At 71.0% G+C, this 56,538-nt stretch carries 53 protein-coding genes (2 of these 53 running past the window's edge); 32 read left to right on the plus strand and 21 right to left on the minus strand.

Annotation, left to right across the window (positions count from 1 at the left end; genetic code table 11):
- Positions 1 to 285, plus strand: partial view of a hypothetical protein gene (locus ACIBMZ_RS15835; protein ID WP_396694264.1) — the 3' portion only. The gene continues 249 nt to the left of window position 1, outside the view; only the last 285 of its 534 coding nucleotides appear in the window; the start codon falls outside the window, past its left edge; its stop codon occupies positions 283 to 285.
- A gap of 60 nt (positions 286 to 345) precedes the next feature.
- Here ACIBMZ_RS15835 and ACIBMZ_RS15840 read toward each other — a convergent pair whose 3' ends face one another.
- Together ACIBMZ_RS15840 and ACIBMZ_RS15845 are read right to left on the minus strand one after the other, a co-directional pair.
- On the minus strand, positions 346 to 1,371 hold the full coding sequence (locus ACIBMZ_RS15840; protein WP_396694266.1) for an NADP-dependent oxidoreductase: 1,026 nt from the start codon (positions 1,369 to 1,371) through the stop codon (positions 346 to 348).
- Positions 1,372 to 1,407: 36 nt separating this feature from the next.
- Positions 1,408 to 2,076 carry a TetR/AcrR family transcriptional regulator gene (locus ACIBMZ_RS15845; protein ID WP_396694268.1) on the minus strand — a complete coding sequence of 223 codons (669 nt, stop codon included), beginning with the start codon at positions 2,074 to 2,076 and terminating at the stop codon, positions 1,408 to 1,410.
- 187 nt (positions 2,077 to 2,263) lie between these two features.
- On the opposite strand from ACIBMZ_RS15845, the gene ACIBMZ_RS15850 reads away from it, so the two are divergent.
- Positions 2,264 to 2,737 (plus strand): DUF6924 domain-containing protein, encoded by a 474-nt coding sequence (locus ACIBMZ_RS15850; RefSeq protein WP_396694270.1) that lies wholly within the window; start codon positions 2,264 to 2,266, stop codon positions 2,735 to 2,737.
- 91 nt (positions 2,738 to 2,828) lie between these two features.
- Here the strand turns inward: ACIBMZ_RS15850 and ACIBMZ_RS15855 are convergent, their stop codons facing one another.
- Positions 2,829 to 4,796: a BTAD domain-containing putative transcriptional regulator gene (locus ACIBMZ_RS15855; RefSeq protein ID WP_396694272.1), complete on the minus strand. Its 1,968-nt coding sequence runs from the start codon at positions 4,794 to 4,796 to the stop codon at positions 2,829 to 2,831.
- Between the two features lie 105 nt (positions 4,797 to 4,901).
- Between ACIBMZ_RS15855 and ACIBMZ_RS15860 the strand changes: the two genes are divergently transcribed.
- On the plus strand, positions 4,902 to 5,780 hold the full coding sequence (locus tag ACIBMZ_RS15860; protein ID WP_396694274.1) for an alpha/beta fold hydrolase: 879 nt from the start codon (positions 4,902 to 4,904) through the stop codon (positions 5,778 to 5,780).
- A gap of 61 nt (positions 5,781 to 5,841) precedes the next feature.
- Here the strand turns inward: ACIBMZ_RS15860 and ACIBMZ_RS15865 are convergent, their stop codons facing one another.
- Positions 5,842 to 6,813: an aldo/keto reductase gene (locus ACIBMZ_RS15865; protein ID WP_396694276.1), complete on the minus strand. Its 972-nt coding sequence runs from the start codon at positions 6,811 to 6,813 to the stop codon at positions 5,842 to 5,844.
- Positions 6,814 to 6,922: 109 nt separating this feature from the next.
- Here ACIBMZ_RS15865 and ACIBMZ_RS15870 point away from each other — a divergent pair, with 109 nt between their 5' ends.
- Entirely contained in the window at positions 6,923 to 7,447 is a 525-nt protein-coding gene (locus ACIBMZ_RS15870; RefSeq protein WP_396694278.1) for a MarR family winged helix-turn-helix transcriptional regulator, read from the plus strand.
- Positions 7,448 to 7,539: 92 nt separating this feature from the next.
- Here ACIBMZ_RS15870 and ACIBMZ_RS15875 read toward each other — a convergent pair whose 3' ends face one another.
- The 3 genes from ACIBMZ_RS15875 to ACIBMZ_RS15885 all read right to left on the minus strand — a co-directional run bounded on the left by ACIBMZ_RS15875 (position 7,540) and on the right by ACIBMZ_RS15885 (position 10,324).
- Positions 7,540 to 9,030 carry a CoA-acylating methylmalonate-semialdehyde dehydrogenase gene (locus ACIBMZ_RS15875; RefSeq protein WP_396694280.1) on the minus strand — a complete coding sequence of 497 codons (1,491 nt, stop codon included), beginning with the start codon at positions 9,028 to 9,030 and terminating at the stop codon, positions 7,540 to 7,542.
- 62 nt (positions 9,031 to 9,092) lie between these two features.
- Positions 9,093 to 9,539 (minus strand): dimethylsulfonioproprionate lyase family protein, encoded by a 447-nt coding sequence (locus ACIBMZ_RS15880; protein WP_396694281.1) that lies wholly within the window; start codon positions 9,537 to 9,539, stop codon positions 9,093 to 9,095.
- The gene (locus ACIBMZ_RS15885) at positions 9,536 to 10,324 is read right to left on the minus strand and encodes a cupin domain-containing protein (protein WP_396694283.1); all 789 of its coding nucleotides are present in this window, start codon (positions 10,322 to 10,324) and stop codon (positions 9,536 to 9,538) included. The genes ACIBMZ_RS15880 and ACIBMZ_RS15885 overlap by 4 nt, the downstream gene beginning before the upstream one ends.
- A 355-nt stretch (positions 10,325 to 10,679) precedes the next feature.
- On the opposite strand from ACIBMZ_RS15885, the gene ACIBMZ_RS15890 reads away from it, so the two are divergent.
- The 17 genes from ACIBMZ_RS15890 to ACIBMZ_RS15970 all read left to right on the plus strand — a co-directional run bounded on the left by ACIBMZ_RS15890 (position 10,680) and on the right by ACIBMZ_RS15970 (position 28,330).
- Positions 10,680 to 12,293: an ABC transporter substrate-binding protein gene (locus tag ACIBMZ_RS15890; protein ID WP_396694285.1), complete on the plus strand. Its 1,614-nt coding sequence runs from the start codon at positions 10,680 to 10,682 to the stop codon at positions 12,291 to 12,293.
- Positions 12,294 to 12,393: 100 nt separating this feature from the next.
- Complete coding sequence (locus ACIBMZ_RS15895) at positions 12,394 to 14,454, plus strand: hydantoinase/oxoprolinase family protein (RefSeq protein WP_396694287.1); 2,061 nt, start codon at positions 12,394 to 12,396, stop codon at positions 14,452 to 14,454.
- Positions 14,451 to 16,457: a hydantoinase B/oxoprolinase family protein gene (locus ACIBMZ_RS15900; protein ID WP_396694289.1), complete on the plus strand. Its 2,007-nt coding sequence runs from the start codon at positions 14,451 to 14,453 to the stop codon at positions 16,455 to 16,457. Before ACIBMZ_RS15895 ends, ACIBMZ_RS15900 begins: the two co-directional genes overlap by 4 nt.
- A gap of 90 nt (positions 16,458 to 16,547) precedes the next feature.
- On the plus strand, positions 16,548 to 16,847 hold the full coding sequence (gene eutM, locus ACIBMZ_RS15905) for an ethanolamine utilization microcompartment protein EutM (protein ID WP_396694795.1): 300 nt from the start codon (positions 16,548 to 16,550) through the stop codon (positions 16,845 to 16,847).
- 35 nt (positions 16,848 to 16,882) lie between these two features.
- A complete protein-coding gene (locus ACIBMZ_RS15910) occupies positions 16,883 to 17,650 on the plus strand; it encodes a hypothetical protein (protein ID WP_396694291.1) in 768 nt (255 codons plus the stop codon).
- Entirely contained in the window at positions 17,647 to 18,804 is a 1,158-nt protein-coding gene (locus tag ACIBMZ_RS15915) for a methyltransferase domain-containing protein (protein WP_396694293.1), read from the plus strand. Before ACIBMZ_RS15910 ends, ACIBMZ_RS15915 begins: the two co-directional genes overlap by 4 nt.
- A 1-nt stretch (position 18,805) precedes the next feature.
- The gene (locus tag ACIBMZ_RS15920; protein WP_350698211.1) at positions 18,806 to 19,435 is read left to right on the plus strand and encodes a hypothetical protein; all 630 of its coding nucleotides are present in this window, start codon (positions 18,806 to 18,808) and stop codon (positions 19,433 to 19,435) included.
- Positions 19,436 to 19,454: 19 nt separating this feature from the next.
- Positions 19,455 to 19,742, plus strand: a complete 288-nt coding sequence (locus ACIBMZ_RS15925) for a EutN/CcmL family microcompartment protein (RefSeq protein WP_396694295.1) — start codon at positions 19,455 to 19,457, stop codon at positions 19,740 to 19,742.
- A gap of 1 nt (position 19,743) precedes the next feature.
- Entirely contained in the window at positions 19,744 to 20,253 is a 510-nt protein-coding gene (locus tag ACIBMZ_RS15930; RefSeq protein WP_396694297.1) for a BMC domain-containing protein, read from the plus strand.
- Position 20,254: 1 nt separating this feature from the next.
- Positions 20,255 to 21,043: an alpha/beta fold hydrolase gene (locus tag ACIBMZ_RS15935; protein ID WP_396694299.1), complete on the plus strand. Its 789-nt coding sequence runs from the start codon at positions 20,255 to 20,257 to the stop codon at positions 21,041 to 21,043.
- Positions 21,040 to 22,455, plus strand: coding sequence for an FAD-dependent oxidoreductase (locus tag ACIBMZ_RS15940; protein WP_396694301.1), 1,416 nt, complete (start codon positions 21,040 to 21,042; stop codon positions 22,453 to 22,455). The genes ACIBMZ_RS15935 and ACIBMZ_RS15940 overlap by 4 nt, the downstream gene beginning before the upstream one ends.
- Before the next feature lie 193 nt (positions 22,456 to 22,648).
- Positions 22,649 to 23,821 carry a CaiB/BaiF CoA transferase family protein gene (locus tag ACIBMZ_RS15945; RefSeq protein WP_396694302.1) on the plus strand — a complete coding sequence of 391 codons (1,173 nt, stop codon included), beginning with the start codon at positions 22,649 to 22,651 and terminating at the stop codon, positions 23,819 to 23,821.
- Positions 23,822 to 23,832: 11 nt separating this feature from the next.
- Positions 23,833 to 24,468 (plus strand): isochorismatase family protein, encoded by a 636-nt coding sequence (locus ACIBMZ_RS15950; protein WP_396694303.1) that lies wholly within the window; start codon positions 23,833 to 23,835, stop codon positions 24,466 to 24,468.
- On the plus strand, positions 24,468 to 25,481 hold the full coding sequence (locus ACIBMZ_RS15955; protein ID WP_396694305.1) for an ABC transporter permease: 1,014 nt from the start codon (positions 24,468 to 24,470) through the stop codon (positions 25,479 to 25,481). Before ACIBMZ_RS15950 ends, ACIBMZ_RS15955 begins: the two co-directional genes overlap by 1 nt.
- A complete protein-coding gene (locus tag ACIBMZ_RS15960) occupies positions 25,474 to 26,340 on the plus strand; it encodes an ABC transporter permease (RefSeq protein ID WP_396694307.1) in 867 nt (288 codons plus the stop codon). Before ACIBMZ_RS15955 ends, ACIBMZ_RS15960 begins: the two co-directional genes overlap by 8 nt.
- Positions 26,337 to 27,374: an ABC transporter ATP-binding protein gene (locus ACIBMZ_RS15965; RefSeq protein ID WP_396694309.1), complete on the plus strand. Its 1,038-nt coding sequence runs from the start codon at positions 26,337 to 26,339 to the stop codon at positions 27,372 to 27,374. Before ACIBMZ_RS15960 ends, ACIBMZ_RS15965 begins: the two co-directional genes overlap by 4 nt.
- Entirely contained in the window at positions 27,371 to 28,330 is a 960-nt protein-coding gene (locus tag ACIBMZ_RS15970; RefSeq protein WP_396694311.1) for an ABC transporter ATP-binding protein, read from the plus strand. The genes ACIBMZ_RS15965 and ACIBMZ_RS15970 overlap by 4 nt, the downstream gene beginning before the upstream one ends.
- Positions 28,331 to 28,361: 31 nt before the next feature.
- Here ACIBMZ_RS15970 and ACIBMZ_RS15975 read toward each other — a convergent pair whose 3' ends face one another.
- The gene (locus ACIBMZ_RS15975; protein ID WP_396694313.1) at positions 28,362 to 29,018 is read right to left on the minus strand and encodes a GntR family transcriptional regulator; all 657 of its coding nucleotides are present in this window, start codon (positions 29,016 to 29,018) and stop codon (positions 28,362 to 28,364) included.
- Between the two features lie 74 nt (positions 29,019 to 29,092).
- On the opposite strand from ACIBMZ_RS15975, the gene ACIBMZ_RS15980 reads away from it, so the two are divergent.
- Entirely contained in the window at positions 29,093 to 29,995 is a 903-nt protein-coding gene (locus ACIBMZ_RS15980; protein WP_396694315.1) for a hydroxymethylglutaryl-CoA lyase, read from the plus strand.
- 77 nt (positions 29,996 to 30,072) lie between these two features.
- Here ACIBMZ_RS15980 and ACIBMZ_RS15985 read toward each other — a convergent pair whose 3' ends face one another.
- The gene (locus tag ACIBMZ_RS15985) at positions 30,073 to 31,119 is read right to left on the minus strand and encodes a hypothetical protein (protein WP_396694317.1); all 1,047 of its coding nucleotides are present in this window, start codon (positions 31,117 to 31,119) and stop codon (positions 30,073 to 30,075) included.
- 131 nt (positions 31,120 to 31,250) lie between these two features.
- Complete coding sequence (locus ACIBMZ_RS15990) at positions 31,251 to 32,327, minus strand: hypothetical protein (protein WP_396694319.1); 1,077 nt, start codon at positions 32,325 to 32,327, stop codon at positions 31,251 to 31,253.
- A 105-nt stretch (positions 32,328 to 32,432) separates the two neighbouring features.
- On the opposite strand from ACIBMZ_RS15990, the gene ACIBMZ_RS15995 reads away from it, so the two are divergent.
- From ACIBMZ_RS15995 to ACIBMZ_RS16005, 3 genes are all read left to right on the plus strand, one after another.
- Positions 32,433 to 35,204 (plus strand): AAA family ATPase, encoded by a 2,772-nt coding sequence (locus ACIBMZ_RS15995; RefSeq protein WP_396694321.1) that lies wholly within the window; start codon positions 32,433 to 32,435, stop codon positions 35,202 to 35,204.
- Positions 35,205 to 35,445: 241 nt separating this feature from the next.
- Positions 35,446 to 36,102: a hemerythrin domain-containing protein gene (locus tag ACIBMZ_RS16000; protein ID WP_396694323.1), complete on the plus strand. Its 657-nt coding sequence runs from the start codon at positions 35,446 to 35,448 to the stop codon at positions 36,100 to 36,102.
- 85 nt (positions 36,103 to 36,187) lie between these two features.
- On the plus strand, positions 36,188 to 36,358 hold the full coding sequence (locus ACIBMZ_RS16005; RefSeq protein WP_350698235.1) for a hypothetical protein: 171 nt from the start codon (positions 36,188 to 36,190) through the stop codon (positions 36,356 to 36,358).
- 360 nt (positions 36,359 to 36,718) lie between these two features.
- Here ACIBMZ_RS16005 and ACIBMZ_RS16010 read toward each other — a convergent pair whose 3' ends face one another.
- A complete protein-coding gene (locus ACIBMZ_RS16010; RefSeq protein WP_396694325.1) occupies positions 36,719 to 37,006 on the minus strand; it encodes a hypothetical protein in 288 nt (95 codons plus the stop codon).
- Positions 37,007 to 37,398: 392 nt separating this feature from the next.
- Here ACIBMZ_RS16010 and ACIBMZ_RS16015 point away from each other — a divergent pair, with 392 nt between their 5' ends.
- On the plus strand, positions 37,399 to 39,843 hold the full coding sequence (locus ACIBMZ_RS16015; RefSeq protein ID WP_396694327.1) for an ATP-binding protein: 2,445 nt from the start codon (positions 37,399 to 37,401) through the stop codon (positions 39,841 to 39,843).
- A gap of 57 nt (positions 39,844 to 39,900) precedes the next feature.
- On the opposite strand, the gene ACIBMZ_RS16020 is transcribed toward ACIBMZ_RS16015, so the two are convergent.
- Positions 39,901 to 41,406, minus strand: a complete 1,506-nt coding sequence (locus tag ACIBMZ_RS16020; RefSeq protein ID WP_396694329.1) for a cellulose binding domain-containing protein — start codon at positions 41,404 to 41,406, stop codon at positions 39,901 to 39,903.
- 215 nt (positions 41,407 to 41,621) lie between these two features.
- Complete coding sequence (locus ACIBMZ_RS16025; RefSeq protein WP_396694331.1) at positions 41,622 to 42,590, minus strand: zinc-dependent alcohol dehydrogenase family protein; 969 nt, start codon at positions 42,588 to 42,590, stop codon at positions 41,622 to 41,624.
- 102 nt (positions 42,591 to 42,692) lie between these two features.
- Between ACIBMZ_RS16025 and ACIBMZ_RS16030 the strand changes: the two genes are divergently transcribed.
- A complete protein-coding gene (locus ACIBMZ_RS16030; protein ID WP_396694333.1) occupies positions 42,693 to 43,061 on the plus strand; it encodes a winged helix-turn-helix transcriptional regulator in 369 nt (122 codons plus the stop codon).
- A 73-nt stretch (positions 43,062 to 43,134) separates the two neighbouring features.
- Here the strand turns inward: ACIBMZ_RS16030 and ACIBMZ_RS16035 are convergent, their stop codons facing one another.
- Positions 43,135 to 43,716 (minus strand): TetR/AcrR family transcriptional regulator, encoded by a 582-nt coding sequence (locus ACIBMZ_RS16035; RefSeq protein WP_396694335.1) that lies wholly within the window; start codon positions 43,714 to 43,716, stop codon positions 43,135 to 43,137.
- A 64-nt stretch (positions 43,717 to 43,780) separates the two neighbouring features.
- On the opposite strand from ACIBMZ_RS16035, the gene ACIBMZ_RS16040 reads away from it, so the two are divergent.
- Positions 43,781 to 44,779, plus strand: a complete 999-nt coding sequence (locus tag ACIBMZ_RS16040; protein ID WP_396694337.1) for a hypothetical protein — start codon at positions 43,781 to 43,783, stop codon at positions 44,777 to 44,779.
- A 24-nt stretch (positions 44,780 to 44,803) separates the two neighbouring features.
- On the opposite strand, the gene ACIBMZ_RS16045 is transcribed toward ACIBMZ_RS16040, so the two are convergent.
- Positions 44,804 to 45,580, minus strand: coding sequence for a LytTR family DNA-binding domain-containing protein (locus ACIBMZ_RS16045; RefSeq protein ID WP_396694339.1), 777 nt, complete (start codon positions 45,578 to 45,580; stop codon positions 44,804 to 44,806).
- A gap of 282 nt (positions 45,581 to 45,862) precedes the next feature.
- Between ACIBMZ_RS16045 and ACIBMZ_RS16050 the strand changes: the two genes are divergently transcribed.
- Complete coding sequence (locus tag ACIBMZ_RS16050; RefSeq protein WP_396694341.1) at positions 45,863 to 47,014, plus strand: acyltransferase family protein; 1,152 nt, start codon at positions 45,863 to 45,865, stop codon at positions 47,012 to 47,014.
- Between the two features lie 143 nt (positions 47,015 to 47,157).
- Here ACIBMZ_RS16050 and ACIBMZ_RS16055 read toward each other — a convergent pair whose 3' ends face one another.
- The 6 genes from ACIBMZ_RS16055 to ACIBMZ_RS16080 all read right to left on the minus strand — a co-directional run bounded on the left by ACIBMZ_RS16055 (position 47,158) and on the right by ACIBMZ_RS16080 (position 53,922).
- Positions 47,158 to 48,126 (minus strand): NAD(P)-dependent alcohol dehydrogenase, encoded by a 969-nt coding sequence (locus ACIBMZ_RS16055; protein WP_396694342.1) that lies wholly within the window; start codon positions 48,124 to 48,126, stop codon positions 47,158 to 47,160.
- 20 nt (positions 48,127 to 48,146) lie between these two features.
- Positions 48,147 to 48,413: a hypothetical protein gene (locus tag ACIBMZ_RS16060; protein WP_396694343.1), complete on the minus strand. Its 267-nt coding sequence runs from the start codon at positions 48,411 to 48,413 to the stop codon at positions 48,147 to 48,149.
- The gene (locus ACIBMZ_RS16065; RefSeq protein ID WP_396694345.1) at positions 48,410 to 48,763 is read right to left on the minus strand and encodes an ArsR/SmtB family transcription factor; all 354 of its coding nucleotides are present in this window, start codon (positions 48,761 to 48,763) and stop codon (positions 48,410 to 48,412) included. Before ACIBMZ_RS16065 ends, ACIBMZ_RS16060 begins: the two co-directional genes overlap by 4 nt.
- A gap of 140 nt (positions 48,764 to 48,903) precedes the next feature.
- On the minus strand, positions 48,904 to 51,360 hold the full coding sequence (locus ACIBMZ_RS16070; protein ID WP_396694347.1) for a low temperature requirement protein A: 2,457 nt from the start codon (positions 51,358 to 51,360) through the stop codon (positions 48,904 to 48,906).
- Between the two features lie 134 nt (positions 51,361 to 51,494).
- Positions 51,495 to 53,132: an esterase/lipase family protein gene (locus ACIBMZ_RS16075; RefSeq protein ID WP_396694348.1), complete on the minus strand. Its 1,638-nt coding sequence runs from the start codon at positions 53,130 to 53,132 to the stop codon at positions 51,495 to 51,497.
- Between the two features lie 211 nt (positions 53,133 to 53,343).
- Positions 53,344 to 53,922, minus strand: a complete 579-nt coding sequence (locus ACIBMZ_RS16080) for a hypothetical protein (RefSeq protein ID WP_396694349.1) — start codon at positions 53,920 to 53,922, stop codon at positions 53,344 to 53,346.
- Between the two features lie 85 nt (positions 53,923 to 54,007).
- Between ACIBMZ_RS16080 and ACIBMZ_RS16085 the strand changes: the two genes are divergently transcribed.
- The 3 genes from ACIBMZ_RS16085 to ACIBMZ_RS16095 form a co-directional block, all read left to right on the plus strand.
- Positions 54,008 to 54,619 carry a CGNR zinc finger domain-containing protein gene (locus tag ACIBMZ_RS16085; RefSeq protein ID WP_396694351.1) on the plus strand — a complete coding sequence of 204 codons (612 nt, stop codon included), beginning with the start codon at positions 54,008 to 54,010 and terminating at the stop codon, positions 54,617 to 54,619.
- Between the two features lie 191 nt (positions 54,620 to 54,810).
- The gene (locus ACIBMZ_RS16090; RefSeq protein WP_396694353.1) at positions 54,811 to 55,404 is read left to right on the plus strand and encodes a TetR/AcrR family transcriptional regulator; all 594 of its coding nucleotides are present in this window, start codon (positions 54,811 to 54,813) and stop codon (positions 55,402 to 55,404) included.
- A gap of 204 nt (positions 55,405 to 55,608) precedes the next feature.
- Positions 55,609 to 56,538: the 5' portion of an MFS transporter gene (locus ACIBMZ_RS16095; RefSeq protein WP_396694355.1), read on the plus strand. The gene runs 615 nt beyond the window's last position; only the first 930 of its 1,545 coding nucleotides appear in the window; it begins with the start codon at positions 55,609 to 55,611; its stop codon lies beyond the right edge, outside the window.

Raw genomic sequence — 56,538 nt, forward strand, 5'->3', positions numbered from 1 at the left:
GGGCTCGCCGCGCTCGGTGCCGGCATCCTCGCCGCCGTACGCCGTCGCGACATCATCCCGGCCTGGGTCGCGTTCGTCGTCGGCGTGCACCTGTTTCCCGTTGCCACCCTGATCGGCTACCCGCTGATCCACGTGGTGGCGGCGCTGATCACGCTGGTATCGCTCGCCGCCGTGCCGGTGGCCCGCAACCGAGCCCTGTCGGTGAGCGCGGTCACCGGGGTCGGCACCGGCGGTGTGCTCCTCACGGCCGCCGCCTCCTCCCTGGTCATCGCCCTGCTCGGCTAGGGGGACGGGCCGACAGGGCGCTCGACGACGCGACCGTCGGTGGGGCGCCGGTCACGAGGCTCAGGTCGCGGGATCGGTGAGGACGACGACTTTGCCCTTGGCCCGGCGTGTCTCGACGCGGGCGAATGCCTCCGCCGCCTGGTCGAAGCGGTAGGTACTGTCGATCTTCACCGGTAGCAAGCCGCTGTCGACGAGCACGCCCAGATCGCGCAGATCCTGTCCGCTGGGGCGCATGGACAGGAACCGGTAGGTGAAGTCTCCTGCGCGTGCGCGCCGCCGGGGCCCGAGCGTGGCGAGCCACAAGGCCGTCTCCAGGACCGCGGCACGCCAGGCCGGCATCGGATAGTCGTGTCGGACCGATCCGGGGGTCGGGGTCGCGGTGATCGTCACGAGCCGGCCGCCAGGGGACACCAACTCCAGCAATGCGGTCAGCGGAGGACCGCCGACGAGGTCGAAGATCTTGGTGAACTGCACCCGGACCGCCTCGACGCGCCGGGTCCGGTAGTCGATGACCTCGGCGGCGCCGAGGCTGCGCAGGAGCGGTGCGGAGGCGGCGGAGGCGGTGGTCACCACGTGGGCACCGGTGCGGGCGGCGAGGGTGGTCGCGAACATGCCGACCATGCTGGAGCCGCCGGTGATGAGCAGCCGGTCGTCGGCGTGGATCGCGAGGGCGTCGCGGACGGCCTGGAGGGCGGTGGTGCCGGCCAGCGGGACGGCCGCGGCGGCGGCGAAGTCGAGCGTGCGCGGCATCGGCGCGACCAGGTGTGCTGCGATGGCGACCTTCTCGGCCAGTGCACCGAGGCGTGCCTTGTCGGTGCGGCCGAAGACGGCGTCGCCGACGGCAAAGGTGTTCACGTGAGAGCCGACCGCAGACACGACGCCGGAGAACTCGTTCCCGGGCACGATGGGAAACCGGACCGGGTTGGCGAATCGGAAGGTGCCGGACCGTTGCAGGATGTCGATCGGGTTGAGTCCGATCGCGCGGGTGTCGACGACCACGTCGTGGGCTCCCGGGACCGGGTCGCTGCGGTCGCCCAGGCGGAGAACCTCCGGGCCGCCGAAGCTCGTCAACTCGTACGCGCGCAAGGAAGCTCTCCACTTCGGTTCGGTGTCCGCACGCCGTCAACCCCGGCGTTGAAGGCCGGGCAGCCAGTGCCGTAGCAGCGCATCGACCTCGGTGCCGGTCGTCGGTGTGCCCAGATCGCCCACCTCCGGCGAGGCGCGCAGGCCGTCGATGAGCAGCCGCAGGTAACGGGTGTAGGTCTCGGGACGGACCTGTCGGCTGTGGTGCGCGACCTCACTGATCATGGTCAGCAGCACCGGGATGTCCTCGGCGGTGACGTCCGGACGCAACGTGCCCTCAGCATGGGCGCGCGCGACCAACTGTCGGATGATCGGCATGATCCGGTCACGGATCTGCGCGAGGTACCGCTCGTCGAAACCCGCCCCCAACTCGACGTCGCGGACACCACGGTCGGTGGCGTGCAACTGCGCCGCACGGCACAGGAAACGCACGAGGCCGTCCCAGTCGGTCGGCGCGTGCAGCGCTGCCTCGATCGACGCTGCGTGCCGTTCCAGGCTCTCCTCGAGAGCTGCCGCGAGCAGCGACTCCTTGGTCGGGAAGCGTCGATAGACGGTGCCGACGCCGACGCCGGCCTGCCGCGCCACGTCGTCGTAGGTCACGGACACCCCGTGCGTGGCGAACACCTGGCGGGCGGCCTCGATGACGCGCTGCCGGTTCGCCCGCGCGTCACGCCGCAGCGCCCGGCCCGACCCTGCGGGCTCCTGCATGACACCGACGATAGCAAGTGGAACAGCATCCTCCACATCGGTACGGCGCGCCCGCAGGTGACTTGAGGTTCCCCGGTTCGCCGGAGGGTGTGAGGTGGCCGGTGCAGGGTGCCGCCGGCCCCTCCGGGCCCGGATCCACCCGATGAGGATGCGTCGGATGTCGTCGGGTTGGACTATCCTCGCCGGCGTGGATGATGGCATGTGGTACCAGGACTCCGACGCTTCCCTGGTCATCCGTACCGACTTCTCCCGTTCGCAGGAATGGGAAGAGATTCAGGTTGCGATCACTGAACCGCAGACAGCGGAAGGGTTCACGGCGTTCGTCACGTTCGTCGATGACCGCGCCTACGAGAACATCACACCGCTGGAACTGGTGGAGATGGTGCCCGCGGACAGCGATCATGTCGTCGCCTTCCTCGTCGACGCGGAGACGTTGACCCACCCGGACCGCCCGATCCTGGTCGTGAACCTCGACGAGGACGACGAGGAGGACGAGGACGAGGACGAGGACCAGGGCGAGGGGCCTCAGCGCGGTGCCACGTTCCGAGTCGTGCCGTCAGAGATGTGGTCGGTCCAGAACAATCTCACGATCGCGAACATGGACTGGGAGGAGTTCGCCGACAACGTGGACGGCGACGGCATCTTCCGCGGCTTCGCGTAGGACGTGGTCTGGCGCGGGTCGAACGACCTCCGCCACCGCTCATCAGCTCAGCGTGATCGGACGCCGGCGTGGGCTCACCGGCCGAACTCTCCTACGAGCTGCGGCTGAGGGCCGCGTCGAGGTTCTCGAGATGACGTGAGACGGGACCGACGGTGAGCATGCCGCTGCCGGCTCCCGCCAGTTCGTCGGCAGCCGGCGAGAGTGCGATCCGGGCACGCCTCATCACCGCCGAGTCGTCCAGGATGATCGCCGCGTGGGCCGTGAGGGACCACCGGGCTTCGATCAGCAGGTCGCGCGGGGGAACCGGGACCTGACGCAGCGCCGCGGCGGCATCGGCCGGGCGGTCCTGTCCCAGCAGGACGAGAGGGCGTACCCAGGGCGTGTGCGGGCCCCAGTCGGTCTCGTCGTCGAAGCGGACGGGCTCCCCGTGTGCCACCCCGAGGCACAGCAGGGCCAGCGGGAGGAGGCCCTGTTGAAGGCCGGGCATACCGGCGTTGTCGAGCTGTGCCGCCGCGTTGCGGTAGGCCGCCTCCGTGCCTTGCGGCGACGGCTCGGTCGCGGCGAGTCGCAGCGCGCGGTACCACTGGGTGAACACGCTGACCAGTGGGCGGTCGTACCGCTCGGCGAGCCGGTCCGCTGCGGCGGCGTGCTGGTCGCCGCTGGCGAAGTCCGCGAGCGCGCTGCGGGCCTGTAGTCGGACGAGGTGGCCGAGGATCTCGAACGTCCCCAGGCCGTGCCGGGCGGAGAGCGCGACCAGTTCGGCGCCGATCCGGTCCCGTCGGGGAGCCAGGCCCGCGCGGTGAAAGGTCTGCATGAACACGCCGTTGAGGGCGAAGGCCAGCAGGGCCGGATCGCCCAGGCGGCGCGCGATCCGCTCCGCCTGCTCGGCGGCTTCGGGTCCGCGTGCGGCGCGGGTGCCGCGTGACTCCACCGCGATGGTGGCCAGCAGTCGGGCGCGGGTGGCCTCGGACGAGTCGGGGGCCAAGGCGGCCAGGGCACGCTCGGCTCCCGCCACGACCTGCGCCGCCTGTGCGGGATCGTCCGCCCTCGTCCAGATCGCGGGTACGTCGTAGCCGCCGATCACCCGGGCGGTGAGCTCGGGATCACCCACCTGCTCGGCGGCGGTGATCGCCGCGACCCGCTGCTCCCGGGCCGTCTCGAGTCCGCTCGCCCCCGTCACGGCGAGACTGCGCAGCAGACCGATGGTCGACTCCAACCGCGCCGACGAACCGGACGCCACCGTGCGGTCGTATGCCGCCGCGGCCTCCGCCCAGACCTGCTCCGGACCTGGCGAACCGAGACCGTCGCCGATCCGGTCGGCCTGACGGAGGATGTCGGTCTCCAGGCGACGCAGCCGTGGGTGGGGATCGACGCCGAGCTGCTCCAGGAGCAGGCTGCGGGCTCGTCGCAGCACCGCAAGCGCGTCACCCTGGCGTCCGGCCTGGTACAGGGCGAGCGCCAGCAGCCGCCACGCCTCCTCCCGCCACGGATGCTCGGCCGCGTGCGCGTCGAGATCCGGTACGACCTCCGCGGCGCGCCCGGTGGTCAGCAACGCCGCAGCCCGCTGCTCGATCGCGTGGAGCCGTAGCTGTTCGAGCCGGGCACGCTCGACGTCGGCCCACGACTCGTCGAAGCCGGCGAACGCGGGCCCCCGCCACGAACGCAAAGCCCGGTCGAGCCGCTCGATCGCCGCGCGCGGGTGCACCGTGGAAGCGGCGGCAGTCTCGTCCTCGAACCGCCAGGCGTCGACCGCGTCCGGCGCCACCCGCAGCGCGTAGCCCGGGCCCTCCGTGACCAGCCACCGAGTCGACTCGCGCGGTGGCCGGTCCGGCTCCAGCGCCCGCCGTAGCGCCGCCACGAACGTGCGGACAGCACTCACCGCGCCCGGCGGTGGCACCTGCCACAGGTCGTCGACAAGCGTGCCGACCGGTACGACCCGGCCGCGCGCGACGACGAGTCGCGCCAGCACCGCGCGGTGTTTCGGCCCCTTCAGCCCGATCGGTGCGCCGGCACCGTCCCAGGCGACGACCGGCCCGAGGACACCGATGCTGACCTGCACTGATCGAACCGCCCTTCCGTCTGTGCGCTCAACGTATCGCGCTCATCGTCTGCTCATCGGCGACCGGCAGGCTGGGATCGTCCATCCGACGAGAAGAGGGCGATCATGACGACCACCATTCCCGGGTTCGAGTACCAGCGTGTCGCGGTCGACGACGACGTGACACTGAACGTGGCGGTCGGAGGTACGGGCAGCCCGATCGTGCTGCTGCACGGCTTTCCGCAGACCCACGTCATGTGGCGGCACGTCGCCGCCGCTCTCGCCACCGAGCACACCGTGATCTGTCCCGACCTGCGCGGCTACGGCGCCAGTGACAAACCTGCGGCGCGCGACGCCGACACGTACGCCAAGCGGACCATGGCCGCCGACATCGTCACCCTCGCCGGCAGGCTCGGCCACGAGCGTTTCGCCTTGGCCGGACACGACCGGGGTGCCCTCGTCGCCATCCGGGCCGGCCTCGACCATCCGGGTACGATCACCCACCTCGCCATTCTCGACGTCCTGCCGACGCTGGACATGTGGGACATCCTGCACGGATCGTCCGCCGCCGTCGCGTTCCACCTCTACCTGATGGCCCAGCCGCCCGGCCTGCCGGAACAGATGATCAGCGCCAGCGCGGACGCCTTCTTCGGCTACTTCCTCGACGTCTGGGCGCAGAACCCGCAGTCCATTCCGGTGGCCGTGCGGGCGGAGTACCTGAAAGCCTCCCGTGAGGCGGTCCCCTCCATCGTCGCCGACTACCGCGCCTCGGCCGGCATCGACATCGAGCACGACCGGGCCGACCGGGACGCCGGGAAGCGCCTGTCCATGCCGGTCACCGTGGTCCAGCAGGACTGGGGTGCCGCACTCGGCTACGACGCCGCCGCGCTGTGGCACGCGTGGGGCACTGATCTGGACCACCGGACCACCTCGGCCGGGCACTTCATGGCCGAAGAGGCACCCGAGGAGATCAGCGGAGTTCTGCGCTCCCTGCTCGCGCGATAGCACGACATCCCGGTCGGCGAGCACGCCGGTGCGCCTCCGGCCCGGCGTGTCTCGACGCTGCTCAGCCCTCGATGGCGGCCATGTCGGCTGCGGAGTGGCGACTGCCGGAGGCCGGGGTCAGGCTGTCCAGCCGGGTGATCTGATCGGCGGTGAGGCGGATGCTCTCGGCGGCGCAGTTCTCCTCCAGCCGGTCGACGCGTCTGGTGCCCGGGATGGGCGCGATGCCCTCACCCTGGGCGAGTAGCCAGGCCAGCGCGATCTGCGCGGGCGTGGCACCCACCTCTCCGGCGACATCGCGGACCTCCTCGACGATGCGCAGGTTGCGGGTGAGGTTGTCGCCGGTGAACCGGGGGTTGGTGCGCCGCCAGTCGGTGGCGTCCAGGCCGTCGAGGGAGCGGATGTCACCGGTCAGGAAGCCATGTCCGAGAGGCGAGTAGGGCACCAGGCCGATGCCGAGTTCCCGCAGCGTGCTCAGCACGTCGCCGTCGGGGTCGCGGGTCCACAGCGAGTACTCCGTCTGGACGGCGGCCACCGGGTGCGCCGCGTGGGCCCGGCGGATCGTCGTCGCGGACACCTCCGACAGGCCGATGTGGCGCACCTTGCCCGCGACCACCAGTTCGCGCAACGCTCCCATCGTGTCCTCGATGGGAGTGTCGCGGTCCACCCGGTGCTGGTAATAGAGGTCGATGTGATCGGTGCCGAGCCGCCGGAGGGAGCCGTCCACCGCCACGCGGATGTTGGCGGGGGTGCTGTCCGTCCCCGGTCTGCCGGTGTGGGAGACGAGGCCGAACTTGGTGGCCAGGACGACCTCGTCGCGGCGGCCCCTGATCGCGCGACCGACCAGTTCCTCGTTGACGTACGGCCCGTACACCTCGGCGGTGTCCAGGTGGGTGGCGCCGAGGTCCAGAGCGCGCCGGATCGTGCGGATCGACTCGGCTTCGTCGCGACCGGCGCCGGTGTAGTAGGCCGACATCCCCATGGCCCCGAGGCCGATGCGGGAGACGTCGAGTCCGCCCAGTGAGGTGGTCTGCATGCCGTGGTCCTTTCCCCGTCGATTCACCGGGGCCGTCCGGCGAACTTGACGCTTCAAGTTCTACCCGCCCGAACTTGAAGCGTCAACAAGTCGCACGTAAGGTGCCCTCATGGCCAGGAGAGGGGCAGCGTCGAGGTCGACCGGATCCGTCACCGAGACCCGGTGGCTGAGGGACGACGAGCGGGCGGCATGGCTGGCCAACTCCGCGATCATGATCAGCCTGCCGGCTGCCCTGGACGCGCGGATGCAACGCGAGTCTGAGCTGACCTTCTTCGAATACATCGTGCTCTCGGTGCTGTCCGAGGAACCGGAGCGCACGATGCAGATGAGTCGTCTGGCAGCACGGGCGGCGGCATCACTGTCCCGCCTGTCACACGTCGTCGGTCGGCTGGAGACACGCGGACTGCTCGCGCGCTCCCGGATCCCCGGCGCGGGCAGAGCCACCAACGCGACCCTGACCGAGGCCGGCTACCAGACCGTCGTGGCCGCGGCGCCGGGCCACGTCGCGGCGGTCCGCGAGTACCTGATCGATCAGCTCGAACCCGGCGACCTCGCGGCCCTGCGGCGCATCGGCACTGCGGTCGAGGCCGCCATCGACCGCGCCACTGCACCGCCCGGGACGTCCGGGCCGTAGCCGCTGGCGGCATGCATCACCGCGGGCGGGCCGGTCGAGGGACGGCTGCGCCGACCGGCGTCGGGAGGCCCGCGCCGGTCAGCGCCGACCGGTCAGGTGGCGGTGGGGAAGTGGAAGTCCGGCCGGGCCGTCGGGGTGGTGCCCGGCCACCTGGTGGTGACCACCTTGCCCCGGGTGTAGAACGCCACGCCCTCCTGGCCGTGGATGTGCGTGTCGCCGAAGAGCGACGCCTTCCAGCCGCCGAAGGAGTGGTAGGCCATCGGCACCGGCAGCGGGACGTTCACGCCGACCATGCCGACCGAGACGGTACGCACGAAGCGGCGGGCCGCCGCTCCGGCGGAGGTGAACAGGGCGGTGCCGTTGCCGTACGGGTTGGCGTTGATGATCCTGATCGCCTCGTCCAGGCTCCCGGCCCGCAGCACCACCAGGACCGGTCCGAAGATCTCCTGCCGGTACGCGTCCATCTCGGGGGTGACCCGGTCCAGCAGGCAGGGGCCGACGAAGTATCCGTCGTCGTGGCCGTCGACCCGCAGCTCCCGGCCGTCGACGACCACGGTGGCCCCGGCCTTCTGCGCACCGTCCACGGAGGTGATGACGCGGTCGCGCGCCTCGTCGGTGACCACCGGCCCCATCTGGGACGGCTCCTGGTCGCCGGGGCCCACCACGATGGCCATGGCCTCCCGCCTGAGCAGGTCGACCAGGTCGTCCCCGGCGTCGCCGACCGCGACCACGGCGGAGATCGCCATGCAGCGTTGTCCGGCCGACCCGTACGCCGCCGACGTGATCTGCCGTGCCGCCTCGGCCAGGTCGGCGTCGGGCAGCACCACGGCGTGGTTCTTCGCCCCGCCCAACGCCTGCACCCGTTTGCCGGCGGCAGCGGCGCGCTGGTGCACGTGCCGGGCCACCGGGGTGGAGCCGACGAACGACACCGCCGCGACGTCCGGATGGTCGAGCAGCGCGTCGACCGCCTCCTTGCCGCCGTGCACCACGTTGAACACGCCGTCGGGCAGGCCCGCATCGGCGTAGAGCCGCGCGACGAGGTTCGACGCGGACGGGTCGCGTTCGCTGGGCTTGAGCACGAAGGTGTTGCCGCAGGCGATGGCGATGGGGTGCATCCACATCGGCACCATCACCGGGAAGTTGAACGGGGTGATGCCGGCGCAGACGCCGAGCGGCGCGCGCAGGGAGTACGAGTCGACACCGGTGGAGACCTGGTCGGAGTAGGCGCCCTTGAGCAACTGCGGGATGCCGCAGGCGAACTCGACGACCTCCCGGCCCCGGATCACCTCGCCGCGGGCGTCCTCGACGGTCTTGCCGTGTTCCGTGGTGACCAGCTTCGCCAGTTCGTCCTCGTGCCGTTCGACCAGGTCACGGAAGCGGAAGAGGACCTTGGTGCGCTGGGACAGCGACACGTCGCCCCAGGACTCGAAGGCCCGGGCCGCCGCCGCGACGGCCTGGTCGATCTCGGGCTGGGCGCCGATGGCGACCTGTGCCTGGGGCCGGCCGGTCGCGGGCTGGTACACGGTCGCGTACCCGCTGCCGGCGACGGACGCCCCGGCGATCCAATGTTCGATCCTGCGCACCCTCGTCTCCTTCGTCGATCCACGGTTGCCTCGATGTGCGGTGGGTCCGGCGCGATACCGACCTAGAGCCACCTGGTGCCGATTCCCCGCAGGTCGGGGGTGCTGAAGGAGTACACGAGCTCCATGCCGTCGGCGCTGCCGGTCTCGATGGCGTGGGCGACACCGGCGGGGATGTACATCGCGGTGCCCGGGCCCGCCTCGAACTCCTCGTCGGCCAGCGTGAACCGGGCTGTGCCGGAGAGCACGTAGTAGAACTCGGCCGAGTCGGCGTGCAGGTGCAGCGGGTGGGTCATCCCGGGTTCCATCCGGTAGACGCCGGTCAGGAACTCGCACTCCGGATCGCCGGTGGTGTCCCGGTCGACGAGACGGTGCACCAGTCCCTCGTCGTCCGGGTTGTGGTTGAGGGCGGAGATCAGCTCGTACTCCAGCGCGTCGCGGCGCACGACGAACGCCGGACGCGAGGTCCCCGGCCCGCCGCGCCGGTGGCCGTCGTGGGGTAACCGGGTCACCGTTCGGCGTCCACGCTCGTGGCGCCGAGGGGGATCTGCGGGCTGGTCAGCGGTCCGTGGTGCTTGGAGAGGCAGAGCGCCTCCCAGCCGGTGACCACGCCGTGGATGACGCCCGGCTCCCAGCACAGGTATTCACCGGCGTGATAGACGTGCTCCGGGTCGGTGGCGCACCAGCCACCGAGGAAGAAGATCTCCTCGGTGCTGTGGTGGAACTCCAGAGCGGTCTTTTCGAACCCTCGCGGCAGGACGAACAGGATGGTGTCCTTGCCGCTCTCCTCGACCTTGCGCAGCCGGATGCACTGGGTGGGCACGTCGAGGTCGCCGTGGCTGCTGGTGTCGGTGACGCCGGCGAACGCCTCCCGCACCGGTCGCCAGTTCGCCCGGTCGAAGATGTCGACGGTCTCGCCGAGCGGGGTCGACGGCGTCGGTGGGGCATCCGTGCGGACCTCGAAGGGGGAGTCGGTCCAGAAGATCAACGTAGCGCCCTGCTCCGAGGAGACCGGGCCGAGTGCGGTGCCGGAGGGCAGGAAGAGGTAGTGCCCGGGGCGGCAGTGGCGCCCGGCGATGGTCAGGTCGCCGTCGCGGACCAGTAGTTCGAGGTCGGCGCCGTTCCAGTGCGTCGGCATGTGCCAGCCGGGTGGGACGTCGACGACCAGCGTCTGCGCTCCGGTGTCCGGGTCGGCGTTGATCTGGCGGGTGAGAAGTCCGAAGGGCAGGCCCGCTGCCCGCCACACGCGGTGCGGCACCTGATCGATGATGACCCGTCGCTTACCGGCATGAGTCACGGTGACCTCCTTCAGTTGACGCAGGATTGTATGTAATCCGCCGGAGGGCGTCTAGGTCCGCGAGTGGCGCTCACCTTGGCTTCGCAGCTAGTGGCCATGGGCTGGATGCGGCGCTAGGGTGTCGCAAACTCCATGTATGCAAAGCCTGGCAGGGGTGCGCGCGCTGGAACGCGGGCGGGTGTCTGCCCTGCTAGCCGTCGGTTACTCGCGCCGAACCGGTCGGGATGGTCGCGATCTGGCTGAACGAAGCCTTGACAGGCGAAGACCTGTATACAAACATCGCATCCTGTGATCCGCTTCACCAAGTCAAGCACGCCTGATAAAGCAACCTTGCACACAATGTGGAGGTGTCGGCATGGGAACGACTTCCGTTCGGATGCGGGCCGTGGCGGCGCTCGCCGTGACGAGCCTGGCTGTCGCGGGCTGTAGTGGAAACGACGGCGACGACACCGACGCCGGCACCGGCCAGGCGCTGACCGTCGCCGCGCCCGGCGTGGTCTCCAGCCTCGACTCCGAGCGCTACCAGGGCTTCATCTCGATCGACCTGCTACCGAACATCTCCGGGACCCTCGTGCGCTTCACCAAGCCCGAGGCCGGCGCGACGACCCTGCAGACCCCGGACCAGATCGAGCCCGAGCTCGCCGAGTCCTGGGAACTCAGCGACGACCGCAAGCAGATGACCTTCACCCTCCGCGAGGCCAAGAGCCAGTTCGGCAACGCCCTCACCGCCGAGGACGTGAAGTGGTCCGTGGACCGGATGGTCAACAGCGAGGGCGTACCGATCGCCAAGATCCTCATGGGCATCGGCGGATGGGACATCGAGAACCCGGTCACCGTCACCGACGACCGGACCGTCACGATCAACGTCGCCCAGCCGAACGCGGTCAGCGTCTCGATCCTGAGCACCTTCTTCATGACGATCTACGACTCCGTCGAGGCCAAGAAGCACGCCACCGGCGACGACCCGTACGCCTACAAGTGGCTGGGCGAGAACACCGCCACCTTCGGCCCGTACGAGGTGCGCTCGTTCGACCCGGGCAAGGAGGTCCGCCTCACCGCCAACAAGAACTACTTCCGCGGAACGCCCACCGTGACCGACGTGGTGGTCCGCGCCGTGGCCGACACCTCCAACCGGCTCCAACTGGCCCAGAGCGGGCAGGTCGACGTCGCCAGCGCGCTCACCTTCGACCAACTCTCCTCGCTGGAAAACAGCGACGGCGTCCGGCTCGAACGGGTGCTCTACCCCAACATCGACGTCCTGGTGCCCAACCTCAAGGCCGAGCCCTTCGACGACAAGCGGGTCCGCGAGGCCATCTCCTACGCCGTCGACCGCGCCGCGATCGTCGAATCCGCGTACCAGGGCTACTCCACCGCGTCGAGCGACTTCATCCACGACGACTTCGGCGCCCCGGCGGCGGCACAGCCCCTCACCCACGACATCGACCGGGCCAAGCAACTGCTGGCCGAGGCGGGCCTGCCCAACGGCTTCTCGATGGAACTGGCCTACAACGCGGCCAACGTCGGCGCGCACAGCGAGCAGGTGGCCGTCCTGCTGCGGTCACAACTGGCCAAGGTCGGCATCGAGGTCAAACTGAACAACGTGGCCTCCGGCGCGGACTTCGACGCCGCCAAGCGCGAGGGCAAGCTCCAGAGCTGGTTGGCCACGAGCACCCCGCTGGTGCCCGACCCCGCCTACTACCTACAGGTCTTCTACTCCACCGGTGGCCTGACCAACCTGCAGAACTACAGCTCACCGACCGTCGACGGGCTGTCCCGGCAGATCCTCGAAACGCAGCCGGGTCCCGAACGGGAGACGCTGGTCAAGCAGGTCAACGACTTCATGGTGGGGGACATGCCGGCCATCCCGTTGGTCGACTCCCAGAAGTTCTACGCCTTCCGCGACGGGGTGACCGGCTTCGTCAGCTACTCCCAGGGCCACGTCAACTACTACGACATCTCCGTCTCCTGACCCGGTCGGTGTCCCCGGCGGTGTGCCGGGGACACCGACCGGCGGGGGACCCGCCGGTGACGACTGTTCGCGACTGACGTACCGAGAAAGCAGGTCGTTGATGTACCGACTTGGAGTCGACGTCGGAGGCACGTTCACCGACGTCCTTCTGATCGAGGAGGCGACCGGCCGGACCCGCCGCACGAAGGTGCCCTCCACGCCGCAGGACCAGTCCGTCGGCGTCGTCGAGGGCGTCACCCGGGTCCTCGCCGACGCCACCGCCCGCGCCGCCGACATCCGCCAGTTCCTGCACGGCACGACCGTGGCCACCAACGCCGTCCTCGAACGCCGGGGCGCCCGGGTGGGCCTGATCGTGACCGTCGGCTACCGGCAGGTTCTGCACATCGCCAGGTCGTACGTGCCCGGCGGACTCGGCGGCTGGATCGTCTGGGACCGACCCGCCGAACTCGTCGCACTCGAGGACGTCCGCGAGATCCGGGGCCGACTGGACGCCCGGGGCAACCAGATCGAGCCGCTGGACGAGACCGCCGTCCGGGCCGCCGTCCGTGACCTGGTCGACCGCGGCGTGGACGCCCTGGCCATCGGCTTCGTCAACGCCTACGCCAACCCCGCCCACGAACAGCGGGCCGCCGAGATCGCCACGGCCGAGGCACCCGGCGTACCGGTCTCCACCTCCGCCGGTGTCCTGCCCGAGCTGGGTGAGTACGAGCGCACCCTGACCACCGTCGCCAACGCCTACGTCCGCCCCGGCGTCGGCGCCTACCTGCGCAACCTCAGCAGCAAACTGGTCGCCGAGGGCCTCGTCGGCGACCGCCGGGTGCTGCGCTCCGACGGCGGACTGATGACCTTCGAACGGGCCGAGGACATCCCGGTCAGCCTGCTGATGAGCGGACCGGCCGGCGGCGTCGCCGCAGCGGTGGCCCTCGGACCGGCCGCCGGCTTCCGCGACCTGCTCACCCTGGACATGGGCGGCACCTCCACCGACGTCGCCCTGATCGAGGACGGCACCCCGGTCATCCGGCGCGAGACGACGGTGGCCGACCTCGCCGTCCGCTCGCCCTCGATCGACGTGCAGACCGTCGGTGCCGGCGGCGGCTCCATCGCCCACGTCCCCGAACTGACCGGCGCGCTGCGGGTCGGCCCGGCCAGCGCCGGGGCCCTGCCCGGCCCGGCCACCTACGGGCGCGGCGGCGAACTGCCGACGGTGACCGACGCCAACGTCGTGCTGGGCTACCTGCCACACGCGTTGCTCGGCGGCGCGATGCCCCTCGACGTCGACAAGGCCCGCACCGCGGTCGGCACCGTCGCGGCCCGGCTCGGCGTGACGGTGGAGGCCGCCGCCGCCGCGATCATCGACATCGTCAACGAGAACATGCTCGGCGCCCTGCGACTGGTCTCGGTGCAGCGCGGCTACGACCCGAGACGTTTCGCGCTCTTCGGATTCGGCGGCGCGGGCCCCCTGCACGCCAACGCCCTGGCCAAGCTCCTCGGATCGTGGCCGGTGGTGATCCCGCAGTCCCCGGGTGTGCTCTGCGCCTACGGAGACGCCTCGACCGGGGTCCGCGCCGAGGCGAACAGGTCACTGGTCCGCCCCCTCGACGACCTCGACGAGACGCTGCTGCGCCGCGAGTTCAGCGACCTGGCCACCCAGATCGACACCGAGTTCGACCGGGCCGAGGTGCCCGCCGACGCCCGTACGGTCCGCTTCGAGGCCGACGTGCGTTACCACGGGCAGGGCTTCGAGGTCCCCGTCAGCGTCCCGGCCTCCGGTGCGGAGCCACTGATCCCCACGCTGCGCGACGGCTTCGACGAGGCTCACCGACGCCTGTTCGGCTTCGCCCTCGACGAACAGCACGAGATCGTCAACATCCGGGCGGTGGGGGTCTCCGACGCCGAACGGATCCGACCCGTCGAGATCGAGTCGGGCGACCACGACGCCTCCCGCGCGGTCATCGGCCGCCAACGCGTGTACGTCGACGGCGGCTGGCAGGAGGCGGCCCTCTACGACCGCACCGCGCTGCGTGCCGGCGACGAACTGCGCGGACCCGCGATCGTGGTCGAGATGGATTCCACCAGCCTGGTCCTGCCGGGTTGCGTCGCGCGCGTCGACAGGCTGGGCAACCTGCTCGTCCTGCCCGCCGAGGAGGGAGTGCGCCGATGAGCGCCGTCATCGTCGAGACGACCCGGGCGCCGCGTCCGGTCGAGGTCGAGACCGCCGTGCTCGACATCGTCGAGAACGCCCTGCGCAACGCCCGCTTCGAGATGGACGCGGTCGTCCTGCGTACCGCGATGTCCCCGGGCATCCGGGAACAGAACGACGCCTTCCCGCTGATCGCCGACCGCAAGGGCCGGATGGTCGCCGGACAGTTCGGCTCCTTCATCGACGGCTTCCTCTCCGGCTACGACGGCACGGTGGAGGAGGGCGACGTCTTCTTCACCTCCGACCCGTACGCCTGCGACGGCGCGATCAGCCACGCCAACGACTGGCTGGTGCTGTTGCCGATCTACGCCGACGGCACGCTGGTCGGCTGGGCGGCGATGTTCGGCCACATGAGCGACGTCGGCGGCAAGGTGCCGGGAAGCCTCCCGACCGACGCGGTGTCCATCTACGAAGAGGGCGTCATCGTCCCGCCGGTGAAGCTGTTCCGCGGCGGGACACTCGACCAGCAACTGCTGGACACCGTCCTCAACCAGGTACGCCTGCCCAACTGGAACCGGGCCGACCTCAACGCCGTGCTCGCCTCCTGCCGGACCGCCGAGACCCGGGTCCGGGAACTGTGCGAGCGCTTCGGCCTGGACACCTACCTCTCGACGCTGGACCTGCTGTTGGAACGCAACCGCCAGGCCATGGCGAAGCTGTTCCGGCAGGTCGTCCCCGAACAGCCGGTCACCTTCGAGGACTACATCGACGACGACGGGCGCGGCAGCGGGCCGTTCCGCATCCGGTGCACGCTCTGGCGCGACGGCGACCGGGTGGTGCTCGACTTCACCGGCACCAGCGACCAGGCCGAGGGCTCGATCAACTTCCTGTTGAACGAGAACGTGCTGCGGATGTTCTTCGGCGTGTACACCATCATGGCCGTCGACCCGTTGATCATGTTCAACGACGGGTTCTACCCGTTGGTCGACGTCCGCATCCCCGAGGGCAGCCTGCTCAAGCCCCGACGACCGGCGGCACTGTCCTGCCGGACGCACGCCCTGGGCCGACTCTTCGACGTCCTGGCCGGACTGCTCGGCCAGTGCCGGCCGGACTTCCTCTGCGCCGCCGGGTTCTCCTCCAGCCCGCACCTGATGTACTCCGGCCTGGACCGCTCCGGCACCTGGTTCCAGCTCTACCAGATCGGCTTCGGCGGGGTGCCCGCCCGACCGGTCGGCGACGGCTTCGACGGCCACTCGATGTGGCCCTCGTTCACCAACGTGCCCAACGAGTACCTGGAGGCGTACTACCCGCTGCGCATCGAGTCCTACGAGTCGATCCCGGACTCCGGCGGTGCGGGCAAGCACCGTGGCGGCAACGGCATCCGGGTGGGCTACCGGTTCCTCGAACCAGGCCAGGTCTCCATCCACGACGACCGGTGGTTCACCAAACCCTGGGGCGTGCTCGGCGGCGAGCCGGGACAACGCGGCACGAAGATCCTGGAACGCGCCGACGGATCGCGGCAGACGGTGCCGGCCAAGTGCGATCACCTCGACGTACGCCCCGGCGACCTGCTGCACTTCGTCACCTGGGGCGGCGGCGGGTGGGGTGACCCGCTGGAACGCGACCCGGAGCAGGTACGCCACGACGTCGAACGGGGACTGGTCACCGTCGAGGGCGCCCGCCGCCACGGGGTGGTCCTGGTCGGCGACCGCGTCGACGACGAGCAGACCCGCAGACTCCGCGCCGAGATCGCCGCGAGCCGATCGGAGCTGCCCCGCTTCCACCACGGCGGCACGGTCGAGGAACTGCGGGCCCGGTGCCGGGCCGAGACCGGCCTCGAACCGCCCCGCGAACCGGCATCCCGGCGTACGCCCGCACCACCCGCCGCCGGCACCGCGCCCGGCCGTACGTCGTCGGCGGCACCCGGCGGTCAACGGCCGGGCGGAACACGCCCGCAGACGACCCCCCGCACCCCACTCGAGGTGCTCGTGCACCGCATCGCCCGGCAGGTGACCGGGGGATGAACCGGCACCGCAGCCGGACCAGCAAGGCCCTGAACACCGGCGGACACCCGCCCGCCGACGAACGATCGAAGGAGAACCGTCATGGCTGACCTGCAGATGTCCGCACTCGGAATGATCGAGACCCGTGGCCTGGTCGCGGCGATCGAGGCCGCCGACGCGATGGTCAAGGCCGCCACCGTCGTGCTGGTGGGCACCGAGTACGTCGGCGGTGGCCTGGTCACCGTGGTCGTGCGCGGCGACGTCGGCGCGGTCAAGGCCGCCACCGACGCCGGAGCCGCCAGCGCCTCCCGGCTCGGTGAGGTCGTCTCCGTGCACGTCATCCCGCGCCCGCACGGTGAGGTCGAGGCGATCCTGCCGACCGGGGCGACCCGGGGCGGAACCAGGGCCTGAACAGGACACCGCGTGCTCGTCGAAGGAGTTGACACATGAGTCGGGTATGGACTGCGGTCGATATCGAAGACGTCGCCCGGTCGACCGGGCCGCGCGAAATCCTTCTGGGCGCGCGTGACCTGATCTCGCCGCACGCGGAGGACCTGGCCCGCAACCTGGGCATCGACGTCCGCAGAACAGGACAGGACGCGCCACCGCCGACGCCCGCGCCACCGACACCGACCGGCGGCACGGGCGCCGGGTGCGGCGACGCCGACGACTGCTCGTGCGGCTGTTCCAGCGCCGAGGAACAGGCGGAACGGACCATCCGTACGGTCGCCACCGCCGTGCTGTCGGCGAACCCGGACGCGGACGCCTCGACGGTGGCCACCGAGACGCTCAAGGCGTTGGGCGCGTTCGGCGGACCGGGTGTGGGCCGTCCCGACCAGGCACAACCACTGCCCGGGCAGCCGCTGCCCAAGAAGGCCAAGGGCGCCCGCCCGCAGTTCTTCGCCGAACCGGGCATGGAAGCCCTCGTCTCCACAGTGGTCACCCTCTCCTCCGAGGTGTGGGTGCTGCGGGAACGGTTGACGACCCTGGAACAACTCCTCGCCGACCGGCGGGTGGTCGAGCGCGGCGCCGTGGACGCCTACCCGGTCTCCGACGCCGACGCGCAGGCCCGAGACACCGAGGCGGCGGCGTTCGTCGGCCGGGTGCTGCGGGTCTTCTACGAGTGGCGCGAGGAGATCGTGCGGGAGGAGACCCCGGAGTCCTACCGGGAGGTCATCCGGCAGGCCTTCGCACAGGTGGGGGAGGGGAAATGACACAGCAGGAGCACGGGGTCCTGCCCCGAGAGAACCACGACGAACTCGCGCGCGAGAACTTCGTCCGGGCACTGAAGTCGCACATCTCCACCGAGGTGACCCCCGGGGTCCGGGAACTGTACGCACACCGCGTCGCCCCCCGATACCAGCAGGAGACGGGCGTCGCACCCCGGGACCGGGAAGCGGTGCGCCGAGCCATGGAACCGGAGCCGTACTACCAGCTCTGGAGTTCCGTGCGCCGGGCGAGCCAGGACCTGCTCTGGAACGTGGTGGCCGACAGCATCGCCCGGCAGTGGGACGACCTGGCCGCCCGCGCGCAGCGGGCCGAACGCGGGCTCGGCTCCCTCGAACTGGATCCCGCCTTCGAGCTGCCCTGGTACTTCTGGGGCATCGACATCCACGCCATGCCCGGCGGCTACCGGGGCGAGTACGTGGCGGACGACCTCACCGCCGGCGCACTCTACGACCGGGGCGTCTACGTCTACGCCATGGGCCAGATGGGTGCCCTCAACGACGACTACGGCCAGTCCGTGGTCAACAACTACCTCAAACAGTCCCACCGGGACTTCCGCCCGAAGCGGATCCTGGAGATCGGCTGCGGGGTGGGCAACTCGACGCTGCCCTACGTCGACGCCTACCCGGACGCCGAGGTGCACGGCGTCGACGTCGGCGCGGCCCTGCTGCGCTACGGCCACGCCCGCGCCGAGTCACTCGGCCGCAAGGTGCACTTCTCCCAGCAGAACGCCGAGGCGACCTCGTTCCCGGACGGGCACTTCGACCTGATCGTCTCGCACATCGTGCTGCACGAGGTGCCACCGGACGCGGTCCGCGCGATCCTGCGGGAGTGTCACCGGCTGCTCGCCCCCGGCGGCATGATGATCCACGCGGACTTCCCCGGCTACGCCGGGCTCGACCCGTTGGTGCAGTTCCTCATCGACTGGGACACCTGGAACAACAACGAGCCGTTCTGGGGCCCGATGCGGGACATGGACCTCCTCCAGGCCGCCCGCGACGCCGGATTCACCGGCGACTGCTCGGAGCTGTCCTGCAAACGGGAGTGCGTCGAGGAGGTCACCACCCCGACCGGTCGGGTCCTGCAGAGCGGCGAGCGTCGGCGCAGCGGCACCCTCTCGCTGCTCGTGGGTCGGCGCTGACGTGGCCGGCAGCGAGGTCGAGCTGCGCACGTACGCGTTCGTCGACCGACTCCAGCCACAGATGGCCGCCCTGCTGGGCAGTGTGATGTCGGGTGACCCGGTCGTCGAGGGGATGTCCCAGCTCTTCCTGGAGATATCCCCCGGCAGCGACGTCTACGCCCTGGTCGACGCGGCCGTCAAGGGTGCCGGTGTCCGGCCCGGCTCCCAGGTCGTCGAGCGCCAGTACGGCATGACCGAACTGCACTCGATGTCGCAGGACGCCGTACGGCAGGCCGGTCGCACCATCCTCGACCTGCTCGGCATGACCGAGGCCGACGCGCAGCCCGCGGAACTGGTCTCGGCGAAGGTCGTCTCCAACATCGACGCCTACCAGGCGCAACTGGTCAACCGGTCGAAGAAGGGCTCCCTGCTGGTGGCCGGCGAGTCGATGCTGGTGGTGGAGTGCCAGCCCGCCGCCTACATCTCCGCCGTCGGCAACGAGGTGGAGAAGTCGGCGGACGTCAAGATCGTGGACGTCCGGGGCGTCGGCCAGTTCGGGCGGCTGTGGGTCTCCGGACTGCACGCCGAGATCGAGTCGGCCCGGCAGGCCGTCCGGCTGGCCTTCGAGAAGACGCCCTGGTCCCGGCGCTAGAGGAACGAGGTGATCCGGCATGCGTATCGCCCGGGTGATCGGGTCGGTGGTCAGCACCGTCAAGGCCGAGACGCTGACCGGCGCCAAGCTGCTCGTCGTCACGCCCCTGGGTGAGGGGCACGCCGTGGAGCCGTACGTCGCCGTCGACACCGTCGGCGCGGGCCGGGGCGAGGTCGTCCTGGTCGCGTGCGGCAGCGCGGCACGACTGGCGGAACGGCAATCCAGCCAGGCGCCCGTGGACTCCACCATCGTCGCGATCGTCGACCGGTTGGAGACCGAGGCGTGGGTCAACTATGTGAAGGACTGACGTGGACCTGTGGAATGCGGGTGCGCTCGGCATGGTCGAGACGCGCGGACTGGCTGCCTCGATCGTCGTCGTCGACGTGATGGCCAAGGCAGCCGAGGTGACGGTGATCGGCGTCAGCCGCATCGGTGGCGGTCTCGTCACGGTCTCCTTCATCGGCGACATGGCCTCGGTGACGGCGGCGGTGGACAGCGCACGGCAGGCCGTCGCGGCGACCGGCGGCACGATCGTCGCGACCGTGCTCGGCCGTCCCGCCGTACCGGCCCACCTCGTGCGGGACGCCCCGCCGGCCGACCGGCACACCGGCGAGGCAGCACGCACCGACGCTGGCGGGCCGGAACCTGAGGCCACTCGTGCTGAGGACCGGCCGGACCCGGTCGGGGAGAGCACCGGCGAGGCCGACCGCCCCGCGACGTCCGCGTCCGGCGGCAGCCCGAGACGACGCGCCGCGCGGTCGACCGCCCCGAAGCGACGGCCTCCGCCGCCCGTACCACCGACCGAGCGAGGGGAGTGACATGCGCGGATACGTGGGCCCGCCGGGGGCCCAGATCCACTACCGGAGCAGCGGTACCCGGGGACCGGCACTCGTGCTGTTGCACGAGTCGCCGCAGGCGTCCAACGTCTTCGCGCCGGCCATGCCCGCGCTCGGCCGCTCACTGCGCGCGTACGCCTTCGACACCCCCGGGTACGGGCAGTCCGACCCGCCGCCCGAACCCCCGGAGATCCCCGGCTACGCGCGCCTGCTGCTCGACGCCGTCGACGCGCTGGGCATCGACGAGTTCGCCGTCGCCGGACAGCACACCGGCGCCTCCCTGGCGTTGGCGGTCACCGACCTCGCCGCGCCCGGCCGGGTCACCCACGCAATCCTGTCCGGCCTCGTGCTCGACCGGGCCGAACGGGAGCGGCTGGGGGCCACCTGGGCGCCCGACAGGCCGATCGACCCGACCGGACAGCACCTGCGCGACCTCTGGGCACGGTACCTGGACATCTGGGAACAGCCACCGGAGCTGGTCAACCTCGCGGTGGCCAACATCGCCTCGGTGTTCGACCGGTACAACTGGGCCTACCGCGCCGCCTTCCGCTACGACCCGACCGAGCCGCTGCGCGGCGCACCCTGCCCGGTGCTGCTGCTCACCGCCGCCCGGGACATGCTGGCCCACTGCGACGACATCGCCCGGCAGATCCGCCCGGACGCGACCTCGGTCCGGTTGACCGACTCCACCGGGCAACTGCCGTGGCGGGTGCCGGAGGAGTTCGCCACCGCCGTGGTCTCCTTCGTCACCGGGTCCGGGCGGGCACCGTGACCGGGCGGACCGACGTCCTGGTGATCGGCGCCGGCACCGCAGGTCTGCCCTGCGCGATCGAGGCGGCCCGGGCCGGGCTCCGCGTCGACCTGGTCGACGTCGGCACCGACATCGGCGGCACCCTGCGGGTCTCCGCCGGACACATGAGCGCCGCCGGTACCCGCCGCCAACGCGCGGCCGGCATCGACGACGACCCGGACCGGCACTTCGCCGACGTCCAGCGCATCGGGCACCACCAGGGCGACCCCGCCCTGATCCGGCTGGCCGTCGACGAGGCCCCCGGCATCGTCGACTGGCTCGACGAGAACGGCTTCCCGTTCGCCCCCGGCATGCCGGTGGTCTACCACGGGCACTCGCCGTACTCCCGACCCCGCACCTACTGGGGCGTCGACCGGGGCCGGTCGATCCGCGAGACGCTGCGGCCACTGCTCGCCGCGCAGGTGGACGCCGGTCGGGTCACGCTGCGGCTGCGGTCGCGGGCGCTGCGTCTGTGTACCGAGGGCGGTGGCGTCACCGGTGCCGTCGTACGGACCCCGGACGGTGAGCGTGAGCTGCGCGCCGACGTCACGGTGCTCGCCTCGGGCGGGTACGGGGCCAACCCGGAGATCTTCTCCGCGGTGACTCCGGGCGCACCCCGCCTGGTGACCAACGCCGAGCCCACCTCCACCGGCGACGCGATGCGGATGGCCACGCCGTTGGGTGCCGCCGTCCGCTTCGCCGACCTGCACACCCCCCGCCTGGGCCTGCTCGAACGTCGCTCGACGCCCGGCCGGGTGGACTTCTGGTCCGAGGTGGCGCAGTTGGCGCCCGCCGACCGCGTACCCCGGGAGATCTGGGTCAACGCCGACGGCGACCGGTTCGTGGCCGAGGATCTCGGCGACGTCACGCGCCACGAGCGGGCCGTGCAGCACCAGCCGGGCGCCGCGTTCTGGATCGTGTGCGACGACGCGGCGATCGACGCCGGGTCACCGCTGGTGCCCGCGTGGGGCCCGGACGGTCTCCGCGCCCAGGCGCGGCAGGGGGACGTGGCCTGGGTCGCCGACGACCTCACCGATCTGGCCCGTCGGGCGGGGATCGATCCGGACGGCCTGCGGCGCACCGTGCGGGCGTACCACCTGGCGGTCGACCGGGGCGTCGACGCGCTGGGCCGACGGCACCTGGGCCACCGGGTGGCCCGGCCGCCCTTCTACGCGGTGCGGTCGGCCGCCGCGCTGCTCTGCAGCTTCGGCGGCCTGGACGTCGATGCGGCCTTCCGGGTGCGCCGCGACGACGGCGGGGTCGTTCCCGGCCTGTACGCCGTCGGTGAGGCGATCGGCATGGGCGCCACCAGCGGCGCCGCGTTCTGCGGGGGGATGGCGGTGACCCCGGCGTTGGCGTTCGGGCGGCTGCTCGGTCGGCGGCTCGGCGGGTGATCGACACGGCACACCACTCCCTGTCCTGTATGCACGGAGGTCCACCACGGGATTCGGCTCTGGCTCTGGCTCGCAAAAGCCGCTGTTGACAGCGGGCGACGCACAACTGTTGTATACAAACACCCACCCGGGTGGGCTGCTATGAGAGGTGTCCATGTCTAGCGAAACGCACCACGAAGGACCGCTCCACGGCGTGCGCGTGATCGAGTTCGGGTCCCTGCTCGCAGGCCCCTTCTGCAGCCAACTGCTGGCCGACTTCGGCGCCGACGTCATCAAGTGCGAGCCGCCCCGCCAGGGCGACCCGATGCGCGAATGGGGTCAGGAGAAGCCGCACGGCAAGTCGCTGTGGTGGCCGATCGTCGCCCGCAACAAGAAGTCGATCACCGTCGACCTGCGCACGCCCGCGGGCCAGTCGGTCGCCCGCCAGTTGATCGCGCAGAGCGACGTGGTCGTCGAGAACTTCCGACCCGGGACGATGGAACGTTGGGGCCTCGGCTACGAGGACCTGTCCGCCGACAACCCCGGCCTGGTCATGGTGCGTGTCTCCGGCTTCGGCCAGACCGGACCGTACTCCACCCGACCCGGCTACGGATCGGTCGGCGAGGCGATGGGCGGCCTGCGCTACGTCGTCGGCGACCCGCAGACCCCGCCCAGCCGGGTGGGCGTCAGCCTCGGCGACTCCCTGGCCGGCACCTTCGCCGCCCTGGGCGCGGTGATGGCCCTGCGCGTACGCGACCAGAGCGGCCGGGGCCAGGTCGTCGACTCGGCGATCTACGAGGCCGTCCTGGCGATGATGGAGTCGCTGCTGCCCGAGTACACGCTCGGCGGCCACGTCCGCGAACGTACCGGCGCCATCCTGCCCAACATCGCACCCTCCAACGTCTACCCGACCCGCGACGGCGGCCTGCTGCTCATCGCCGCCAACCAGGACACCGTCTTCCGGCGCCTGGCCTCGGCCATGGACATGACCGGACTGAGCACCGACCCCCGCTTCGCCACCCACGCCGCCCGAGGCCGCCACCAGGGCGAACTCGACGACATCATCGCCGGCTGGTCGGGCCGCCACGACACCGAGGACCTGATGGCCGTCATGATCAAACACGACGTGCCGGTCGGCCGGGTCTACCGCGCCCCGGAGATGCTCGACGACGAGCACTTCGCCGCCCGCGAGGCCATCGTCCGGGTCGAACACCCCGAGTTCGGCGAGTTCCCGATGCAGAACGTCGTGCCGAGACTGTCGCGCACCCCCGGCCGGGTCAAATGGACCGGCCCCCGCCTCGGCGAGCACACCGACCAGGTGCTGACCGACATCGTCGGCCTGGCCGAGTCCGAGATCAACGAACTGCGTGCCAGCGGCGTCATCTAGAGGCGGACACGGTGAATGACCTCCACGCGGACTACCGCAGCGCCGGCTTCGGCGGCGACCTGGGACACGGCACCCGCCGCGCGCTCCTGCTCGTCGACCTGGTACGCGCCTACCTCGACCCGGCCTCACCGCTCTACGCCGGTGACGAGAACCCACCGGCCCTGCGCGCCAGCGTCGACCTGCTCGCCGCCGCCCGACGCCACGGCACCCCGGTGATCCACACCCGGGTCGAACTCGCCCCCGGCGGGATCGACGGCGGCCTGTTCACCCGCAAGGTGCCCGCCCTGCGGGTCTTCGAACGCGGCAGCGAACTCGCCGCCGCGCCACCGGTCCTGGCACCCGCCGCCGACGAGGCGGTCGTCACCAAGCAGTACGCCAGCGCCTTCTTCGGCACCAGCCTCGCCAGCACCCTGCGCGTACTCGGCGTGGACGCCCTGCTCATCGCCGGCGCCTCGACCAGCGGCTGCGTCCGGGCGAGCGCGGTGGACGCGCTGCAACACGGATTCGTCCCGCTCGTCGTCGCCGACGCCTGCCTGGACCGGGACCCCCGCCCGCACCAGGCCGCCCTGTTCGACCTCGGCGCCAAGTACGCCCAGGTCCTGACCCTGGACGAGGCGACCACCCTGCTCGAACCGGGAGGTGCGTGATGCGGGTCCTCAGATACGCCCGCCGCCGGATCCTCTTCCTCCCGGTCGGTCTGCTCTCCGTCATCGTGCTGGCCTTCCTGCTGGTCAACGCGCTACCCGGCAACCCGGCCGGGGTCATCGCCGGACCGGCCGCCTCCCCGACGGAACTGGCCGAGATCGAACGTCGACTCGGCCTGGACCTGCCCCTGTGGGAACGGTTCGTCGACTACCTCGGCAGCCTGGTCCGCGGCGACCTCGGCTCGTCCTACTACACCGACCGGCCCATCCTCGACGAGATCCTGCGGTTCGCCCCGGCAACCCTGGAACTGGTGTTCCTCTCCCTGGCCCTCGCCGCGCTGGTCGGTATCGGCCTCGGCACGCTGGGCGCCTACCGCAAGGGCACGGTGGCCGACCGTACCTCCCGCTTCATCGTCACCACGTTCCAGTCCATCCCCGACTTCTTCCTGGCGCTGCTGCTCATCTACCTGCTCTTCTATCTCGCCGGGTGGGCACCGGCCCCGGTCGGTCGCCTCGGCCTGATGGACGAGCCACCACCGACCGTGACCGGAGCGCTGCTGCTGGACTCGCTGCTCTCCGGCGACATGGGCACCTTCCGATCGGCGGTGGCGCACTCGGTGCTGCCGGTGCTGACGCTGGGCATCTACTACTCCGCGTACTTCGCCCGCAGCACGTACGCCTCCCTGGTGCCGGCGCTGGAGTCCAAACAGGTCGAGTTCGCCCGCGCCAGCGGCCTGCGCGAGCGCACCGTCCTCGCGTACGCCTTCCGCCAGGCCCGGACCCCGATCCTGACCTACGGCGGCATCCTGCTCGCCGCGCTGCTCGGCGGCGCGGCCATCATCGAGACCATCTTCTCCTGGGGTGGCTTCGGTGAGTGGGCGATCGACTCGATCCTCCAGCTCGACATCCCGGCCGTGCAGGGCTTCATCCTGGCCGCCGGACTCGGGACCCTGTTGGCCTTCACCGCGCTGGACATCCTGGTCGCGGCGCTCGATCCGAGGGTGCGCTATGACTGAGACCCTGGCCGCCGACCCCACCACGGTCACCGCCCCGACCACCAGGAAACGCCCCCGGGGCCGTCGGCGGTGGCGACTCTGGCTGCCCGGCACCGTCCTGACCGGCCTGCTCGCCGCGGCCTACCTCGCACCGCTGCCGCACGACCCGACGGAACCGACCACCAACACCCTCACCGCACCCGACGGCGAGCACTGGATGGGCACCGACAAGTTCGGCCTCGACGTGTTCAGCCGGCTGATCGCCTCCGCCGGGGTGGACATCCCGTTGGCCCTCGCCGGCATGCTGATCTCGCTGGTGATCGGCGTACTGCTCGGGCTGGCCGCCCTGCACCGTGGACCGTGGGGCGAACGCGTGGTCCGGGCCCTCGACGTGTTCCAGGCGTTCCCGCTGCTGATCCTGGCCATCGCCCTGGTCGCGCTGATGGGCAACAACATCGAGAACGTCGTCGTGGCCATCGCCATCATCAACGTCCCCCGCTTCGTCCGTCTGGTCCGCAGCGAGGGACTGACCATCCGGGAGAGCCGCTACATCGAGGCGGCCCACGCCATCGGCGCGACCGGGCCGCGCGTGATGTTCCGGCACGTCCTGCCGAACATGACCGGCATCATCCTGGCCCAGGCGTCACTGGCGGTCGCGCACTCGATCGTCGTGATCGCCTCGCTCTCCTTCCTCGGCATCGGCATCAACGCCGCCGACGCGAGCTGGGGCGCGATGATCCAGACAGGAGCGCAGAACATGACGACCGGCCAGTGGTGGGTCTCGGTCTTCCCCGGACTCGCCATCTTCCTCACCGTGCTCTGCTTCAACGCCATCAGCGACGAACTGCAGGACACCTTCGGCCGGGCGAGGCAACGATGAGTCTGCTCAACGCACGACGTCGACCCGACAGCCGGCCCACCCCGCCGTCGTCCGGCGGACCCGGCGGACGTCTGCTGGAGGTCAGCGGCCTGACCACCCGGTTCGACACCCCCGACGGACTGGTGCACGCGGTCAACGGCGTCGACTTCCACGTCGACCGGGCCGAGATCGTCGGCGTCGTCGGCGAGAGCGGATGCGGCAAGTCGGTGACCATCCGGTCCATCCTCGGCCTGGTCCGGCCCCCCGGCCGGGTGGTCGAGGGCACCGCCCGCTTCGACGGTGTCGACCTGCTCGGCCTGCGCCGCACCGAGTTGCGCCGACTACGCGGCAAGGAGATCGGCTTCATCGCCCAGAACCCGTTCAGCGCCCTGAACCCGGTGATGCGCATCCACCGGCAGTTCGCCACCATCATGGCCGCGCACGGGGTCAAGGCCGACGGCGCGGTCCGGGACCGGGCCCGCACCGCGCTCACCGACGTCGGCATCGCCGGCCCGGACCGGGTACTCGACGGCTACGCGCACCAGTTGAGCGGCGGCATGGCCCAGCGCGTGGTGATCGCCATGGCCATGCTGCTCAATCCGGCCTTCGTGATCGCCGACGAACCGACCACCGGCCTGGACCTCACCGTGCAACGGCAGATCCTGGACCTCATCCGCCGCCTGGTCCGCGAACACGACCGCTCGATGCTGCTGGTCACCCACGACCTCGGCGTCGTCGCGCAGTACTGCGACCGGGTCGTCGTCATGTACGCCGGCAGGGTCATCGAACACGGCACCGTCCGGGAGGTCCTCCGGGACCCCCGCCACCCGTACACCCAGGCGCTCATCCGGGCCGTTCCCCGGCCCGGCGAGCCGCTGGTGCACCTCACCGGTCGACTGCCCGACCTGATCGACTACCCGTCCGGATGCCCCTTCCGGGCCCGCTGTCCGCACGCCTTCGAGCCGTGCGCCCAGGTGGTCCCGGCCGCGGTGACGCAGACGTCCGGTCGGACGTACTGGTGTCACCTGCCCCAGGAGAAGGAGGCAGCGCGGTGAGTCTGCTGGAGCTGACCAACGTCAGCAAGGAGTTCCACGTCGGTGGCGCCACCCGCGTCCACGCGCTGGACGACGTGTCGATCGCGGTGGACGCCGGAGAGACCGTGGCGGTCATCGGCGAGAGCGGTTCCGGCAAGTCGACGCTGGGTCGGTTGGCCCTGCGCCTGATCGAACCGACCCGGGGCTCGGTGCGCTTCGACGGCACCGACATGCTCGCGCTGCCCGCCACCGAGATGCGCAGGCTGCGCGCGAAGCTGCAGATCATCTTCCAGGAACCGTTCGAGTCGCTGAACCCCCGGATGCGGGTGGCCGACATCATCGGCGAACCACTCGCCATCCACCGGCCCGCGATGTCCACGGCGCAGCGCCGTGCCCGGGTCGCGCAGATGATCGACCAGGTCGGACTCGCCCCCGACATGGCCCGGCGCTATCCGGGTGAACTCAGCGGCGGGCAGCAGCAGCGGGTCGGCATCGCCCGGGCCGTGGTGACCGAGCCGTCCCTGATCGTGCTCGACGAACCCACCTCCTCGCTCGACCTGTCGGTCCGCGCCCAGATCCTGCGACTGCTCGCCGACCTGCAGGCCGAACTCGGCATGGGCTACCTGTTCATCTCGCACGACATCCACACGGTCCGGTACGTCAGCGACCGCATCGTGGTCATGTACCGGGGCAGGGTCGTCGAGACCGGTCCGTCCGAGCTGGTGTTCGCCGATCCCCAACACCCGTACACCCGCGCGCTGCTGGCGGCGGCCCTGCCCGTCGACCCCGACCAGGAGCTGCCCCCGGCCCGGCTGGTCGGTGACCCGCTGAGCCCGACCCAGCTCGTCTCGGGATGTGTCCTGCACGGACGCTGCCCGGTCGGTGAGGACCGATGTGTACAGACCGAGGTGCGGCTGACGCCGATCGGCGCCGACCGGGAGGTGGCCTGCATCAAACCCGGAGCGCCCGGGAGCTGACCTGCCCGGCGGCGTGGTGGCGACGACCGGGTCACAGCTCGGGGCGGTCCACCATGCCGTCGAGCAGCACCGTCCGGGCGGCCAGCACGTGGGCCCGCATCGTGCTCGACGCCCACTCGGCGTCCCTGGCCCGTAGCGCCGCCACCAGGTCCCGGTGGTGGGCCATGCTGCGGGCCAGGGCGTCGGGCGTGTAGAGGCGGAACGCCCGCACGACCAGCGGCACCTCCACGACCGCGGACAGCAGCGAGGTGAGCCGGGGACTGGCGGCGGCCTTCAGCACCGCGTTGTGCAACTCGGCGTTGAGGGTGGCGATCCGGTCCAGGTCCTGCGGACCCATCCGCCGGGCCAGCTCCTCCATCTGATCGCAGAGCCCGTCCAGCCGGTCCAGGACCTCGGGTTCGATGCGCTTGGCGGCCAGGGCCGCGCCGTAGCTCTCCAGCCGGGCGCGGATCTCGTAGATGTCCTGCAGGTCGCCGAGCGACCATTCGGCGACCCGGGCCCCACGGTTGGGCTGGAAGACGACGAGGCCCTCCGCGGTGAGCCGGCGCAGCGCCTCCCGGATCGGCGTCCGGCTGACGCCGAACTGCCGGGACAACTCCATCTCGCCCAGGCGGGCGCGTGGGCCGATCGAGCCGTTCAGGATCGCGCTCCGCAGCGCCTCGTACGCGTCCTCCGCGGCATTCGTCACCCGTGCCTCCGTCGTGTGAGCCGCATGTCGTCGGCACCCTTGCCGCCGGTCTGACAGTCTGAGATTGTATACATATGGTGGTTCAGGTGGTGGAGGTGTCTCCACGGGACGGTCTGCAGAACGAGCCCGAGATCCTGTCGACGGCAAGCAAGATCGAGTTGATCCGGCGCTGCGTCGAAGCAGGAGCGCGGCGGGTCGAGGCGGTCTCCTTCGTCCGCGCCGACCGGGTGCCGCAGATGGCCGACGCCGAAGCGGTGATGGCCGCAGTGCCACGACGCAGCGACGTATCGTACATCGGCCTGGTGCTCAACCGACGCGGACTGGACCGTGCCCTGGCGGCCGGGGTGGACGAGGTGAACTGTGTCGTGGTCGCCACCGAGACCTTCAGCCAACGCAACCAGGGCGCCTCCGTCGAGGAGATGCTCGGTGCCTGGACCGACATCGCCAAGGCCGCCCACGCCGCCGGAGTACGAGCCAGCGTGACCGTGGCCGCCGCCTTCGGCTGCCCCTTCGAGGGCGACGTCGCCGCGGCGACCGTGGGCGACCTGGCGCGGCGATTGGTCGAGGGCGAACCCGACGAGATCGCCCTCGCGGACACCATCGGGGTGGGCGTACCCGTCCAGGTGCGCGCCCTGGTCTCCGCCGTGGCCGCGGCGGCACCGGGCGTGCCACTGCGCGCCCACTTCCACGACACCCGCAACACCGCCGTCGCCAACGCGTTGGCGGCGGTCGAGGCCGGCGTGACCGTGCTCGACGCCAGCGTCGGTGGGATCGGCGGATGCCCCTTCGCCCCGGCGGCCACCGGCAACGTGGCCACCGAGGACCTCACCTACGCGCTGCACCGCTCCGGCCACCCCACCGGCCTCGACCCGTCGAAGGTCATCGAGACGGCGGCGTGGATCGGCGAGCAACTCGGCAGGGACCGGCTGCCCGGCGCCCTCGGTCGGGCCGGCTGGTTCCCGGCCGACCCTTCCTAGCCGGGTCGACGGGTGCACACACCGATCGAGCGCACGTCCCGGTGCCGCCGGCTGACTGCCGGAGGCACCGGACGAGGTCAGCGGCGGCTGAACGTCACCCGCACCTCGTACCTGCCGCCCTGGGGCCCGTTGATGAAGTAGAGGACCTTCTCGATCCGGCTCCCGGGCCACATCAGCGAGGACTGGCTGAGGGCGGTGATCTCCGTCCCGATCAGGTCGTCGTTGTCCCGCACCGCCTGCGCGAGGGTGCAACACAGCTCGCCGCGGACCGCCGTACCGACCGGCCCGGTGACCTTGTGGCCGAACGAGGCCACCCTGCTCTCGTTCACCCAGTTCCGGTGTGTCGGCAGTTCCTCCCGGGCGACGCTGCGGGCGAGGTCACGGATCTCGATCGCCTCGCTGTGGGGCGTGGAGTCCTCCTCCATCGCCACGACGATCAGACCCACGCCGAACTCGGCGCTGTGGGCCGACCCGTCCTGGTACGGGTAGATGATCGTGTCCCACCGCCCGACCGTGCCGGGCACCGGGCAGGTGCGGCCGGCGACCACGGGCGGGCAGGACCCGAGCATGCCCTGGTGGCCGGTGGCGGAGAGCATCCGCAACCCGGGTCCGGCACCGCCGGTCCGATCGTGGCCGTCGAAGACGAACGGCATCATCATCAGGTACGGCTCGTCCCCGCCGGACTCCTGTGCCGTGACCACCCGCACGGACGTCACCTCGATCCGTACGGGTGTCTCGTTCTCGATCGCCACATGGTGCCAGGCGAGAGACCGGAACTGGCTGCCGTACACCGCGTACAGGTGCACCGTGGTCCCGGTGACCGGGCGGTACGTCTTGGCGCCGACCCGGTTCTCCTGAGTGGAGGTCAGGATCGAGGTCCCGACCCGGAAGGTGACCTCGTCGAGGCAGACGGCGCTGGTGACAGCGCCGACCCAGGACACGGTCACCGGAGCGCCCCGGCGAACCGTCGACACGTTGGCGGTCAGGGTTCCGGAGACCTTCTCGGCGCAGTTGCCCGGCTCCGGCGGGTCGAGTGGGCCGGCCTGCGCGGCGCCGGCCGAGAGACCGAGCAGCGTGGCGGCGACCGCGACGGTGGCGATGAACCGACGGACGGTGGACCTCATCGGATACTCCCTGCTGGGTTGGTGTCGTAGGTCGATGGTCGGGGCGTGGGGCCCCTGGGGAGGCTTCGGAGATCCCCGGCACGTGCCCCGGGATCGGGGTTCCCGGGGCACGTGTCCGGGGGCGGTTCGATCTACGTCCGGCTGATGGTGCCGCGGATGATGTACGAGGCGCCCTGGCCCTCGACCGGGATGGCGAACGACTGGGTGCCCGTCGAGCTGGTCTTGATCTGCTCAAGCGTCAGGTAGCGGAAACCGGCACCGATCACGTCGTCAGGGTCGATGAAGCCCATGGGGTTCCACGAGTTGACGGTCTCCTGCACGACGGCGGCGGTGGCGGCCTCGGCGACCCTGGCGTGCATCCGCGTGATGTCGGCGCTGGTGGGCTCCCGCAACTCGCGGATCAGCGTGTTGATCTCGGTGGTCAGCGCGGAGCGCGCGGCGTTGCGGCCGGCGACCGCGGCGGTGGTCGGGGTCTCGTCCTCCTCGAGGGCGATCACGGCGAAGCCGACGATGCTCATCCTGTCGGCGAGCGGAGCCGGCAGGTTGCGGACCGGCTGGACGACGGTGCTGAACCGGCCCTGCGCCGGCGGCACGTTGACCACGGTGTTGGTGCGCACGCTGCTGACCCCGAGCATCCCGTGCGTACCGGGCGCGCTCATCACCCGGGCGCTGGCGCTGGCGAGGTTGCCGGCGTCGATGGTGGTGCCGTCGGCGAAGATCGGGAAGATCATCAGCCAGGGCTCGTCGCCGGAGCTCTCCTGCGCCTTGACGACCTGGAGCTGGTTGATCGAGACCTCGACGCGGGCCTCACCGGTGATGCCGACATATCGCGACGCCACCGACTTGAACCCGCCGGGATAGACGGCGTAGAGGTGGAACGTCGTGCCGACGAGCGGCCGGAACACCTTGGCGCCGGTCGCGGCGACCTGCTCCGAGGCGAGGACCGACGCCGTGCCGACCCGGAAGGTGACCTCGTCGCTGCACAACGGCGTGGTGACCCGGCCGCTCCAGGAGACCGTGACCGGACTCCCGCTGCCGACCGTCGACGCGTTGGCGGTCAGGGTTCCGGAGACTCTCTCGGCACAGTTGCCCGGCTCCGGCGGGTCGACCGGCCCCGCCTGCGCGGCACCGGCGGGTAGTGCGAGCAGCGTGGCGGCGCACCACGTGGTGGCGGTGACGGTCAGGGACCGGCGGATGGCGATTCTCATCTGTCTGCTCCTCACATGTTCTGGTGTCCTCCATGCTGGAGCCGGTGGACTCGCTGACTCTTCGGGGAAATCCCTAGCGCGGCTGACGTCGGCGATACTGGTCACGTGGCAGAACTGGTCGGGCGGCAGGCCGAACGCACGCGGATCGCGCAGGCCATCGACCAGGCCAGGGCCGGCACCAGCGCCACCCTGGTGCTGCGCGGCGAGGCGGGCATCGGCAAGACGGCCCTGCTGCGGTACGCGGCCGGCCTCGCCGATGATCTGACGGTGGTCGGCACCTGCGGAGTGCAGGCCGATGCCGAGCTGGAGTTCTCCGGACTGTTCGACCTGTGCCGTCCGCTGCTGGCGCATCTGCCGTCGGTGAACGAGTTCCAGGCAGCGGCCCTGCGCGGGGCACTCGGGCTGGGACCGCCCGGCACCGGCAACCGGTTCGTGATCGGGGCGGCCACCCTCGAACTTCTCGCCGCCGCCGCCGAGCAGCGGCCGGTGCTGGTCTGCGTCGACGACCTGCAGTGGGTGGACCAGGCATCCGCGCAGGCGATCCGATTCGCGGCGCGGCGACTCTCCGCCGACCCGGTCGCCTTCCTGCTCTGCGTCCGCGACGAGCCGGACACGGTGGTGGACACCGACGGCTTCCCGCAGCTACGCCTCGGCGGACTGGCCGCCTCCGACGCCTACCGGCTGCTGGCCCGAGCCACCGGTCGGCCGGTGGCCGAACCCGTCGCTCAGCGGCTGCACACCGAGACCGGGGGGAACCCGCTGGCCCTGACCGAGCTGGTCGACCTGTTGACGCCTGAGCAACTTGAGGAGACCGCGTCGACTGACCGACCTCTGCCGGTCGGCGACCGGATCCGCGCCGTCTTCGTGGCGCGACTCGCGGCGCTGCCGGCCGACATCCGGCTCGGCGCGCTGCTCGTGGCGGCCACCACCGACGACCGGGTGGAGGTGGTCGGGGCGGCGTTGTCCCACGCGGGCCTCGGCATCGACACCCTGGCCGACGCCGAACACGCTGGCCTGCTGTCGGTGGCGGACGGTCGGGTGCAGTTCCGGCACCCGCTGCTGCGGGCGGCGGTGTACGCGGCGGCGGGTACCGCCGACCGGCGAGCGGCACATCACGCCCTCGCTCGGGCGACCAGCGGCACCACCGACCCCGAACGGCACACCTGGCACCTGTCCCAGGCCGCGCTCGGCCCGGACGAGACGATCGCGGCGGCGCTGGCCGGGACCGCCGACCGGGCCCGGGCGCGGATGGGATTCGTCGCCGCCGCCGCCGCGCTGGAGCAGGCGGCCCGGTTGACCCCGGACCCGCAGACCCGCACGCGCCGGCTGGCCGAGGCCGCGTCGACGGCACTCACCGGCGGCGACAGCGTCCGGGCGGGTCGGCTGGCCGACGAGGCGATCGCGCTGACCGACGACGGGTCGCAGCGTCCGGCGTTGTTGCTGTTGCGTGGACGGATCGGCATGCGTACCGCGTTGTCCACCGCGTACGACGTGCTCACGTCGGCGGCCGACGCAGCCGGCGCGGATCGGGTGACCGCAGCCGAGGCCCTGTGCGAGGCGGCGACGGCCAGCATGTGGCAGGGACAGGTCCCGCGAGGGCTGCGGGCCGTCCGCCGGGCCCGCGAGCTGGTCCCGGACGACGGCGGGCCGCAGGACATGGCTGTCGACTACACGCTGGGACGGCTGCTGATGGCCGGCGCACAGGCGTCGGAGGGGTGTCCGGTCATCGAGCGGTGGCTCGCGTACGCCACCGGCACCGCGGAGCAGTCCGACGCCCAACTCGTCGAGATCAGCATGGCGTTGGCGTTACTGGAACGCGAGGACGAGGCGTTGGCCGCCGCCGAGCGGGCGGTGGATCTGGCCCGGGGCCGGCACCCGGTGGGGGTGGCCGCGGCGCTGAGCGTGGTGATGCATCTGCACACCTGGGCCGGCGGCTTCACCCAGTCTGCGGCGGCGGGAGCGGAGGCGGTGGCGCTACTGCGTGACCTCGGCTACGCCAACAGTGTCGCCGGCACGCTCACCCATCTGGCCAAGGTGGCGGCGCTGCGAGGGCGCATCGACGACGCGCAGGCGTTGCTCGACCAGGCGCGCGGCACCGACGGGTTCGCGGCCAGTGCGACGGTGGGTGCCGCCGCCCGGTTCTCCGACGCCCTGATCGCAGTGGTCGGCGGCGACGTCGCGCGGGCGGTGGAGCATTTCGAGGCGGTCGGTGACACCCTGCGGGACACCGGTTGGTACGACCGGGACCTCGCCCCCGAGCCGGAACTCGTCGCGATCCACGTGGCGGCCGGTGACCGGTCGGCGGCGCTGCGGGCATTCGACCGGTGGCAGGAGTACGGGCCACAGGTCGCACCCCGGGCCGGGGCCGCGCTGTCGGCCCGGTGCACGGCGCTGCTCGCCACCGACGACAGCTACCAGGAGGCGTTCGAACAGGCGCTGTCGCTGCACGGGCAACTGCCCGACCGGTACGCCACCGCCCGCACCCGGCTGGCGTACGGCGAGCGGCTACGCCGGGTCGGCCGTAAGGTCGACGCCCGGCATCAGTTGCGTGCGGCGGTGCAGGAGTTCGAGGGCCTCGACGCACAGCCGTGGGCGGAGCGGGCGCGCCGGGAACTACGGGCGACCGGGGAGAAGATCCGTCGGACGATCGCCGGGCCGGGTGTGGAGTTGACCCCGCAGGAGCGGCAGATCGTCGCGCAGGTCGCGGCGGGCAGGACGAACAAGGACGTGGCGGCTGCCCTGTTCCTGAGCCCGAAGACGGTGGAGTTCCACCTCGGGCGGGCGTTCCGCAAGTTGGCGGTGACCTCGCGGGCCGAGTTGGTCCGTCAGGTGACCCTCGACCCGTCGATGCGCCCGGCGTCGCCTGCGGTGAGCTGAGGGGTGCCGCTGCCGACCGGCACGGCACGGTCGGCACTCCGGAAAGGTCCGCCGGGCAACGGCAACGAGGACGGTCCCTTGGCGTCGGAGCCGCATCTCCTGCGTGGCGCGCGTCGTCTGTGGGTACATGCGGCACAGGTGCGCAGCCGGACCGAACGTCCGGCCACGTACGGGTTCCAGCGGAAGGTCGGTCCACGAAGGTGAGATCGGCCCTTCCTCCATCCGAGCGGAAAGAAGGACCATGGCCGACAGCCGTGACATGTACGTCGTGCACAGCCTCTTCAGGCGCGAGTTTCCGGCCGCTGCGGCCCTGGTCCGGACAGTACCTGCGGATGACGTCCCGGCTGCCGCCCGCGTCGCCGACCACGTGCTCCTGCTCACCGGCGCGTTGCACACGCATCACAGCGGTGAGGACAAGCACGTCTGGCCGAAGTTGCTGCAACGCGGTCCGGACGAGATCGCTCCGTTGGTCGAGAGCATGGAGAGTCAGCACGAGAGCCTGCACGCGGCGTTGGCCGAGGTGGAGGAGCGGGTGACGGTGTGGCGCGACACCGCGACGGTGGCCGACCGGGAGGCGCTGGCCGCAGCCGTCGACGCGTTGATCGCGCCGATGGCGGCACACCTGGACGCCGAGGAGGCCCACGTGCTGCCGTTGATCGACAAATACCTGACCGACGAGGAGTGGGCCGAGGCGGGCAAGCACGGGATGGCCTCGGCGCAGAAGAGCCAGCTCCCGTTGATCTTCGGGATGCTGCTGCACGACGCCCGGCCCGAGCACACCGAGAGTCTCAAGGCGGTGATCCCGGGGCCGGTCTGGTTCGTGCTCTCCCGCCTGGGGCCCGGGGCGTACGGCAGGTACGTCCGGCGACTGGGCCTGGACCGGCTGAGCGCAGCCTGACCGCGCGGGGCGGCCGGCCCGGACCGGCCGCCCCTGGCCTGCGGTGTGAGAGGCGGCGACGTCGGTCGTGGCGGATAATTGCCCGATGACAAATCCTGACCTCGATCCGGACGTCTATCCGCCCCTCGACCCTCGTGAGCCCGTGCCGGACGACGTCGGTGAGCTTCTTCCCGACACGCCCGGCGAACTGCCGGAGGCGCCGGTCGAGCCGTCGCCCGACGACGGTGATCCGGGAGGCGTACCCGAGCCGGCATGACGGCGGTCGCCCGCACGCGGCGTCGATCAGCGGTCGAGGCCCGCCGGGGACCAACTCCACGCGGCGAGCTTCTGCGGGTTCCGGACCACCTCGACCCGCGTGATCGTGCCCGTGTCGGTGGTGGTGAGTGCGAGCACGGCGAGAGTGCGGCCGTGCCGGTCAGCCGGTCCGAGACGGCCGAGTACGCCAGGCGGACGGCCGCGATCGCCCAGGCCGGCCCCGGCCTCTACACCGTCGTCGGTGAGTTCACCGCCTGACCGGCACCGACCGGTGTCGCCCGGTCCGTCATCGCGGACCGGGCGACACCGTCATGCGTGTCGGGTTCCTCGACGGTGTGCGAGGGGAGCGGCGATGCCGGGCTCAGTCCTGCCAGACGTTCAGGGCCCAGGCGAGGACGTACCAGACGCAGACGTACTCCCGGCCGGAGGCGATTCCGGCGATGTGGCAGGTGATCGGGTCGGGGAAGACTCCCTGGAGCAGCCATGCACCCGCCGCGGCCTGCGTGAGCGGCGCGGCACTCACCGCCGTGTTGGCGGCGGGAACGGGGGCGGCCTGGGCGGCCCCGGCCGTCGTACCCAGGCCGGTGGCCACCAGGGTGACCGCCAGGGTCGTCGTGGCCAGTCGCTGCCGCAATGATCGTCTGCGCATCGGGTTCTCCTCCCACGCGCCCGGGGCCGGTTGTCCGGCCGGGGGCGTCCGTCGTTGATCGATGCGTACATGCTGCGCCGAGAACACGTTCCGGTCGTCGGCCCACGATCTGACCTGCCGGGTAAGCCGGGCGGGGGATGCCGGCCGGCCGCGTCCCCCGGCAGGTGGACCCACCGGCAGCGGGCATTCAGGCCGGCATCCGAGCCTGAAGCACACCGTCCACACCGGACAAGCCGGAAGGCGCCACGGACGGGATGGCCTGATATCGATGGCTCGTCCCGGATTCTCCATGGCGATGCTCACACCCCGTATATGAGGGATCCGCTGATCGTCACTGACGTGCGAGCATCGACACCGGTACGTGAGTGCGGGCGTCGGGTGGTTGGGGGAACATGCCCACAGGTCAGGTACAGCGTGACCAGTTCGGAGACCTGCTCAGGTCCCTCCGTCTGGAGCGGGGGATGACCCAGGAAGAGCTCGCCGAGGCGGCCCGGTCCAGTGTCCGCGGCATCCGGGAGATGGAGCGCGGCCGGGTACGCAGTCCGCAGCGCCGCACGGTGGAGCTGCTCGCCGATGCCCTGCGACTGGCCGGGGCGGACCGGGACCGCTTCGTCGCCTCGGCCCGGGCCGCTCGGCGACCCCCAGACCCGGCAACCGGGCCACCCGACCGCCTCACCGCCCGGCACAGCACGACGGTGCCGTCCGGACACCCGGCAGCGGTCGTACCCGGAGAACTACCCGCCTCCGTTCCGGACCTGGCCGGCCGGGCGGAGATCCTGGAACGCCTCTCGACGGTGGCCCGCGAGGTGGCCGCCGGGCGGCCGGACACCGCCTCGGTGGTGGTGCTGTACGGGCCGCCCGGGATCGGCAAGACCAGCCTCGCCGTCGCAGCCGGACATCGACTCAGCCCGACCTTCGCCGGAGGGCAGCTCTTCGTCGACCTACAGGGCGTCTCGCCGGACGGACCGGTCGACCCGGCCGAAGCCCTGGCCGGACTGCTGCGGTCGCTCGGCGTGCCGGACACCCGGGTGCCGGTGTCACCGGCCGAACGGGGCGGCCTGTTCCGCACCCTCACCCGGGACCGACCGCTGCTGGTGGTCCTGGACAACGCCGCGAACGAGGCCCAGGTGCGCCCCCTGTTACCGGCCGGGCCCGGGTGTCTCGCGCTGGTCACCTGCCGGCGTCCGTTGACCGGTCTCGCCGGTGCGCTCCGGCAGCCGCTCGACCTGCTCGACCCGGCGGCCGGTCGACACCTGCTCGCGGCGATCGTCGGGGCCGACCGGGTCGCCGCCGAACCGGCCGCCGCCGACCAACTCGTCCACCTCTGCGGTCGGCTGCCGCTGGCCCTGCGGATCGCCGGCAACCGCCTGGCCAGCCGGCCCCAGTGGTCAGTCGGCTGGTTGGTGGACCTGCTCCGCGACCAGCGTCGGCGGCTGACCGTGCTGACCGCCGGCGATCTGGGCGTGCGCTCCGCGTTCGAGGTGTCCTACCGGCAACTGGACCCGAGGACCGCGCAGGTGTTCCGGCGGGCCTCGCTGATCCCCGGCGCCGACTTCGCACCCGGTCTGGTCGCCGCCGTGGCCGGCGTCGACGAGGAGGCTGCGGCGTCGGCTCTGGAGGAGCTGGTCGAGACCGGTGTCCTCGTGGCGACGGGGGACCGGTATCAGTTCCACGACCTGGTCCGGCTCTACGCCCAGGAACGCCTCGACGCCGAGGAGGACCAGTCCTGTCGGACGGGGGCGCACGATCGGATGGTCCGCTGGCTGCTGCGGCGCACCCGGCAGGCCGGTGCGATGTTCGAACCGGCCGGCTGTCGGTCCGACTCCCCGTTCGTCAGCGATCGGGCGGCGGCGTCCTGGTTGGACCGGGAGTCCGGCAACTGGCTGGCGGCTCTGCGGGACGCGGCCCGGTGCGGTCGACACACCGACGTGGTCGCGGTCGCCCGGGCACTGCACTGGTACTCCGACGCCCACAGCCACCGTCACCCGTGGGACGAGATCTTCTCGCTGGGGGTGGCCGCCGCCCAGGCCGTCGGCAGCCCTCGCGACGAGGCGGTCCTGCTCAACTTCCTCGGCTGGGCCCGGTACTTCTGCCGGGACCGCAACACCGACGGGCTGACCGCGCTGGGACGGGCGCTGGAGCTGGCCCGGCGGATCGGGGACCGTCGGGAGGAGGGGTGGGCGCTGACCTACACCGCTGTGATCTTCATCCGGACCGGTCGGGCCGGATGGGCCGTCGACCACTGCCGCCGGGCCGTGGGCCTGTTCCGCGAGGTCGGGTACGCCCTCGGCGAGCACAGTGCGGCGAGCGTGCAGGGCGGGGCGCTGGCCGCGCTCGGCCGGTTCGCCGAGGCGGCCGAGTTGCACCGTGACGTGTTGGCCTTCTACGGCCGGGGCAACGGGCTCAGCCGTACCGGCGCGGCGGTGGCCGGCGCCGGGGCGATGATGAGTCTCGGAGCGGACCTGGCCGGATTGGGTCGGTGGCGGGAAGCCGCGAACGCCTACGCCGACGCGCGTGGGGTGTTCCACACCTTCGGCGCGACGTTCAGTGAGGCCAGCGCCATCCGCCAGTACGGGCTGGCCCTTCAGGCGTTGGGTGAGGGCGACGCGGCGGGCGAGGCGTTGCAGGCGGCTCTGGTGCTGTACGCCGCGCTGTGCTGCCCGTGGTGGGAGGCACAGACCCTGTACGCGCTCGCGGCGTTGGCCGACGCGGACCCGGACCGGGCTGTCGAGGCCGACCTGCTGCGCCAGCGTGCCCTGGACCGGTGCGGCGAACTGGACGCCCCCGAGGTGCGGACCCTTCGCGCGACCCTGCGACGGGAACTGGCGCGGGCCTGACCGGACACGCACCGGGCCCCGCCGACGCCACGGCGGGGCCCGGTACCGGTGACAGGGTCAGTTGCAGGTGGTGCCGTTCAGCGTGAACGGCGCCGGGGTGGCGGGCGTACCGTTCGCGGTGAAGCCGATGTTGACGGCGCCGCCGGTCGGGATGGCGGCGTTGTGGTTCTCGTTGGTGACGGTCACCGCCGCACCGGTCTGCTGGAAGACGCCGTTCCAGTGGCCCTGGACGAGTTGCCCGCCGGGGAAGGACCAGCCCAGCGACCAGCCGTTGACGGCCGGGCCGTCGTTGTAGACGGTGACGCTGGCGGTGTAGCCGGTCGACCACGAGTCGGTGACGACGAAGGAGACCCGGCAGGTGCTGACGATCGCCGTCGCCGGCACGATGTTGCCGTAGTCGTCGCGGGCGGTGGCGAAGTCCTGGAACCCGAAGCCCGGGCCGGCCGACCGGGTGGTGGTGCCGGCCGCGAGGACGGTGCCGTTGGCGTTCACGGAGTAGACCGGACCACCGCTGTCGCCGCCCCGGGCGGCCTCGTCGCCGTCGAGCTGGGTGGCCTCGACGAGATCCTCGATGTCGTCGTAGTGGAAATCGACCCGCAGGTTGCAGACCGGGCCGCCGAGCTCACCCGCCGAGGTGTACCCGGACTGGCACAGCAGTTGGCCGGGGTACACCTCGGTCCAGCCGACCACCTGGGCGCGTACCTCGTCGTGCTGGCCACCGACATAGAGGTGGTCGCCCGGCGACGACGTCGAGATGATCATCGTGTCGTGGTCGTCGTTGCTGTCGACCGCGTAGCCGACCAGCGTCCCGGTGTTGGTGCTCGTGTTCCACCCGACGTGCCAGGGCGAACCGATGGCGCCGCAGTGCTCGGCGGTGAGGACGTACCCGGCGTTGGTGTCCGCGTTGCGCACGCCGAAGCCGGCGGTGCACCCGGGGGTGGTGAACCCGATGCCCGAGCCGCCGTCGAACGGTGCCGCGTCGTTGGCCCGTGACCGCTCGACCATGCGGTCACGCTTCACGAAGCTGGTCCGCACACCGGTGGCCGGCAGCGTCGGCCGCGTCGCGCCGGCAGCGTCGTCCACCGCGACCTCGATGCCGGCGCCGTCCGTGCGCACCCGCACCGCGTGGACCGCGTCCGCCGGGTCGGCCGCCACCGCCCGGGTGATCCTGGCCGCCGCCGTCCGCAGTTCGGCGCGGGAGTAGGCGGCGCGGGTCACCTCGACCGGCGCGATCCGGCGGGCGGACGTCACGGCGGCGACGATGTCGGTGGGCACCGCACCCTTCCACCACAGGGTGACCTGGTCGTCGACCAGCCCGATACCGGCGTAGCCGCGTGCCGGCGCGCGGTCCACCGCGGTGCGGATGACGTTGGCCGCGTCGACCAGCGGCGCCTGGGCGACCATCCGGTCCAGGGTCGGGGCCGGGATCAGGTCGAGGATGGACGCGGCGGCCTCCGGCTCGCCGGTCTGCGAGGACGCGGAGGCGGGACCGTTGATCGCCGTCGCACCGACCAGTGCCCCGACGACCATCGCACAGGTGATCGCTTTCCGATTGCGTGTCATGACCGTGAGTCAAACGGCGTCCGATGCTCGGAGACAGGCAGGATGCCCGGCAGGAGTCAACCTGCCGGGCAGGTGCCGGTGGTCTGCCGGATGCTGCACCAGCACCAGCACCAGCACCAGCACCGGCCCGGCGGAAGACGCGGTCAACCGCTGGGTGGACGCATCACGCTCCAGGTCACGATGGTGCCGCGGCCGTCGCGGTGCCAGGTCCGTTCCTAGGCCGTGACGACGACCTTCCTGCCAGCGTGCAGCCCCTTCTCGAGGTGGCGGTGTGCCTCGACGACATCATCGAGGGCGAACACCCTGTCGATGGCGGGCCGCAGCGCGCCGAGGCGTACACCGGCGTTCAGGAAGGCCGCCATGCGCTTCACCACGACGGCGTCGAGGGTGTGCTCGAAGCTGCGGTAGCTGAAGACCGTCAGCGGCGTGCCTGCCGGAAAGGGAGTGGGCCGAGGGTCCAGGAAGCCTGCGGCGACCAGTGTTCCGCCGGGACGGGCGGCCTTCACGAGTTCCTGCTGGCCAGGGCCCATGACGACGTCGAGGACGATGTCGGCACCGCTTCCACCGGTGTGGTGACGCACGGCGTCGGCGACATCGTCACGGTCGGTGGCGATGACGGCGGCGGCACCGGCGGCGATCAGGTCGTCCTGCCTCGCCGCGTGCCGGGTGACGGCGAGGGGCACGGCACCGATCTGGTTGGCGATCTGCATCGCCGCCCGTCCGACGCCGCCGGACGCGGCCGTGACGAGAACGTGGTCGCCGGGCCGCATCCCCGCCTTCTCGACCAACGCCCCGTAGGCGGTGGAGAACGCGACCCAGATCGCCGCCGCCTCCGCAACCGTGAGCCCGGTCGGCCGGGCGACGACCCGGCTCGCGGGGATCGTGGTGTATTCGGCGTGACTGCCCCGGACGCTCGCGTCCGGAACGGCCGTGAGAATGACCGGATCGCCGACCTTCAGCCCGGTCACCCCCGGGCCCAGCGCGTCGACGAAACCGGTTCCCTCGACGCCGATGCGTGCGTGGGGCAGGGACACGATGGCCGGAACGGCGCCGGATCGCATCATCTGGTCCAACGGGTTGACGGCGAACGCTTCGATCCTGATCCGGACCTCGCCGGTCGCGGGCGGAACGACCGGCTCCTCGACGACGTGCATGACATCCGGCCCGCCGAACTCGTCGAACACGACGACTCGTGGCATGGTGACTCCTCCGCATCCGGTGCTGGCCTTGGTGCTCAGGGAAGACGCTACGGAGCCGTGAGTTACCTCCTGGTACCTTCGACTTCCATGCAGAACGCGGCTGGACCGTCCTTCCTCGCCGACTGCCCCACGCGTCTGGGCGTCGAGATCATCTCCGACAAGTGGGCCGTGCTCGTGATCTTCGGGCTCAGCCACCAGCCCCGCCGGCACGGTGAGCTCGTCGACCTCATCGGCGGCATCTCGCGCAAGGTCCTCACCCAGACGCTGCGCCGGCTCCAGCGCTACGGTCTGGTCGAACGTCGTGCCGAAGGGCCACGGCGGGTCGAGTACCACCTCACCGATCTCGGCCGGACCCTCGTCGAGCCCATCGAGGTCCTGACGCACTGGGCGAGAGACCACGGCGGGGCCGTCGCCGACTTCCAGGAGGCGGCGGAAGGGTCGAGTTCGACGTACTGAGATCCCGGATGTGAGGCGGTGCCGACCGGACGGTCCCCGGGGCGGCGACGCGGGTCGCCGAGTGTGCGGGCGGTCATGCGCGGCCGCGTACCAGGGGCAGGAAGACCTCGTCGACGATGTCGACCAGTACCTCGTCGGGGGCCGTGGGGATGCCGCGCATCGCGTACTCGGCTCGCAGCAGCATCATCGGCGTGGTGGCGACGCGTGGGTGGGCGGCTGCCGTCGGCGCCTCGCCGCGTGCCACGGCGCGTTCGAGCATGGCCAGCCAGGCGCGGTCCATGGTGTCCGCGCCCGAGCGTTCACGCATGAGGTCGAGCAGCGCCGGGTCGTCCGCCGCAGCCGCCAGCAGGCTGCGGAGGACGGCTCCGTACGGTGAGGACCACGTCTCGTTCGCCCGCCGCAGCATCTCCAGCGCGTCGCCCCGCAGGCTGCCGGTGTCGGGGTTCGGCATGACGGCGTCGGTGAGGTGGCGGTACGCCGCGATGCCCAGTGCCGCCCGATGCGGCCACCGGCGGTAGATGGCGTTCTTGTTGGTCCCGGCCCGGGCGGCGACCCGGTCCATGGTCATCCCTGCGTAACCGGATTCACGCAGTTCCTCCGCCGCCGCGTGCAGGATGGCCTGCTCCAGTTCCACCCCGCGGCGTCTGGTGCTCATGTCTTGCAGGGTACTGGACGTACTCTATAGGGTACGCAACGTACCTTACGGAAGGGGCACCCTGATGCGCGTCTTCGGGATGAACTACGACACCGGTTTCGTCAGCGCCGGATCCACCACCCACGAACCATTCGACCCCGAGACCGTGCTCCGCGACCTCCGCGTCATCCGCCAGGACCTGCACTGCGACGCGGTACGCATCACCGGCGGTGTCCAGGACCGGCTGGAGACCGCCGCGCGACTCGCCGCCGAGGCGGGACTCGAGGTCTGGTACTGCCCGTTCACCAACGGGCTCGACCGCGACGAACTGATGGCGTTCGTGCTCGACGGCGCCGAGCGGGCCGACCGGTTACGGCGCAGCGGCGCCTCGGTCGTCTACCTCACCGGCTCCGAGATCTCCATGGTCACCGACGGCTTCCTCCCCGGCCGTGACCTGGCCGAGCGCATGGCGCTGCTCACCGAACCGATGAGGATGCGGGAGGCGATCCCCGCGGCGCGCGCCGCGGTGCGTGACTTCCTCACCGAGGCGGTGCCCGCGGTCCGGGACCGGTTCGGCGGCCCCGTCGGCTACGCCTCCATCCCGTTCGAGGACGTCGACTGGACACCGTTCGACATCATCGCCAACGACGCCGGCTACCGCGATGCGACCAACGCTGCGGCGTTCCCGCAGACCCTGGCGGCGGCGGTGGGGCAGGGTAAGCCGTACGCGGTGACCGAGTTCGGCTGCTGCACGTTCCGCGGGGCGGGCGACGTCGCGGGAGGGACGGAACCGGTGACGTACGACGAGCACGGTCGCGCCGCGACACTGACCGCGGCGGTGGAGCGTGACGAGGAGGGCCAGGCCCGCTACATCCTGGACCTGCTGCGCGACTACGAGGCCGGTGGAGTGGAGGCGGCGTTCGTGTACACGTTCGCGAACCGGCACCTCCCGACCACCGCCGACCCCGACCACGACTTCGACCTGGCCGCGCGGGGGATCGTGCGGGTGCTGCCGGACGGCTCGTGGACGCCGAAGGCCGCGTTCCACGCCCTGGCCGAGTACGGCCTCATGCGCGCGCGATAGGTGCTCGGATTGCCGGCAGGGATGCTATCGCGGAGGTGTGGTGTCGGGCGGGGACAACCGGTCGCGGTAACGCCGGGAACCCTTGACAGTCGTACCGTCGGCAAGGTGGATCTCCACATCGCCGTTGCGCGTCGGGCGTACCTCGGTGATCTGTTCCCGGTTCACCAGCCGGGAACGGTGGACGCGGACCACGTCGACGCTGGCGCTGTGCAGTTGCTCTTCGAGGTCGTTGAGTGTCGTCCGCGGCAGGTAGGACTTCCCTGCGGCCATGACGTCGACGTAGTTGCCACTGGCCTGCGCCCAGGTGAAGTCCCGCGCACGGAGGTGGATCGTGTGGCCCTGGGACTTCAGGGTGAGTCGGCCACTCTTCCGCGCCTCGGCTCGTGCCGCAGCCGCCTCCTGGCGTCCGAGCTCGATCTGACGGGACAGCGTCAGCAGCCCGACGAGGACGGCGTAGAGAAACAGGTCCTTGCGGTACTCGTACAGCAGATCGGTCAGCGGATCGACGAAGAACGTGTATGTCTTACCGGTGACCGACGGGATCAACGCCGTCCGTAGACCGACCATGATCCCGACATGAGCCAATGAGAACGGCACGCTCGCCGCGATCAGCACAGCGCCGTTCCGCAGCGTCATTCCCGATGCCAGGGGGACGCGACGTTCCAGGGTGGCGACGGCGGGTACGAGTATCAGAGCGCCGGCCACGCTGGTCATTTCCAGCAACCACGGTTCGGCCCATCGCACACCGCCGCTGTAACGCTGCGCATCGGTGATGAGTGTCATCGCGTTGATCGCCGCCACCAAGGGGAACGTCACGACGCAGATCAATGCGACCCGTACCCAGATCCGACGCTCCAACTCGTGGTCCGGTCCGTGGCGGCTGTTCACCGTGTGCGCCGCCACCGCTCGGCGTCCCGGCACGCCGCACGCCGCACCACTCGTCCCTGACCGGCGGGGCGACTGCACCACCGGTCCCGGCCGTCCGCCGCCCGTCCCCGCCGGGTTCCGCCCCCACCGCCGGTGTGCCTAGCGTCCGGGGTACGACCCGAGGTGCTGCGGCCCCCGTAGGAAGGGTGCGATGCGATGACCCCCACCGGTTCCCCCCGTCGTCACGACCTGGACTGGTTGCGCGTCCTGGCCTTCGCCACCCTCATCCTCTATCACGTGGGAATGTTCTATGTCACGTGGGATTGGCATGTGAAGAGCGACTACGTATCGCCGCATCTCGAACCGCTGATGTCCCTGGTCAATCCGTGGCGGCTGGCGTTGCTGTTCTTCATCTCCGGGGTGGCGCTCCGATTTCTGCTCGATTCCCGGGGACCGCGCGCGGTGGCCTCGGATCGGATCGACCGGCTGTTGCTTCCCCTGGGAATCGGCATGCTCGTGGTCGTCATGCCGCAGGCCTACGTCGAACTGCGGGCCAAGGGCGAGATCGAGCCCGGTCTGCTCGCATTCTTCCCCCGATACCTCTGGCCGTTCGAGTCCTTCTCCGTGATCACCCCGACCTGGAACCATCTGTGGTTCCTCGCCTACGTGCTGGTCTACAGCCTGCTGTTGGCAGCCGGCCACAGGCGGATGACCCGGCTGCGCACCAGAACGGGTCCGGCGGCGGCGACGGTGCTCCGACGTGCCCCGTGGCTGGTGCTGGTGGTGCCGGCGCTACCCGCCATGATCTACGCGATCGTCCTCGACCCCGTCTTCCCGACGACCCATATGATGATCAACGACTGGGCCACCCACGCGCACAGCCTCACCATGGTGCTGCTCGGGTGGTTCGCGGCCAAGAGCGCCACGTTCTGGTCGGCGATCCGGGCCTGTCTGGTGCCGGCGTTGCTGGTGGCGGTCGGGCTGGGCGTCGTGCTGTCGATGTCCGCTCGCGTCGACACCGGGCCGAGCCTCCTGTTCGCGGTGACCCGGGAGGTCTACGCCTGGGCGGTCATCGCCTCGGTGCTGGGTCTGGCGCAGCGGTTCCTGGCGCGGCCGTCACGGACGTTGACGTACGCCACCGAGGCGGTGCTGCCGTGGTACATCCTGCACCAGAGCATCACCGTCGTCCTGGGGTACGCATTCCTCGACAGCGCCGTGCCCCTGTGGATCGAGGCGTCGGTGATCCTGCTCGGCACTCTGCTCGGTTGTGCGGTGCTGCACGAACTGTTGATCCGACGGGTCTGCTGGATCCGTCCGCTGTTCGGACTCAAGCGCAGGGACTCTCCGGCCCCTGCCACGACGCGGTAGCGCGTCGCCGTGCGTGCGCCGAGACCGCTGGACTATCAGCGCCACCAGGTCGATCTGCACCGGCGTCAGCGTGACGCAAGACCGCCGACGACGGCGTCGGGATCCACGGGCCGAGCAGGCCACCGGACGGACTGGCCGAGAACTCACAGGGTGATGACCACTTTGCCGCGCGCGTGCTCGTCCGCGAGGTACTGGAACGCCTCGGCGGTCCGGGCCAGTGGATACGTCCGGTCGACGGCCGGCGCGAGGCTGCCGGTGGCGACGAGTTCCGTCAGCGCCACCAGGTCGGCCCTACGGCCGATCGACGAGAGTGGTCGTACCGGACGCTGCCGCATGAAGGGCGCGGTCAGCATCGTGATGAGGTTGCGTTCGAACCCACCCAGCAGCGGGCCGCCGTTCTCCACTCCGATCAGGACGAGCGTTCCGGTCGGGGTGAGGAGCTGACGGAGCCGGTTCACCGGGCGGTCACCGACCAGATCGATGACGACGTCGAAGCGCTGTCGGCTCTGGCTGACGTCCTCGCGGGTGTAGTCGATGACGTGGTCGGCGCCGAGTGACCGGATCAGGTCGGCCTTGGTGGAGCTGCCGACACCGGTCACCTCGGCGCCGTACGACTTGGCTATCTGGACGGCGAAGGTGCCGACTCCGCCGGCCGCGCCGATGACGAGGACCCGCTGTCCGGGTCGGGGTCGGGTCCGTCCGTCGAGGGCCTGTAGGGCGGTCATGCCGGAGACCGGTACGGCGGCGGCCTGCGCGAACGTGAGCGCTGCCGGCTTCGGTACGAGGTTCTTCGCCGGGATCGAGGCGAACTCGGCGTACAGACCGTTGCCCCAGCCGAGCACCTCGTCACCCGGTGCGAACCCGGTGACGGCGCTGCCGACGGAGTGCACCACGCCGGCGCCCTCGGTGCCCGCGATCCGGTGCCGGGGGGCGAGGGGCCCGACGACGCGGACCGCGTACGGCCGTCCGGCGAGCAGGATCCGGTCGCCCCGGTGGATGCCGGCGGCCCGGACCCGTACCAGGACGTGGTCCTTCCTGGGCTCTGGCCGCGCGACATCGCGCAGGGTCAGCGTGTCAGGGCCGCCGTAGCGGTCCTGGGTGATCGCCTTCATGGTGGCCGTCCCCGGGCCGTTCACTCGACGGTCCGCAGGATGTTCTCGATGGAGGCGGTGCGGGTACGCAGCTCGGAGACGTCGGCGGCCACCCGCTGCTGGGCGTCCAGCGTGTTCTCGGCCAGCTTCTCGTAGCGGCCCACGAGCTGCCGCAGTTCCTCGTCGCGCTGGGCGTCGATCCGACTCTTGCGGAACTCGAGGACGGTGGCGGCGGTGCCACCGAGGATGAGGAGGGCGAACAGCAGCAGACCGAGTACGAAGACCGTCTCGGGCCAGGTCTGGATCATCGGGAGCGCTCCTTCGGGGCCGGACCCGTCGTGGGTTCGGAACTGGTGAGGGTCTGTGCGGCGGCGACGAGTGTCGACGCGGTCAGGTGCAGGTCGAACTCGGCGACCTCGTAGTACTTCATGGCCTTGCCGTCGTCGGACAGTTCGAGACTGCCGGTGATCAGGCCGGCGGCCTCCAGCCGTTGCAGGTGCATGTGCAGCAGGGGTCGACTCACGCCGATCTCGCGTGCCAGATGGCTCACGTAGTCACGGCCACCGGCGAGCTTCGCCATGATCCGCAGTCGGAGCGGATTGGCGAGTGCGGCCAGCATCTCGACCAGCTCGTCGCCGGTCGGCTGGGCCACTGTCATCATCCGCCTCCATATGTAAGAGAAGTCTTACAGGTGAAAAGGTAGCAGCACGGGTGTGGCGTGACAAGCCCGGGCCACGGGGGAGCGGCCCTTTCTGACCACCTCCGCCGACACGACGGGCCAGTCGGCGAGGGCTGCCGTCAGGCCGGCCGGGGGGTGGTGCCGGCGCGCTCCCGCCGACGGGCGAGCATCTCGATCGCCGCCAACACGATTCCGAGGCCGGCCAGCAACACCAGGTTCCACAGCACAGGCAGCGGGGCGGTCAGGGGCGCGAGCAGCGCGAGCAGCACCGCGCCGCCGATCCGGTAGCCGCTGACCCGCTGCCAGACCCGCCACCAGAAGGCCTGGTTCGCCGCGATGTAGGTGACCGCGCCGAGATAGAGCGCGTAGTGGCCGAGAACCTGCGCGTGGGCCGCCAACGGGCTGTCGCGCAGGATCAGGTTCTGGCGCAGGCCGAACGCGAACAGGATCAATCCGGCGACCATCGGCAGGTGCAGGTACGTGTAGGCGTCCCGGGCCAGGCGGATCCGCTCCTCGCCCCGGGCGGCCCGCAGGGCGTCGTGGGCGAGCCCGGCATCGGTGTGGAAGTAGGACCACCAGATGGTGCAGATGGCGACCGACGCGGCGACCAGGAGCAGGACCAGCGGCAGCGACGTCGCTTCCTGCGCGGCGGAGAACCCGAGGGCGATGATGGTCTCACCGAACGCGATCAACATGATCAATGCGTACCGGTCGGTCCAGTGCCGCACGGTCCGGATCCGCCATCTGCGCAGCCCGGTCCGATAGCTCCCGAGGATCTCGGTCACCACCGCGACCAGCCACATCATCGTGATGATCAGGTCGATCGGTGGCGCATCGCCGACGGTCACCTCCACGACGATGCTGCCGGTCAGCAGCGCCAGCGCCACCGCACTGGGCCACGCCGACTGTCGGACCACGGCCGGCAGGTCCGGTCGGTCCCGCGCGGCGTACCAGACCAACGCGGCCTGGACGGTCCAACCGGCGATGTACGCGGCCACCACGACGCTGGCACCGGGTAGTCCACCGGGAGTCGACTCGAAGGTGTGCGGCAGCGCGACTCCCAGAATCAGCGTCAACGCCATGACGCCGATCATCGCCAGACGCACCGGTACGGTTTCGTGCCGGATCGCGTTGGTCACCCAGGAGAAGCTTGCCCACGCCCACCACAGCAGGGCCAGCAGGATCAGCCCCTGTACCACCCCGAAGACCGAGTTCTCCCGCACCATGAGGACAGTGACCTGGATGAACGCGAACACGAAGACGAGGTCGACGAGGAGTTCCTTCGGGGTGGCTCCCGGGATCTTGGCCACTTCGGGATCGGCCCGCGCGTGCAGTTGCCGGTGGCGTCGCCGGAACACGGTGCGGTCGGCGACGACCATCGCCGTGACCCCGAGCAGGAGCAACCCGAGCGCGCCCAGAGGCGGGGTACGGGCCGCCAATGGCAACAGCGCCAGCAATGCCACGCTGCCCACGACCGGGCTGCGCCCGAGCATGCCGAGGGCGCGCCGCTGAAAGGCGACCAGTCCGCCGAGATAGACGATGACGCCCCCGAACAACAGGACGGCGCTCGCGGCGTGCCAGGGATGGTCCGCGGTGCCGGTGGCGGAGGAGACGGCGTGTTTCAGACCGAGCGCGAGCACGATGAGTCCGCAGATCATCGGCAGGTGTAGACCGCTGTAGGCGTCTCGGGCGATCCGGGACTGTGCGGCGCGGGGGAGCGACTGCATCGCGTGTTCCGCGACGACCTTGGCGACGTCGAAGTAGGTCCACCAGAGCACGGAGATCACGGCGATACTGAGTGCGGCTCCGGCCAGAAGCTGCCAGGTCACGGGTTCGTCGCCGCCCAGACCCTGACTGGCCCCGACCGAGATGACCGTCTCGCCGAGTGCGACGAGGACGACCAGGCCGTGCCGCTCGGCGAGGTGTCTGCTGGACACCACCTGCGCGTTGCCGCTGCTGACCACCCGGAGCGCACTGAAGTTGATCACGATGGCCAGTGCGAACAAGACGGTCCGCAGGTGCCGGTCGTCGATCGGCGGGTCGAGTCGGGGAGGCAACCAGATCGCGCAGGCCAGGATGGCCCCGGCCGGCAGGTAGGTCAGCCAGGACGCGATCACCGGGCGCCGTCCGGCCGGGCCCTGCGGCCAGTGCAGATAGGTCAGCACCGCCAGCACGGAGTAGATGATCAGCAGGTAGCCGGACGCGACGAGCAGCGGTTCGATGACGCCGCCGGACTCGGCGGTGAAGGTGCCCGGAATGGCGACGCCCATGATCAGCAGCGTCGTGGCGATGCCGAAGACGACCAGGGGTAACAGGCCCTTGTCCAGGTACACGACGTTGCCGAGCCAGGCGCAGGAGTTCCAGCAGTGCCAGAGCATCAGCACCACGAGGGTGCCCTCGACGACCCCGAGCCATTCGAGCCGGCTGGCCATCAGGTCGGTGACCCGCAGGAACGCGAACACGAAGAACAGGTCGATGAAGAGTTCCATCCAGCTCACCTCGCCGGTGGTCCCCTCGGTGCGGAGGACGAGGAACCGGCGACGGAGCGCGGCCGGTGCCGAGCCCCCGTCCGTCATGCACCTACTGTGCCGAGCGGACTGGGGCGCGGCGGCCACATCGGGGGAATTCACGCGCCGCAGGCGGAGCCGTCCGTGCGTTGGTCACCGCCGCTCGACCGGCGGTGCCGGGGTCGGGACGGCACGTGCGCGGATCAGCCGGCCGGCTGGCACACCTTCCCGGTGAAGGCGGGGTCGGGTTGCTGGAACCGGGACCAGGCGGGATTCGCGGCGATCGGCAGGGGAGGTGCCTGCCAGGCCGCACCGAGGCGCTGGAGCAGGGGGTACTCGTCGCGTTCGTGCCGGATCGGTTCGCCGGAGAGAAAGGCGAGCAGCCGGTCAGCGACCAGACTCCGGTTGAGCAGGCCGCCGTGCACCCCCGGCATCTCGAAGACGGGGATGCGGCTGTACTCACCCGGTGGTGCCTCGGCGGCGGTGGTGGTGGGGATGAAGGCCACCATCCGGATCCCGGGTACCGGGCACATGAGTTGGTTGCGGTAGAACGGCGCGTCGTCGACCAGGGACCGGATGAACGGTTCGTCGGGACCGGTGTGCGGCCCACCGACCAGACGCACCGCGCCGAACGCCAGCCGCAGTTGCCACCCGGTGGCGACTCCGAATCCCCGGTTCTCGCGCGGCGGCGGGTAGTAGGCGCGTCCCGCGTTGATCAGGGGACTGAACATGGCCAGGGTGTCGACGGCGGGATGCGCCCCCTGTTGCAGGTAGCTGCGGGCGACCATGGCGCCCTCGCTCTCGCCGACCAGGGCGATCGGTCGGCCGGTGCGCTGGTGCAGCCGTCGCACCTGCTCGTCGAGCAGTCGCACGCTGTCGGCCACCGAGATCGCGGTGTCGCGTGATCCGTAGGGCAGGGGAGCGCCGTGTGAGCTCAGCCCTCGGTAGGAGAAGCGTTCGACCCGCTCGTCGGGGGGCTGCTCGCCCCCGTAGGACGAGCCGTAACCGGCCAGGACGATGACCGCCTGCGGCACGTCGGGTGGCAGCGGGCGGTCCAGGACCACCGCCTCGGCCCGCAGGTCCTTGCCCGGTACGGCGTCGACCAGCACCGGGATGAGCAACGGCACCGCGAGGGCCAGCACCACCGCCACGGGCGTCGCCGGCACCCACGCCCACCGCGTGGCGGGATTGACCAGGGCGGTACGGATGATCCGGTTCCACAACAGCCCGTTGATCACGCCTGCCACGGTGGCCACCGGCACCGTCCACCATCCCGGCAGACTCCAACACAACGCACCGGCCATGGTCAGCACCACGAAGTTCAGCAGCGACCAGCCCACCAGCGAGATCGACGGCAGCCCCCGCCACCACGGCGCCAGCACCGCGGCGCGTTGCAGGAACGGCGCCAGCAGGAACATCGGTACCACCGAGGCCAACAACACCCAGGACAGCGCCACCACCGACGCGGCCACCGAGATCAGCGCCCACGGCGCGACGAAGACCGCCACCAGCGCGGCGAGCCCGAGATTGCGTCGCAGCAGCCACCGCACCGGCGGTCGCGGCACCTCGCCCGGCCACGCCAACACCACCAGCAGCGTGTGGAACAGACCCCGGGCCACGACCAACGCGCTGAGCCAGGACACGAACGAGGGCCAGGAGTCGTGGTAGACGTACAGCCATCGCAGGTCGTGGTATGTGTCGTACGGCCAGACCGCTGCCGTCTGCGGTGCCAGACCCTGCGCCGCGACGAAACCCAGCGAGACCACGACGGCGGCCTCGACGGTCGGGGACACCGAGGTGAGCAGCAGCAGCGCAACCAGTCTCCGGTTCGCCGACAGCACCCCGTCTCCTCCCCGTCGCCCCGCACTGCTCCGACGGGGTGGATCGCCGACCCGTCCGGCGCGGTGCCCACACGGTCGAGGCCCTGCCCGCGTCGGCTCCCGTGACGACACCGTCGTCCTGGCGCCGCGCCTCAGCGTCGCCGCCGGTGCCGAGGTCTTCATGATGCGCTGGCTGGTCGTCGCGAGCGGCGCAAACGGCGCAGCCGGATGCTCAGGAGGCCGGGTCGCCGAGGGCGACGCACACGTTGTCCTGCCGGCCGACACCGAGCGCCAGTGCCCGGGTGCCCGCCGCGTCGATCGAGATGACGTGCAGGCCGTCGAGGATGTAGTAGCCGCGCGGATAGAGGTCGCCCGGCCGGAACCCGAACCCCGCCGGTCCGACGATGGTGTAGCGCAGCCACCCACCGTCCGGCCGGTACTCCAGCAGCCCGGAGCCACCCGCGTCCCGGCGTGCGGCCTGCCCGGTGTCGGTGTTGACGAAGTCCACGATGAGCGGTCCCGCGTACTCCTCCCGCTTGACGGCGCCGTCGGGATACCGGGCGAGCACCCGGACCCGGATGTCCTGCGAGACGACGCGGACGCTGAGCGGGAACGAGCAGTAACGGCCGGCCGGGCCGGTCCACTCCTGCTGGAGGTGGGGACGCCAGGGCTCGGGACGGAGACCCTGCCCGCCCTGCCGGTCGGATGCCGAGAGCTGGGGCCGGGTGTCCCGAGCGGCCACCGGGCCGGTGGGGGCGGCCACCAGGGCCGCGACGATGAGGGTGGCGAGCACTGTTCTTGCCGGACGCATGTCATCCACCTAACCAGTTCTGAGGTATTAACCGGTGTTGATGAGGTTACTGGTTAGATGGATGGAGTCAAGGCACACTGTCGAGATGCACTGGGTGAACGTCGACGGCTATCCGATGCCCATCCCGATCGGCGGGCACCCCGCACTGGAACTCTGCAACACCTGGGCCGGCTGGACCGCACCACCCAGCCCGGAACGCGAATGGCTACGCGACTTCGACCGCCTCGCGGTCTGGGCCGGACACGTCCGACTCCTCACCCCGACCGGCGTCGCCCGACTCCGCGAGCACGGCCGCCGCGAACCCGCCGCCGCCCAGGAGGTCCTGACGGCGACCCGGCAGATGCGCACCGCCCTGCACGACGTCCTGCTCGACCCGCGCGACACCGACGCCTTCCGGCACGTCGCGGAACAGGCGCAGCGCGCCGCCGCCGCGTCCACGCTGGAGACCGACCGCACCGGGCTCGCCCACTGGACACTGCCCGACGACGTCGGCCTGCCGCTGCCGCTGCTGGCCGCCGCCCGCGCCGCCGCCGACCTGCTCACCACCCCCGCCCGCACCGTGGTACGCGCCTGCCCCGCCGACGACTGCGGATGGCTCTTCCTCGACCCGCGGGGCCGACGCCGCTGGTGCAGCATGGCCACCTGTGGCAACCGCGCCAAGGTCCGGGCCTACGCCGCCCGCCGACACCCGCACTGACCACCGGCGAGCCGAGGCGCCGTGCCATCGGTTGGCGAAGGCGCCTGTGCGGGCGGCGGTGGCAGCGCTGCGGGCCGTCAGTTCGGGAAGGTGTGCGTCGGCCGCCGCCCGCAACCGCGTACCGCTCGTGGACGGGTGGTCGGTCCGCTTGCGTTGTACTGTCGACCGACTGGTCCGTAGCGGAGTCGAGGGTGGGTGTGCCGGTGACCGAGGGGCGGCAGACGCGGAACGCCGAGCGCACCCGCCGGGCGGTGCTCGATGCGGCCACTCCGATGCTCCTGGAGAGAGGCGACGCCATCACCCTGGCGCAGGTGGCCTCGGCCGCCGGCGTGTCGAAGAGTGGCCTGATCCATCACTTCGGCAGCCGGGAGCAGTTGGTGATCGCCGTGGTGGAGGACATGTACGAACGCTTCGGGGAAGCGGTCCTCAGCCACCTCGACCTGTCGGAGAACCATCCCGGCAAGATGCTCCGTGCCTACGTCCGCGCACTCTGCGCCGGAAGCGCCGACGCGGTGGCGGCACGCGACGTCACGTCGGCACCGATCTGGAACGGCCTGTACGCGATCCCCGGGGTCGCCGCGGTGGTGCGCGAGCGTGGCGTGTGGTGGAGCGAGCAGCTCGCCGCCGACGGGCTGAGTGCCGAGCGGATCCAGCTCGTGCGTCGAGCCGCTGAGGGTGTCGCGCTCGCGGTCCTGCACGGGGAAGAGGACGAAGCGAGCATCGCGACTGCTCGCCGGCTCCTGCTCGACCTCGCCACCGACGGCACCTTCGCCGCACCCATCTGACCCTCTGTCGACTCATTCGGGTCCGCTGCGCCGGCCGGCGCAGCGGACCTCTCCGCGTGCCGAGACTGCTGGCGGGCAGGTGACGTGGCGAGCCTTACAGTGCGATCGTTCGCCTCAACAAACCAGGCGTGTTGTCTAACCGACCATCTGGACGGTAACTTGAGCGGAGGTCACCGCCCCGCCGACCGTGGACGAGGAATCGTGATGATTGACGCCCCTCCCAAGGCCACCACCAGGACCTGGCTCGGCCTCGCCGTCCTCGTCCTGCCCCTGTTGTTGATCACGATCGACGGCACCGTCCTGATCCTGGGGCTGCCCGCGATCTCGGCCGAGCTGAGCCCCACCGGCATCGAACAGCTCTGGATGATCGACATCTACTCACTCGTGCTCGCCGGTCTGCTCGTGGCGATGAGCACCGTGGGTGATCGCTTCGGTCGGCGACGCAACCTGCTCGTCGGCGCGGTCGTCTTCGCGATCGCCTCCGTCGCCGGTGCACTGGCCACGTCGCCGTGGATGCTGATCGGCGCACGGGCTCTCCTGGGCGTCGGCGGCGCGATCATGATGCCGTCGACGCTGTCCCTGGTGCGCAACATGTTCCTCGACCGGCAGCAGCGCCGCTACGCGATGGCCGTGTGGGGTGCGATGGCATCGGTGGGCGCGGCGGTCGGGCCGATCCTCGGGGGCTGGGTCATCGAGGCGTTCAGTTGGCAGGCCGCGTTCCTGATGAACATCCCCGTGATGCTGCTTCTCGTGATCGTCGGTCCCCTCCTGCTGCCCGAGAGCCGAAACCCCGAGCTGCACCGGATCGACCTGGTCAGCGTCGGCCTGTCCCTGGTGGGCATGATCGGTGTGGTCTACGCCGTGAAGACCCTGGCCGGCGGCACGGACATCGGCATCGCGGTGGCGGCCCTCGTCGTCGGCCTGATCGCGGTCATCAGGTTCGTGCGGAGACAGCTCACCCTGCCGACTCCGCTCATGGAAGTCAGGCTCTTCACGGTGCGGCACTTCCGGGGTGCCGTCATCGGAGACCTGCTGTCGATCTTCGCGATGGTCGGCGCGCTGGTCGCCCTCGTCCAGCATCTCCAACTCGTGCTCGGCCTCAACCCACTCCAGGCCAGCGTCTGGCTCCTGCCC

It is taken from the genome of Micromonospora sp. NPDC049900, assembly GCF_044461025.1.
Taxonomy (GTDB): domain Bacteria; phylum Actinomycetota; class Actinomycetes; order Mycobacteriales; family Micromonosporaceae; genus Micromonospora.

Excerpts from the sequence above, each read along its gene's own strand:
- ACIBMZ_RS16080 (WP_396694349.1), bottom strand. The coding sequence starts at position 53,922 with ATGCGTCCGGCAAGAACAGTGCTCGCCACCCTCATCGTCGCGGCCCTG.
- ACIBMZ_RS15990 (WP_396694319.1), bottom strand. The coding sequence starts at position 32,327 with ATGAGAATCGCCATCCGCCGGTCCCTGACCGTCACCGCCACCACGTGG.
- ACIBMZ_RS15910 (WP_396694291.1), top strand. The coding sequence starts at position 16,883 with ATGAGTCGGGTATGGACTGCGGTCGATATCGAAGACGTCGCCCGGTCG.
- ACIBMZ_RS16085 (WP_396694351.1), top strand. The coding sequence starts at position 54,008 with ATGCACTGGGTGAACGTCGACGGCTATCCGATGCCCATCCCGATCGGC.
- ACIBMZ_RS16060 (WP_396694343.1), bottom strand. The coding sequence starts at position 48,413 with ATGATCCAGACCTGGCCCGAGACGGTCTTCGTACTCGGTCTGCTGCTG.
- ACIBMZ_RS16035 (WP_396694335.1), bottom strand. The coding sequence starts at position 43,716 with ATGAGCACCAGACGCCGCGGGGTGGAACTGGAGCAGGCCATCCTGCAC.
- ACIBMZ_RS16020 (WP_396694329.1), bottom strand. The coding sequence starts at position 41,406 with ATGACACGCAATCGGAAAGCGATCACCTGTGCGATGGTCGTCGGGGCA.
- ACIBMZ_RS16070 (WP_396694347.1), bottom strand. The coding sequence starts at position 51,360 with ATGACGGACGGGGGCTCGGCACCGGCCGCGCTCCGTCGCCGGTTCCTC.
- ACIBMZ_RS15935 (WP_396694299.1), top strand. The coding sequence starts at position 20,255 with ATGCGCGGATACGTGGGCCCGCCGGGGGCCCAGATCCACTACCGGAGC.
- ACIBMZ_RS15860 (WP_396694274.1), top strand. The coding sequence starts at position 4,902 with ATGACGACCACCATTCCCGGGTTCGAGTACCAGCGTGTCGCGGTCGAC.
- ACIBMZ_RS16030 (WP_396694333.1), top strand. The coding sequence starts at position 42,693 with ATGCAGAACGCGGCTGGACCGTCCTTCCTCGCCGACTGCCCCACGCGT.
- ACIBMZ_RS15865 (WP_396694276.1), bottom strand. The coding sequence starts at position 6,813 with ATGCAGACCACCTCACTGGGCGGACTCGACGTCTCCCGCATCGGCCTC.
- ACIBMZ_RS15955 (WP_396694305.1), top strand. The coding sequence starts at position 24,468 with ATGCGGGTCCTCAGATACGCCCGCCGCCGGATCCTCTTCCTCCCGGTC.
- ACIBMZ_RS15845 (WP_396694268.1), bottom strand. The coding sequence starts at position 2,076 with ATGCAGGAGCCCGCAGGGTCGGGCCGGGCGCTGCGGCGTGACGCGCGG.
- ACIBMZ_RS16065 (WP_396694345.1), bottom strand. The coding sequence starts at position 48,763 with ATGACAGTGGCCCAGCCGACCGGCGACGAGCTGGTCGAGATGCTGGCC.
- ACIBMZ_RS15965 (WP_396694309.1), top strand. The coding sequence starts at position 26,337 with ATGAGTCTGCTCAACGCACGACGTCGACCCGACAGCCGGCCCACCCCG.
- ACIBMZ_RS15915 (WP_396694293.1), top strand. The coding sequence starts at position 17,647 with ATGACACAGCAGGAGCACGGGGTCCTGCCCCGAGAGAACCACGACGAA.
- ACIBMZ_RS16005 (WP_350698235.1), top strand. The coding sequence starts at position 36,188 with ATGACAAATCCTGACCTCGATCCGGACGTCTATCCGCCCCTCGACCCT.
- ACIBMZ_RS15895 (WP_396694287.1), top strand. The coding sequence starts at position 12,394 with ATGTACCGACTTGGAGTCGACGTCGGAGGCACGTTCACCGACGTCCTT.
- ACIBMZ_RS15980 (WP_396694315.1), top strand. The coding sequence starts at position 29,093 with ATGGTGGTTCAGGTGGTGGAGGTGTCTCCACGGGACGGTCTGCAGAAC.
- ACIBMZ_RS16055 (WP_396694342.1), bottom strand. The coding sequence starts at position 48,126 with ATGAAGGCGATCACCCAGGACCGCTACGGCGGCCCTGACACGCTGACC.
- ACIBMZ_RS15985 (WP_396694317.1), bottom strand. The coding sequence starts at position 31,119 with ATGAGGTCCACCGTCCGTCGGTTCATCGCCACCGTCGCGGTCGCCGCC.
- ACIBMZ_RS16040 (WP_396694337.1), top strand. The coding sequence starts at position 43,781 with ATGCGCGTCTTCGGGATGAACTACGACACCGGTTTCGTCAGCGCCGGA.
- ACIBMZ_RS15890 (WP_396694285.1), top strand. The coding sequence starts at position 10,680 with ATGGGAACGACTTCCGTTCGGATGCGGGCCGTGGCGGCGCTCGCCGTG.
- ACIBMZ_RS15925 (WP_396694295.1), top strand. The coding sequence starts at position 19,455 with ATGCGTATCGCCCGGGTGATCGGGTCGGTGGTCAGCACCGTCAAGGCC.
- ACIBMZ_RS16000 (WP_396694323.1), top strand. The coding sequence starts at position 35,446 with ATGGCCGACAGCCGTGACATGTACGTCGTGCACAGCCTCTTCAGGCGC.
- ACIBMZ_RS15870 (WP_396694278.1), top strand. The coding sequence starts at position 6,923 with ATGGCCAGGAGAGGGGCAGCGTCGAGGTCGACCGGATCCGTCACCGAG.
- ACIBMZ_RS15900 (WP_396694289.1), top strand. The coding sequence starts at position 14,451 with ATGAGCGCCGTCATCGTCGAGACGACCCGGGCGCCGCGTCCGGTCGAG.
- ACIBMZ_RS16015 (WP_396694327.1), top strand. The coding sequence starts at position 37,399 with ATGCCCACAGGTCAGGTACAGCGTGACCAGTTCGGAGACCTGCTCAGG.
- ACIBMZ_RS15960 (WP_396694307.1), top strand. The coding sequence starts at position 25,474 with ATGACTGAGACCCTGGCCGCCGACCCCACCACGGTCACCGCCCCGACC.
- ACIBMZ_RS16050 (WP_396694341.1), top strand. The coding sequence starts at position 45,863 with ATGACCCCCACCGGTTCCCCCCGTCGTCACGACCTGGACTGGTTGCGC.
- ACIBMZ_RS16010 (WP_396694325.1), bottom strand. The coding sequence starts at position 37,006 with ATGCGCAGACGATCATTGCGGCAGCGACTGGCCACGACGACCCTGGCG.